The following is a 57,671-nucleotide window of genomic DNA, read 5'->3' as shown; positions in this document are numbered from 1 at the left end:
CGCCCCCTCGACCCGTGCCGGGAGGGACCCCGCCACGGCGGCGCGGGCCTCGTCCGGCAGGTCCGGCAGGACGCTCTCGGCGAGGTCGGCATGGCCCGCCGCGTGGTGCCGCAGCAGCTCTGCGGCCGACCCCGCGGGCGCCTCCGCGGCGGCCGCCGCCAGCAGCCGCAGCGCCCGCACGGGGAACCGCCCCATCGCGTCGAGCAGCGCCGACCGCGTCTGCTGCCGGGTGTAGGGCGTGCCGTCGATGCGGTCCAGCAGCGCCTCGAACGCCCCGTCGGCGGGGACGAGCGCGATCGCCTCCAGCGCCAGCTTGTGCTCCTTGGCCTCCCACCTCTCGTCGTGCAGTCCGAGGAGCAGTGCCACGCCGTCCGCGCCGAGGCCGTCGACGATCGCGGCGAGCACGCCCCGGGAGAGCCGCCCGCCGTACCGGGTCCCCGCGAGCCTCTCCGCCTGGGCGGCGGTGCCGAGCGAGCAGAGGACGAACGCGTGCTCGTCGAAGGCGAGCGTGCGCTGGACGAGCGCGTTCTCCGCCACCGCGACGTCGACGCTCTCGTCCACCCAGTCCTGCCGGGTGGGCACCAGGTACGACACCAGGCGCAGGGTCTCGGGGACGCGGTGGCCCGCCAGGCGCCGCACGGCGTCGTCGTAGTCGGGCCGGGGCGCCGCCGCCAGCAGGCGGCGGACGTGCCGGGCCGCCTCGAGCCCGACCGCGCAGCGCGGCGTGTCCGCGGCGCGGCGCGGCACGGAGCCGGTCCCGTCCGGCGCCGGGTCCGCCCGCAGCCTGCTGGCCTCCACCAGCGCGCACGCCGCGAAGCCGATGCCGTGCTCGGCGCGCCACCGGTCGGCGAACGCGCGGTGCGCCGCGCCGACCGCGCGGTCGTCCTCGCATCCGGTGGTCTGCGCCAGGGCCGCCGCCGCGACGACGGCCGCCCCGACCGGGTCGGGCTCGCCCGCCGTGTACCGCCGGGCGGCGTCGCGGAGCTCCCCGTCCACGCCCTCGCCGGACGCGATGCGGTCGAGCGCCTCCGCCGCCGCGGCGAGGAGGCGGGCCGCCTCGGCGGCGCGGCTCCCCTTGGGAGGCGGGACGGGCGTCCCGCCCCGCCGCGGATGCAGGCTCCGCAGCCAGGCGGGCGGGAGCGCCAGGACGTTCTCCTCCGGGGGGTGAGAGGGCCGGTGGGTCACCGAAATATCTCCGTTCGAAGCGGTGCGCGCAGGGCGCCGGGGGTCGGAAGCGGCGGTCAGGGGCGGGCGGGCAGGAGGACGGACAGGGTCTCGGAGACCTCGACCGGGCTCAGCGCGCCGAACGGCAGCGGGGCGCCGCCGTCGGTGGCGGCCCGGACGCCGCGGACGACGAGCTGGGAGCGGTCGGGGCCGGTCCGCGCCGCGGGCGCGAACTCCACGACGACGCGGCGGGCGCCCCCGAGCCGCCGCACGAGGCGCACCTCGTATGCGTCGCCGCTGGCTTCCTGCGTCCAGCTGTCGCGGTGCAGGATGCTCCACATGTCGTCCACGGGCAGCCGCGTCCCGTCGAACCGGACGAGCCGGTCGCCGCGCGGCTCGTCCGCGGTGAGCCGGACGACCGGGTGCCCGAGCTGCTCGAACGGCTGCATGAGCTCGTAGTCGGCGAGGACTCCGGCCCACGCCCCGACGTCCTTCTCGTCCAGGCGCGCCGGGTGCGCGACCTGGATCCGGGCGGTGCCGGACGGGACGAACGGGTCGTCGTGGACGTCGGCGAACGTGCCGTCCTCGGCGACCCGGAACGCCGTCGCGGCCCCGGCGTCCGGGGCACCGGCGTCCGGGGCACCGTCGAGGGCGAGCCAAACGAGGCGGCGCGCGATGAGGCCCACGAGGGGGTGCCGCACGAAGTGGTCCCGGAACTCCTCGTGCGTCCAGCTCCGCTCGTAGCGCATCGCCTTGAGGAGGCGCCGCCGCCGCTCCGCCACCACCGCCCGCGCGTCCTTCTTCAGGTCGGTGAACTCCCGGTACGCGGCGACGGCCGGATCCGCGGGGTCGGCCGCCGCGGGCTTGGGCAGGGACGCGCGGACCTCGCCGTCCTCGTCGGTGACGAACGGCCGGAACTCCTCGTCGAAGCCGACGCGGAACCGGCGCGTCCCGTAGTCGAGGGTCATCGAGGCGTCCGCGTCCAGGCCGAAGTCGGGGACGAGCCGGTCCATGAGGTGGTCGAGGTCGAGCCCGCGGGCGGCGGCGGCCTCCTCCAGCCGGGACGTCGCCGCGTACTGCAGCGATTCGAACTTCGTGGTCCGGGCGATGCGGTCGAGCGCGGACAGCGCCATGTCGGATCCCAGCGCGGCGAGGACGTCCACGCCCTTCTCCGCCTTCGCGACGCCGCGCTCGCCCGGCCAGCGCTCGATCAGCGGGACGAGCCGGCGGACGGTTCCGCCGTCGCCCGTACGGCCGAGCTGGAGCAGCGCCCAGGAATCCTTCGCCGGCGCCCCCGCGGCCTGCCACCGGTCGAACAGGGCCAGGCCGAACGCCGCGAGCGACGCGGGGTCGCAGGCGTCCCGCATCGCGCCGACCTCGTACGGGTCGGGCAGCGCCAGCAGTTCGACGAGCGCGCGCGTGGCGTCCGCCGACAGCGCGGTCGCGCCGTCGCGCAGCAGCACCGGGGGCAGGCCCGCGACGTCCGCCCAGTCCGGCAGTTTCGGGCGCCGGGCGAGGCCGGTCCACACCGGATGCGCGGACAGGACCTCCCGCAGCGGGTCCGCGGCCTCGGGGAACGCGTCCGCCGCCGCGGCGACGACCGCGTCGAGGCCGTGCCGGGCGGCGAGGTGCCGCAGGGCCGCCTCCGCGGCCCGCCGGGGCTTGGCCGTCTTGCCGAGCGCGGCCGGGACGAGGTACGGCACCGCCGTCAGCCCGTGCCGGTCGAACCACGCCTCCGTCTCTCGGACGCCGCCCGGCCGCGCGAGGCGGTCCCCCATCCAGAGCGCGACCTCCTCCCCGGTGTACGGGAGCAGGACCTCGCGGCCGAGCGCCCCCCGGCCGGCGAACGCCAGCGCCGGCGCCAGCGCGTCGAGCTCGTACCGGGCGATGATGACCGTCATGTCCTCTTCGAGATAGGAGAGCTCGTCGTCCAACGTCCAGCCCGGCAGGAGGGGCCGGACGAGCTCCTCCGGCCCGTACAGGAACAGCGAGACGACCCTGGACAGCTCGCCCCGGCGGCGCTTCTCCGCGAGCTCCTCGAAGCTCTCCTTCGGGCGCTGGAACGTGCCGCTGTCGGAGGCCAGCCATTCCGCGCGCTCGCCGTCCCGCCAGGCCATGGCGCGGACGGCGGGCGGTTCCAGCCCCGGCACGACGGGCTTGACCGGGCGGTCCCCCGGCAGGTCCCGGAGGAACCCGGGCGTCGCCGCGGGCGCCGCGTCCGCGTCCGGGACGGCCGGCGCCGCGACCGCCTCCACCTCCACCCGCTCCCCGGCCGGCAGTCCGGGGAGCGCCGCCGCGACCGCGGCGGGGTGCGCCCGGACGTGCCCGGCGAGCAGCTCGCGGGCGTGCCGGGTCCCGGCCCCGGCGAGCAGCCGCAGCGCCCGCACCGGGAACCGCTCCATCGCCTGCCCGAGCGCCTGCACCGCCGTGCGGTCGCGGCCGGACCGGGACCGGTCGAGCAGCGCCCGGAACGCGGCGTCGGACGGCAGCACCGCGATCGTCTCGCACACCGCCGTCCGCTCCGCGGCGGTCAGCGACCGCGCGCCGCCGTCGAGCCGGTGCAGCAGGTACGGGAGGAGGTCGGCGCCGCAGGCGTCGGCCAGCGTGACGAGGACCTCCCGCGTCGTGTCGCTCTGGGAGGCGCCGGGCGCCGGGTCGCCGAGCTGGGCGGCGTCGGTGAGGGCGCAGAGCCGCAGCACCCGGTCGCCGCCATCGGCCCAGCCCGGCTCCGCGAGGCACTCGGCCAGCCAGTCCGCACGGGTGGGCAGCAGGTAGGACACCGGCCAGCGCAGCCCCGGCGACACCCGGTACCGCTCCAGCGCCCGTTCGGCCTCCGCGTACTCCTCGTCGCCCGCGGCGGCCAGCAGGGCGCGGACGCGGCGCAGCGCGCCGCGGTGCGCCCGGTCGCGGTCGGCGCTGTAGAAGGACACCGACCGCTTGCCGCTCTCCGGCCCGTCGAAATGCCTGGGCGTGCGCGTCACCTCGACGGCGGCACAAGCCGCGAACACGACGCCGTGCTCGGCGGCCCAGTGGTCGGCGAACACGCGGTTCGGGTCGTCCGGCAGTTCGTACCAGTCGAGCACGTACTGGACGAGGGCCGCGACCGTCGCGGCCCCGACGGGGTCGGGCGTCCCCGCCAGGTGCCGGTGCACGGCGGCGGTGCGGGGGTCGTCCGCGCGCAGTTTCGCGAACGCGGACTTCGCCTTCGCCTTCACCATGAGCTCCGGCGCGGTCTTGCCGCCGGTCCGCCGGATCGCCGGGCCGGGCGCGCCGCCGCGCCGCGGGTGCAGGTGCCGCCGCCACGCGGCGGGCAGGATCAGGACGTCTTCGTCGGGGAGCATGTTCTTCCAGTTCAGAGGGATGGAAACAGGACGGTGAGGGCTTCGGAGACGGTGGCGGCGTCCAGGTCGCCGAACGGGACGGGGTCGCCGCCGAGGGGCCCGTCCTTCGGCGCGGGCCGCGTCGACGCCCGGACGTACTCGACGGTCATCACCGGGTCGGCGTCGCGGGGGTGCGGCCACGGCCCGGTGCCGAGCCCGACGACGACGCACCGCCCGCCGCCCGCGTCCCACCACGCCCACCGCTCGTCGCCGGGCTCCGTGTACAGGCGGCCGGCCCGCCACGGGGAGGAGTTCCGCGCGGCGCGGAAGTCCGCGGCGTGGAGCGCGCGGCCCGCGTACCGGTCCAGCCGGTCGCCCGCGCGCTCCGCGCGGGAGAGGCGGACGGCGGGCCGGTCGAGCTGCGGGAACGGCTGCAGCACCTCGTAGTCGGCGAACGTTTCGCACCACGCCGGGAGGTCGTCCCCCAGGTGCGCGGGGTGCGCGACGCGGACGCGGGCGGACTCCGCCGGGACGAACGGGTCGTCGCGGACGTCCGCGAACGTGCCGTCCTCGGCGATCCGGAACGCCGTCGCCGCGCCGCCGTCCTCCGCGAGCCACACCAGGCGGCGCACGACGCGCCCCACGACCGGATGCCCGGCGAGGTGCTCGCGGAACTCGTCCGGCGCCCACCGCCGGCCGCGCAGCATCGCCTTCTCCAGGGCGCGGCGCCGGTCGGCCAGGACGCGCCGCACCTCCCGCTTCAGCTCGCCGAACGTCCGGTACGCGGCGGGCGCGAGGTGCGGGTCGTCCTTCGCGGCGGGCTTCGGCAGCGTCGCCCGCGGGGTCCCGCTCTCGTCGAAGACGCGCGGCTGGAGCCGCTCGTCGAACCGGACGCGGAAGCGGCGCGGCCCGTAGTCGAGGGTCGTCGCGGCGTCCGCGTCCAGCCCGAGGCGGGGGACGAGCCGGTCTTCGAGCCGGTCGGAGGTGAGGCCGCGGGCCTCGGCGGCACCCCGGAACCTCTCCCGCGCCCGCCAGGGCAGGTCGGGCAGCGGGCTCTCCTCGGCGATCTCGCGGAGCGCGGCCAGCGCCGCGTCGGTGCCGATGGCGCCGAGCACGTCCAGTCCCTCGACGGCCTTGGCGTGCCCGCCCTCGCCGGGCCAGGCGGCGATGACCGGGACGAGCCGGGCGACGGTCGCGTCGCCGCCGGTGCGGCCGAGCTGCGCGAGCGCCCAGCCGTGCTTCGCGGGCTCCCCGGCGGCCCGCCACTTCACGAACAGGGCCCAGCCGAACTCCATGAGGGCGTCGGGGTCGAGGCTCGCGCGCATGTCCCCGGTCGCGTACGCGGCGGGCGACGCCAGCAGCCCGACGAGCGACCGGGTCGCGTCCGCGGGCAGCACCGCGTCCCGTCCGCGCAGCGGCACCGCCGGCAGGGCGGCCGGGTCCGCCCACGCGGGGGGCTTCGGCCGCGGCACGAGGCCCGTCCGCAGCGGGTGGGCGGACAGGACGGCCCGCAGTTCGTCCGCCGCCTCGGGGAACGCGCCCGCGACGGCGCCGGCGCCGTGCGCGTCGGCGAGGGCGCGCAGCGCCGCCTCGGCCCCGCGCCGCTCCCCGGCCTTGCGGCCGAGCGCGGCCGGGGCCAGGTACGGCACCGCGCCGAGGCCGTGCAGGTCCAGCCATTCCCGCGCCCACACGCTCTCGGCCCGCTCCCACCGCTCCCCCATCCAGCGGGCCACGGCTGCGTCGAGGTAGGGCACGAGGAGCCGCCCGTCGAGGCCGGGGCGCGCGGTGGCCTGCGTCCAGGCGAACGGGAAGGCGTCGAGGCCGTGCCGGGCGACGAGCGTCAGCGGCCACGGACCGCCGTCGACGGCGTCCTCCGGCCGGTTCCAGTCCGCGAGCAGCGGGCGGACCACGGCGTCGGGCGCCCGCATGAGGAACCGCACCTTCAGGTGGCGCGGCATGCGGCGGCGGTAGCGGTCGAGGAGCTCGTCCCAGTCGGGGTCCTCCAGTTCCCGGTACTGGAGGCCCTCGGAGCGGACGTCGGCGTCCCAGCCGCGGTCGGGCGAGGCGAACCGGCGGCCGGCGGGCGGCTTCAGCCCCGGCACGACCGGTTTCACGGGCCGGTCCCACGGGAGCTCGGCGAGGAACGGGGGCGTCTCCTCCGGGACCGCCGCGGCCGGGACCGCCGCGAGCGGCCCGACCGCCGCGCGGATCCCGTCCGGCAGGTCCGGCAGCGCCCCCGCGACCGCGTCCGGACGCGTGCGGACGTGGTCGGCGAGCAGGTCGCGGGCACCGGCCGCACCCGACGCCGCGAGCAGCCGCAGCGCCCGCACCGGGAACCGCTCCATCGCGATGGACAGCGCGGCCTTCGCGTGCCGGTCGGGGCGCCTCCCGCCCGCGGCGCCGGCGGGCAGCGCGGCGTCCAGCAGCGCGCGGAACGCGGCGTCGGACGGCAGCACCGCGACCGTCTCCCACGCGGCCGCGCGCTCCCTGCCGTCGAGGCCCCGGTGGTCGAGCAGCCGCAGGAGGAACGGCAGGAGGTCGGCGCCGACCCCGTCCGCGAGGGTGGCCAGCACCTCCCGGGACGCGTGCCGCCAGAGCGGCCCGTCGGCGGGATCGCCGAGCCGGGCGGCGTCGCCGATCGCGCACAGCATCAGCGGCCGGTGCGGGGGGCCGAGGTCGGCGCCGGCCGCCAGGCACGCGTCCGTCCAGTCGCGGCGCGTCGGCACCAGGTACGCCGCGAGCCACGCCGGCACGGGCTCCGCCGCGGGCGCCGCCGCGAACGGGGCGAGCCGCCGCTCGGCCTCCGCGTACTCCGCGTCGCCCGCCGCGGCGAGCGCGGTCCGCACCCGCCGGAGGGCGTCGTGCGTGTTCGTCTCCAGCCTGGCGCGGGGTTCCGCGCCCAGCCAGCATCCCCGCCACGGGCCTCCGCCGGCGCGCCGCACGGCCGTGCGGGCCAGTTCCACGACCGCGCGGGCCGCGAACGCGGGCCCGTGCTCGGCCGCCCAGTACCCGGCGAACGCCCGGTGGATCTCCCGCCTGCCGCGTTCCCGGCCCCGCGTCGCCAACGCGGTGACGGCCGCGACGACCGCCGCGCCCGCCGGGTCGGGCGTCCCGGCCAGGTGGCGGCGCGCCGCGCCGGCGCGGGCCGGGTCGCCGTGCCGGCCCGCGAGCAGCGCGTCGAGCGCGCCGGACGCCTCCGCGAGGAGGGCCGGCACGTCCCGCGCCCCGTCCGCCCGGACCGCCGGGCCGGGGGCGCCGCCGCGCCGCGGGTGCAGGTGGCGCCGCCAGGCGGCGGGGAGCGTCAGGACGTCTTCGTCGTGCGGCATGCGGGATCCAGGAACTCGGGCGGGCGCGGTCAGGCGGACGTGCAAGCGAGGGCGGTCAGCGCGGTCAGCGCCTCGGACGTCCGCACGGGGTCGAGGTCGCGGAACCGGACGGGGGTGTCGGCGTGCGCCCCGTCCTGGACGGACGCGGCGGACGCCCGGACGCACCGGACGCTCAGCGTCGCGGCGTCGGGTCCGGGCTCGAACTCGACGACGACGTGCAGCCCGCCGCCGACCGGCCGCGAGACGCCCTTCTCGATCGTCTCCGCCGAGTTCCACGTCCAGCCGTCCGCGGGCAGGTCGTGGACGTCGCGGCGGAGCAGCCGCATCCCCTCGAAGCGGCCGAGGACGGACGCGTCCCGCTCCCGCCCGGTGAGCCGCAGGCAGGGCCGGCCGAGCTGCGCGAACGGCTGCAGGACCTCGTAGTCGGCGAAAATCTCCGTCCACGTCTCCGTCTCCGCGCCGAGCAGCTCCGGGTGCGCGACGCGGATCCGCGCCGTCCCGGACGGCTCGAACGCCTCGTCGGCCGCGTCGGCGAACGTGCCGTCCTCCGCGACGCGGAACGCCGTCGCCCCGCCGCCCCCGTGCCCGCCGCCCCCGTGCCCGCCGTCCTCTTCGGCGATCCACACCAGGCGGCGCGCGATCCGCCGCACGACCGGGTGCGCGACCGCGTAGCCGCGGAACTCCCCGGGCGTCCAGCGGCGGCCGTCCAGCATCGCCCGCTCCAGCCGCTCGACCTGGAGCAGCGCGACCGCCTCGACGTCCTTGCGCAGGTCGGCGAACCGGGCGTGGGCGGCGGGCGCGAGGACCGGGTCGTCCTTCGCGGTGGGCCGCGGGAGGGTCGTGCGGCGGGCCCCGTCGCCGTCGGCGACGACCGGGGCGAGCCGCTCGTCGAACCCGACGGTGAAGCGGCGCGGCCCGTAGTCGAGGGTCGTCGCGGCGTCCGCGTCCAGCCCGAGACGGGGGACGGACCGGTCGGCGAGCGTCTCGACGGCCAGGCCCCGCGCCGCCGCGGTCTCCGCGAGCACCTCGGCCGCCGCGTCGCGGACCTTGCGCGCGCGGCCCTTCACCGACATCTCGTACAGGGCGGTGACCGCGGTGTCGGAGCCGATCCCGGCGAGCGTCCGCAGCGCGCACGTCACGTCCCGCACGTCCCGCTTCGTCCAGCCGCGCAGCGCCCGCAGCACCGCCCGGACGGCGGCGTCGTCCCCGGTGCGGGCGAGCTGCTCCAGCGCCCAGCGCCCGTCGGACGGCATCCCGCCCACCCGCCAGCGCTCGAACAGGGCGAGGCCGAACTCCGCCAGCGAACCGGGGTCGCACACCTCCTCGACGGCGCCGACGCCGCCGTCGTCGGGCAGCGCGAGCAGTTCGACGAGCGTCCGGACGGCTTCGGCCGGCAGCACCCGGTCCCCGCCGCGCAGCAGCACGGGCGGGAGGGCGGCGAGGTTCGCCCAGCCGTCGAGCTTGGGCCGGCGGGCGAGGCCGGTCTGCGCGGGATGCGCGGTCAGCAGGGTCCGCAGCTCGTCCGCCGCCGCGGGGACGGCGGCCGCGACGGCGTCCGTGCCGTGCCGGGCCGCGATGCGGCGCAGCGCCGCCTCGGCGGCGCGGCGCGCCCCCGTCCGGGTGCCGAGGGCGTCGGGCGCCAGGTAGGGCGCGGCTGCGGGGCCGTGCCGGTCGCACCAGTCGCGCGCCGCCTCCCCGGTCGGGCCGCCGCGCAGCAGCCGTCCGGCCATCTGCGCGGCGACCTCGGCGTCGCGGAACGGCACGAGCAGCCCGACGTGGTCCGCCACCGAGTAGCCGACCAGCGCGAGCGCCGCCCGGTACGCCCGCTCCCCCAGCCGGGCCACGATGCCGCGCGCCACGGCCGGATCGCACCAGCGGGGGTTCCGTTCGAGGTCCGCCAGCAGCGGCCCCGTGAACTCCTCCGGGGCGTGCAGCAGCACCTGCCACTGCACGTCGCCGCGGCGGTAGGAGCGCACGATGCGCTCCCAGTCCGGGGCGTCCGGGGGCGGGACCCGGCGGGCGGCCTCGGCGAACCACGCCGCGCGCTCGCCGTCGTCCCAGGCGGTCCCGCGGGTCGCGGGCGGCGCCGCCCCCCGCACGACCGGCTTGACCGGGCGGTCCCACGGCGGTGCGGGCAGGACGTCCGGCGGCGCCTCCGGCAGGGCGGGGCCGCCGCCCGCGGCGAGCGGCTCGACGACCGCGCGGACGTCGCCGGGCAGGTCCGGCAGCACCGCCGCGACCAGCTCGGGGTTCGCCGCGACGTGGTCGCGCAGCAGCAGCCGGACGTCGGCGCCGCCCGAGGCCGCCGCCAGCCGGAGCGCCCGCACCGGGAAGCGCGCCGCCGCGGCGCCCAGCGCCCGCCGCGCGTCCCGCCGGACCTGCCTGCGGACGCCCTTGCGGACGAGCAGGCCGAGCAGCGCGCCGAACGCCTCGTCCGACGGCAGCACCGCCACGGTGTCGAGGAGGAACCCGCGGTCGCGGGCGGTGAGGCCGCCCAGTTCGAGGCGGTCGAGGAGGATGCCGAGGAGGTCCGGGCCCACGCCGTCCGCGAGCGTCACCAGCTCGTCGCGGGCGTGGACGTGCCCGTAGGGGACGAGGGAGGAGCGGCCGAGGGGCGCCGGGTCGGCGACCGACAGGCGGGCCAGCCTCCGCAGCCAGGGGGTGGCGGCGCTCTCCTCGACGCACTCGGCCACCCAGTCCCGCCGGGTCGGCGCGAGGTACGCGGCGACGCCGGCCGCCGCCGGGGTCGTCCGGCGGTCCGCCAGGAGCCGGACCGCGTCGTCGTGGTCGGCGGCGGGCGCCGTCGCGAGGAGCCGCCGGACGTGCCGCAGCGGACCGGTCGCGCCCTCCTCCGGCCACACCCCGGTGTGCCGCTCGACCGCGAAGCCGGACGCGTCCCGGGTCACGGTCAGGCGGGTCAGCTCCACCGCGGCGCAGGCGGCGAACCCGAGCCCGTGGCCGGCGTGCCAGCGGTCCGCGAACGCCCGGTGCGCGGCGTGCGCCCCGGCGAGGTCCTGCCCCGCCGTCGCCGCGGCCGCGACCGCCGCGACGGCCGCCGCGCCGAGCGCGTCCGGCTCCCCGGCCAGGTGCCGCCGCGCGGCGTCCCGGACGTCCGGGGCGGCCTGCGCGTTCCGCGGGAGGCCCTCGACGTGCGGGGCGGCCGCGGCGAGGAGGTCCGGGACGTCGGCCGCGTACCCGCCGCGCGGGCGCGGGACGGGCGTGCCGCCGCGCCGCGGGTGCAGGAGCCGCAGCCACGCGGACGGCAGGGTGAGGACGTCCTCGTCGGGAAGCGCGTCGGGCAGCGCGCCGGGGCGCTTGTCGGGGCGGCCGCTCATGCCGTCCGCTCGGCGGTCGTGACCAGGTCGGTGAGGGCCTCGGACGCGCCGACGGGGTCGAGGGCGCCGAACGGGACGGGCGTCCCGTTTTCCCCGGGCTCGGTCGCGGCCCGCACGACCCGGATGCCGAAGCACTCGCCGTCCCCGGCGTCCGCACCGAACTCGGCGACGACCCAGCCGCCGTCCGCGGTGCGGCGCGCCACCGCCTCGATGTCGTTCCGCGGTCCGATCCGGGTCCAGCCGCGGGACAGCAACTCGTACACGATGTCCTTTCGCACGTCACGGCCGGCGAACCGCTCCAGGCGGGAACCGGCCAGCTCCTCCTCGGTGAGCGACCACACCGGGTGGTCGAGCTGCGGGAACGGCTGCAGCAGCTCGTAGTCGGCGAGGATGCCCGCCCACGTCCCGGCCGCGGCGCCGAGCCGCGCCGGGTGCGCGACGGTGATCCGCGCGGCGCCGGACGGCGTGAAGACGTCGTCGCCGGCGTCGGCGAACGTCCCGTCCTCGGCGATCCGGAACGCGGTCGCGCCGCCGTCCTCGTCCGCGAGCCACACCAGGCGGCGGGCGATCTGCCGGACGAGCGGGCCCCGGACGGCGTAGTCGCGGAACTGCTCGGGCGTCCAGGTCCGCCCCGTCCGCATCGCGTCCTCCAGCCGCGCGATCTGCAGGGCCGCGGCGTCGGCGACCTTCTTGCGCAGCTCGCCGAACGCCGCGTGCGCGGCGGGCGCGACCCGCGGGTCGTCCCGCTTGCCGGGCTTCGGGAGGGACTTGCGGAGCACGCCGTCCTCGTCGGTCACCACCGGCCGGAGCCGGGCGTCGAACCGCACGGTGAAGCGGCGCCGCCCGTAGTCGACCGTCACCGCCCCGTCGCCGTCCAGGCCGAGGTCGGGGACGAGCCGGTCGCCGAGCACCCCCGGCGGCACGCCGCGCGCGTCGGCCGCCCGGGCGAACGCCCGCTCCGCCGCCTTCCGCAGGGTGCGGCCCGGCCAGCGGACGGCCAGGTCGTGCAGCACCGTCAGCGCCGTGTCGGTGCCGATGCCGACGAGGACGTCCAGGCCGACTTTGGCGCTGTGCATACGGTCCTTGCCCGGCCACGAGCGGATGTGGGGCGCCAGCACCGGGACGGCCGAGTCGTCGGCGAGGCGGTCGAGCCGCGCCAGCGCCCAGCCGTGCTCGGCGGGCATCCTGTCCGACCGCCAGCCCTCGAAGAGGGCGAGCCCGAACTCCGCCAGCGACGCCGGGTCGCACACCCGCGCGACGGCGTCCAGGTCGCCGAGTTCGGGCATCGCCAGCAGTTCCACGAACGTCTCGGTCGTCTCGGGCCGGAGCGCCTGCTCCCGTCCGCGCAGCAGCACGCGCGGCAGCAGCGCCGGGTCCGCCCAGGTCGGGACCTTGGGGCGGCGCAGCAGCCCGGTCGCGGCCGGGTGCGCGGTCAGGACGGTCCGCAGCGCGTCCGCCGCCGCCGGGACGGCGTCCGCCACCGCGTCGACGCCGTGCTTCCCGGCGACGCGCCGCAGCACCGCCTCGGCGGCGCGCCGCCGGGCGGCGGGCCGGGCGAGCGCCGCCGGGGCGGCGAACGGCACCGCGGCGAGGCCGTGCCGGTCGCACCAGTCGCGGGCGGCGCCCGCGCCCCGGGTGCCGCGGGCCAGCCAGGCGCCCATCACGGCCGTGACCTCGGCGTCCAGGAACGGCACGAGCAGGGCGGCGTGCCGCTGCTGCGCCTCCTTCGCCATGCGGTGCGCGAACGGCAGCGCGTCCTGCTCGTACCGGGCGACGAGCGACCTGCCCCACTCCCCGTCGAGCCAGGCGGGCGGGTCGTCCCACGCGGCGAGGAGCGGCCGGACGCCCTCCTCCGGCCCGTACACCGCGATCCGGGCCTGGAGCTGGGGCTGGGCCTTTCCGAAGGCGGCTTCGAGGTCGTCCCAGTCGACGTCTTCCGGCACCGGCATGTCGTCCAGTCCGGCGAGGGCCCATTCATCGCGCTCCCCGTCCGCCCAGACGACCGTCCTCGTCGCGGGCGCCTCGAGCCCTTGCACGATCGGCTTCACCTGCGCGTCCCACGGCAGCCCCGGCAGCGGCGCGGGCAGGGTCGCCGGGTCGGCCTCCGGCGTCGCGTCGCGCGGCCCCAGCACCGCGCGGGCCCCCTCCGGCAGGTGCTCGGCGAGGTCCGGACGGGCGGTGAGGTGGATTCTCAGCAGGTTCAGCGCATAGGCGGTGTCCGTCGCCGCCAGCAGCCGCGCCGCCCGCACCGGGAACCGCTCCATCATCGACATCAGCGCGGGCCGCACCCGGGGCCGGCCGGAGCGCTCCAGCAGCGCGGCGAACGCGTCGTCCGCCGGGAGCAGCGCGACGGCCTCCAGCAGGACGTCCGTCACGTGCTCGGGCAGGCCGTTGTCGAGCGTGGCGAGCAGGAGGGGCAGGACGTCCGTGCCGCAGGCGTCCAGCAGCGTCGCGAGCAGCGGCCGCGACACGTCGGGGAAGAACAGCGGGGACGGCGGATCGCCGAACAGTTCGGCCCGGTCGATCGAGAAGAGCTTCAGCTCGCGGTCGCCCCCGCCGGCCGGGTCGGCCGCGCTCTCCTCCAGCCAGTCCGCCTCGGTCGGCACCAGGTAGGACACGACGCGCCGCCGCGGCGCGGTCGTCCGGTGCCCGGCCAGGCGCCGGACGGCGTCCGCGTACCGGTCGTCGGGGGCCGCCGCCAGCAGCCGGCGGACGTACCGGAGCGTCTCCGGCCAGACGAACCCGGGGAAGGGCGTCTCGGTCGAGACCGGCAGCCGCCGCCCGCTCCGCTCCGCGATCCGCACGCGGCTCAGCTCCACCGCGGCGCATGCCGCGAACCCGAGTCCGTGCCCGGCGCGCCAGTGGTCGACGAACGCCCTGGCCCGCCCCTCGGACCCGCCGTCCTCCCCGGCCATCGCGACCGCCGCCACGACCGCCGCGCCCACGGCGTCGGGCTCCCCGCCCAGGTGCCGCCGGGCCGCGTCGCGCAGCCCCGCCTCGACCTCCGCGTCGGACGGCAGCGCGGCCAGGGCGTCCGCCGCGGCCTCGAGGAGGACCGGGACCTCCTTCGCCCGGCCGCCCCGCGCCGGCGGCAGCGCCCTGCCGCCCCGCCTCGGGTGCAGCTGCCGCAGCCAGGCGGGGGGCAGGACCAGGACGTCCTCACCGGAACGTTCGTCGGGGAGTTCGGTGTCGCTCACGGAGCATCACCGTAGAGAAACACCCCGACAAAAGAGATCAATTCGGCGGTTCAGACCGCTGCGGCGGCCAAAATTTCCAGGTCCGCGAGGATTTCAGACGCGACGACGGGGTCCAGGTCACCGAATCGCAGAACGCCGTCGTCCGCGCCGATCGTGACGTCGCAGAGCGTCTGGTCGTCCCCCTCGGCCATGCGCCCGATGCCGAAGCCCGGGCGGCGGCGGTCCCGGGCCGGTTTCTCGGATTGGCCGCTGTCCGGGCGGGCGGGGCGGCCTAGCGTCGTGGGGCGACGGAAAGGGAGGGCGCATGGATCCGAGACTGGCGGCGGACGCGGACGGGGTGGCGGGGCTGCTCGAGGAGGTGCGGGGGCACGCGGCCGGGGTGCTCGGGCGGCTGGGCGAGCGGGCGGTGGTCCCGGCGGCGGACGTGCCGGGGCCGGAGCGGCTGCCCGAGGAGGGCGCGGGGCTCGCGGGGGCGCTCGCGGCGTTCGCCGACCGGTGGGAGCCGGCGCTGTCGGCGAGCGCGGGGCCGCGGTACCTGGGGTTCGTGACCGGCGGGACGACTCCGGCGGCGCTCGCGGGCGACTGGATGACCGGGGTGTGGGACCAGAACTCGGTCTCGTCGCTCGACGGTGCGGGGCAGGCGCTGGAGCGGGAGACGGCCGGGTGGCTGCGGGACCTGTTCGGCCTGTCGGACGCGCACGGCGGGGCGTTCGTGGGCGGTGCGACCGCGTCGAACTTCGTGGGGCTCGCGGTGGCGCGGGAGTGGCTCGGGGAACGGGCGGGCGTGTCGCCGGCGGAGGACGGGGCGGGGGCGCTCGGGGAGGTGCGGGTGCTGTCGGGCGCGGCCCACTCGAGTGTGGCGAAGGCGCTCGCGATGCTGGGGCTGGGCCGGCGCTCGCTGGTCGGGGTGCCCGCGGTCGCGGGGCGGGAGGCGGTGGACCCGGCGGCGCTCGAGCGGGCGCTGCGGGAGGCGGACGGCCCGTGCGTGGTCGTCGCGAACGCGGGGACCGTGAACACCGGCGACTTCGACGATCTGCGGGCGGTCGCGGCGCTGCGGGAGCGGTACCCGTTCTGGTTGCACGTGGACGCGGCGTTCGGAGGGTTCGCGGCGCTGTCGCCGGCGCACGCGCACCTCGTGGCGGGGCTCGACGCGGCGGACTCGGTCTGCGTCGACCTGCACAAGTGGCTGAACGTCCCGTACGGGAGCGCGCTGCAGTTCACGCGTCGGCCCGACCTGCAGGCGTCGGTGTTCCGGAACGCCGCCGCGTACCTGGGGCCGTCGGGCGGGGCGCCCGATCTGGTGCACCTCACGCCGGAGAACTCGCGGCGGCTGCGGGCGCTCGCGGCGTGGTTCACGCTGCGCGCCTACGGCCGGAAGGGGCACCGGGAGATCGTCGAGCGGTGCACGGCGTGCGCGCGGGCGCTGGGCGACGCGGTGGAGGCGGTGCCGGGGCTGCGGCTGCTCGCGCCGGTCCGGCTGAACGTCGTGTGCTTCACGCTGGCCGACCGGCCGGACGCCGCGCGGCTGGCGGCGCTCGCCGACCGGGTGGCCGGGGAGGCGTTCCTGACGCCGACGGTCCACGACGGGGTGCCGGCGCTGCGGGCGGCGTTCAGCAACTGGCGCACCGGGGAGGCGGACGTGCACCGGGTGGCGGCGGCGCTGCGGGAGGCCGTGCCGGGGGTGTGATCAGTCCCGGTCGCGGCCGGGGGTGCGGCCGTACTCGCCGGCGTAGGCGGCGATGAAGGCGGACGGGCTCGCGTAGCCGACCCGGTGCGCGACCTCGGTGACGGGGTGGGCGCGCAGCAGGACGCGGGCCGCGCGGAGGCGGTGCCGGGTGCGCCACCGGGAGTAGGGCATGCCGAACTCGCGGACGAAGTCGCGCTGCAGGGTCTTCGAGCTGACGCGGAGGCGGCGCGCCCATTCGGTGAGCGGGGTGGGGTCGGCGGGGTCGCGGGAGAGGGCGCGGGCGACGGTGAGGGCGTAGCCGCTGCCGCCGGCGGGGCGGGGGACGCCGCGGCCGGTGAGCGGGGCGAGCCCGGCCATGATGCCGCGGCGCGCGTCCAGCGCGGTGCGCTCGTCGCAGTCGCGGCGGGTGATCAGCCGGATGAGCTCGGCGGCGCGGTCGTCGACGGCGACGGGCCCGCAGCGGTGGCCGTCCAGAGCGGGCGGGACCTCCCGCAGGCAGACGCGGTAGACGGTCTGGCGGTCGCCCGCGCGGACCTCGTGGGCGGTGGCGCGGGACGCCCAGTACCCCTCGCGGTGGCCGAGGAACCCGGTGTCGGAGCCGCTCAGCACGGCGAGGACGCCGTCGGGCGACCAGTAGAGCTGGTGCAGGAAGTCCTGGCGGCTCTCGCCGAGGGTGAGGCCGCCCGCCGAGCGGTACTTCAGCACGAAGATCCCGCCGGGGTCGCCGAGGCCGTAGCCGTACTCCTCGCAGTGGACGGGATCGTCGCGAAGGTGACCTCCGGGGCGCACAGAATGTCCTCTCACCGATATGTCCGAAAGTCAGGTAAGGCTAGCCTAAGCTGGCCGTCCGGCGCAGGTCAGGGCGGTTTCTCTCGTGAAACGTAAGGAAGCTCGCCCATGTCCACTCGCACGCGACTCGCCACGGCGCTCGCCGCCGCGCTGGTCCTGGTGACCGGCTGCGGTTCGGGGTCGGCCGACGACGCCGGGACGTCCGGGAAGACCCGGTCGTTCGCCGCCGACAACGGCACCGTGACCATCCCGGCCGACCCGAAGCGGATCGTGGCGACCGGGTACGCGGTGCCGGTGCTCATCGAGGCCGACGCGGAGCTCGTCGGCATCTCCACCTGGACGCGCGGGCTGGAGATGATGTCCGCCGAGGACCGGGCCAAGTACGACGGGGTCAAGAAGATCGCGGACGACGCGGCGGCCTCGACGAACTACGAGGCGATCGCGGCGGTGAAGCCGGACCTCATCATCATCGGGGTGCCGCGCCCGGTGCTCGGCGACATCGACATGAAGCGGCTGGAGTCGATCGCGCCCGTCGCGGTCATCGGCCCGACCGTCCCGTCGGCGTGGCGGGACCTGTCGCGCCGCCAGGCCGACGCGGCGGGCCGCCTGCAGTACTACACCGACACCAAGGCCGCGTACGAGAAGAAGGCCGCCGAGATCACGGCGAAGTACGCGGACGCCCTGAAGGGGCTGAAGTTCGGTCACGTCGGAACCTACGGGGACGTCGCGGGCGGGACGTTCATGCGGGAGTTCGGCGACTCCTGGGGCACGAACATCGCCGAGGACGTCGGCGTCACGTACTACGGCCAGGTCAAGAAGAAGGGCGGCGGCTCGAAGGACGTGTCGGAGACGCCGTCGCTCGAGGAGCTGCCGGAGAGCCTCGGCGAGGCCGACGCCGTCACGTACTCGCTCGAACCCGACGGGTCCACGGCCGAGGCGGTGCAGCGGGTTCTCGACTCCAAGCTTTGGAAGAACCTGCCCGCGGTGAAGGACGGCAAGACCTTCGGCCTGCGCTACACCGCCGCCGCCACCTACGAGTCGGCGCTGATGGCCCTGGACGACGTCGACAAGGCGCTCGCGCCGCTGCTGGAGGAGGGGAAGTGAGCGCGATGCGCAGGGACATGCCGCGCGAGCGGGTGCTGGAGCACCACCGGACCGGCACGGGCGTCGAGCGGATCGGCTACCCGATCGAGGTGCGCACGGCGGCGGTCGTGCGCCGCGAGCAGATCACGCCGCGGATGCTGCGGCTGACGTTCGGCGGCCCGGGCCTCGCCGGGGGCGTGCACTCCTACCAGGCCGACGACCACATCAAGATCGTGTTCCCGGACCCGGACGGCACGCTGCGCGTCCCCGTCCACAACCCGGAGACGCTCGACCTGGAGTGGCCGCGCCCGTCGCCGCCCAGCCGCCGGTACACGATCCGCCGGTACGACGCCGAGGCGTGCGAGCTGGATCTTGACTTCGTCCTGCACGAGGGCGGGCTCGCGTCCGAGTGGGCCGCGGCGGCGGCCGTCGGCGACGAGGCCGTGATCGCCGGGCCCGCGGGCGCGAAGGCGTTCCCGCACCACCACGACCACTACCTGTTCGCGATCGACGCGACGGCGCTGCCGGCGCTCGGCCGCTGGCTCGAGGAGTCCCCGGCGGACGTGTCGGCGACGGTGGTGGTCGAGACGTCCGACGAGGCCGAGCACGCGTACCCGCTCGCCGCGCGGGACGGCGTCCGGATCATCCGGCTCGTCCAGGACGGCGCGGAGTCGCGGCTCGCCGGGACGGTCATGGGCCTGGAGCCCGCGCCCGGCGAGTCGTTCCTGGTCGCGGCCGGCGAGGCCGACGCGATCAAGCCGCTGCGGGCGTGGAGCAAGGGCCGGATGGGGGCGTACGTCACCGGCTACTGGAAGCGCGGAGTGGCCGACCTTGGCGCGTGACGTGCCCCGCCGGGTCACGATCCTGCTCGCGGCCCTCCTGGCCCTGGCCGCGCTGGCGTTCGCCAGCCTGTGCGTCGGGGCCGGGCGGGCCGGGCCGGGCGCGGTGTGGGAGGCGCTCACCGCCTACGCCGGGACGGACGAGCACGTGATCGTGCGCGACATCCGGGTGCCGCGCACGGTCATCGCCGTCTTCGTGGGCGCCGCCCTCGGGGCGGCCGGGACGCTGATCCAGACGCTGACCCGCAACCCGCTCGCCGAACCCGGCATCCTCGGCGTGAACGCGGGCGCCGGGTTCGCGGTCACGGTCGGCGCGGCGGCCGGGATCGCGGCGGCGCCGGCCGTGCAGCTCGCCCTCGCGCTGGCGGGCGCGGGCGCCGCGATGCTCGTCGTCTACGGCGTCGGCCGGACGTTCCCGCTGCGGCTCGTCCTGGCGGGGGTCGCGCTGACCTTCGTGCTGTCGGGGGTGTCGATCGCGCTGCGGCTGGCGTACCCGGACGCCCTGGACCGGTTCCGGTTCTGGTCGGTCGGGGCGCTCGCCGGGCGCGAGCGGGCGCCGTTCGAGCTGCCGCTGCTGGCCATCGGGCTGGCGCTGGCCGGGGCGCTGCTCGCGGCGCGCCCGCTCGGCGGCCTGGCGCTGGGCGAGAGCGTCGCGCAGGCGCTCGGCGCGCGCGTCGCCCGGATCCGGTTCGCGGCGCTCGCGCTGTTCACGGTGCTCGCCGGGGCCGCGACGGCGGTCGCGGGGCCGATCGCGTTCGTCGGGCTGATGGTGCCGCACCTCGCGCGGCGCGCCGCCGGCGGGTCGGTGCCGTGGCTGATGGCGTACACGATGGTGCTCGGTCCCGTGCTGCTGATCGCGTCCGACATCGGGTCGCGGATCCTGCTGCCGACCGGCGAGGTGCCGGTGGCGATCGTCACCGCGTTCGTCGGCGCGCCCGTCCTGATCTGGGCGGTCCGCCGGTACGGGGCGGTGGCGGCGTGAAGGCGGCGGGAGCGAAGGCGGCGGGAGCGAAGGCGGCGGGAGCGAAGGCGGCGGGCGGGGGCGCGGTCGTCCTCCGCGCGGGTCCCGTCACGGCGCAGCTGGAGCGGCGGACGCTCGCGGTGACGCTGGTGCTCGCCGTCGCGGGGCTGCTCCTCGGGATCGTCGGGCTGTGCCGGGGCGACGAGTGGGACTCCCCCGCGACGGCCCTGTCGGCGCTCGCGGGGCACGGCGACTCCGTCCTCGTCGTGCGGGAGTGGCGGCTGCCGCGGGTCGCCGCGGCGCTGGTGTTCGGCGCGGCGCTCGGCGCCGCCGGGGCGGTCTTCCAGAACGTCACCCGCAACCCGCTCGGCAGCCCGGACGTCATCGGGCTGGACGCCGGCGCGTACACCGGCGTGCTCGTGGCGATCACGGTGTTCGGCGGGTCGGCGGCGGGCCTGGCGACCGGGTCGGTCGCGGGCGGCGTGCTCACCGCCGCGGCCGTCTACGCGCTGTCGCTGGGCTCGGGCGTCGGCGGGCTGCGGCTCGTCGTCGTCGGCATCGCCGCGAACGCGATGCTCACCGCCGTGAACGCGTGGATCATCCTGCGCGCCGACCTGGACGTGGCGATCGCCGCGACGGGCTGGCAGGCGGGCTCGCTGAACGGGCTCGACTGGGCGGAGCTGCGGTTCCCGTTCCTGCTCTGCGGGGCGTTCCTGGCGCTGCTCGCCGTCCTGTCCCGCGCGCTGCACCAGGCGACGCTGGGCGACGAGGTCGCGGCGTCGTCGGGCGTGCACCTGAACCGGCTGCGGCTCCTGGCCGTCCTGGCGGGGGTGGGCTGCACGGCCGCGGTGACGTCCGCGTCCGGACCGATCGTGTTCGTGGCGCTCGCCGCGCCGCAGATCGGGCGCCGCCTCGCGGGCGCGCCCGGCGTGCCGCTGCTGCCGGCCGCGCTGACCGGCGCGCTGCTGCTGTCGGCCGCCGACATCGCGGCGCAGACCGTCCTCGCGCCCGTCCAGCTGCCGGTCGGCGTGGTGACGACCGCGATCGGCGGCACCTACCTCATCTGGCTGCTCATCAAGGAGGTGCGACGACCGTGACGGGTCGCCTGACCGCCCGCGACGTCACCCTCGCCTACGGCGACCGCACGGTGTCGCGGGACCTGGCCCTCGACGTCCCCGACGGGCGGTTCACCGCGGTCATCGGGACGAACGCGTGCGGCAAGTCGACGCTGCTGCGGGCGTTCGCCCGGCAGCTGTCCCCCGCGTCCGGGCGGGTGGAGCTGGACGGCCGGGACGTCGCCGGGTACCGCCCGAAGCCGTTCGCGCGCGAGATCGGCTTCCTGCCGCAGGGGCTCGCCGCGCCGGAGGGCATGCTCGTCCGGCAGCTCGTCGCGCGCGGCCGCTACCCGCACCAGACGCTGCTGTCGGCGTGGTCGCGGGAGGACGAGCGCGCGGTGGCCGCGGCGATGGACGCCGCGGGCGTCGCCGGGCTGGCGGACCGCCCGGTGGAGAGCCTGTCGGGCGGGCAGCGGCAGCGGGCGTGGATCGCGATGGTGCTCGCGCAGGAGACGTCGTACCTGCTGCTGGACGAGCCGACGACCTTCCTCGACATCACGCACCAGTACCAGCTGCTCGCGCTGCTCGCCCGGCTCCGCGACGAGGGCCGCACGGTCGTCGCCGTCCTGCACGACATCAACCAGGCGTGCCGGTTCGCCGACCACCTCGTCGCCATGCGGGACGGCCGTGTCGTCGCGGCGGGCGCGCCCGGCGACATCGTCGACGCGGAGCTCGTCAAGGAGGTGTTCGACCTTTCCTGCATCGTCGTGCCGGACCCCCTGACCGCCACCCCGATGATCGTCCCGACCCCCTGACCCGCGGCTCCCGCCGCGGGCGGGTACAGGAGTGGCACCGGAAGGTCAGTTGCTCGTAATCTCATCGTCACCCTAAGTTATTCCCGCAGGTAGTGCCCTAGTTGGCGAGCGGGAGGCGGGGCGATGGGCGAATGGAGCCGACCCGAGGACGCGGTGGCGATCGTGGGTGCCGCGTGCCGGCTGCCCGGCGGCATCACCGACCTGGACGGCCTGTGGGAGGCGCTGCTGCGGGGCGCCGACCTGGTCGGCGAGGTCCCCCCGGACCGGTTCGACGTCCGCCGGTTCGTGGACGAGCGGGTCCCGCGGCCCGACCGGAGCTACACCCGCGCGGGCGGCTTCCTGGACGACGTGAGCGGGTTCGACGCGGCGTACTTCGGCATCGCGCCGAAGGAGGCGGCGACGATGGACCCGCAGCAGCGGCTGCTGCTGGAGATGGCCGCCGAGGCGCTGGACGACGCGGGCATCGCGCCGGGCGCGCTCGCCGGGACGGACGCCGGGGTGTTCGTCGGGCTGTCCGACCCCGCCTACGGGACGCTGCAGGCGCTCGAACCGGGCGCGATGGGGCCCTACTCGATGTCGGGGGCGGCGCTGTCGATCGCGTCGAACCGGCTGTCGTACGTATTCGACCTGCGGGGGCCGAGCATGAGCATCGACACGGCGTGCTCGTCGGCGCTGGTGGCGGTGGAGCGGGCGGTGCGGGCCCTCGCGGAGGGGTCGGGCCGGGTGATGCTGGCGGGCGGCGTGAACGCGCTGCTCGGGCCGGGGCCGTACGTGGGGTTCAGCCAGGCGTCGATGCTGTCGCCGACGGGGCGGTGCCGGGCGTTCTCGGCGCACGCCGACGGCTTCGTCCGCGCCGAGGGCGGCGGCGTCGTGCTGCTCAAGCGGCTCGCGGACGCGATCGGCGACGGCGACCGGATCCACGCGGTCATCGTCGGCGCGGCGAGCAACAACGACGGCCGCACGATGGGGCTGGCGCTGCCCAACCCGGCGGCGCAGGAGGACCTGCTGCGGCGGGTCTACTCCGGCCTGGACGCCGACGACCTGGTGTACGTGGAGGCGCACGGGACGGGCACGGCGGCCGGTGACCCGGCGGAGTGCGAGGCGCTGGGGCGGGCGCTCGGCCGGCGGCGGACGCGGGGGCCGCTGCCGATCGGGTCGGTGAAGACGAACGTGGGGCACCTGGAGCCCGCGTCGGGGATGCCGGGCCTGTTCAAGGCGCTTCTGGTGCTGCGGCACGGCACCATCCCGCCGTCGCTGCACGCGGACGAGCCGAACCCGGCCATCGACTTCGCGGGGCTCGGGCTGCGCGTGGCGACGCGGGCGATGCCGGCGGGCGACCGCGCGCGGCCCCTCGCCGGGGTCAACTCGTTCGGGTTCGGCGGCGCGAACGCCCACGTCGCGCTGGCGCCGCCGCCCGTCCCGGCGCCCGTCCCGCCGTCCGTCCCGGCGGAACCGGACGGGCGGGCGCTGCCGGTGGTGGTGTCGGCGCGCAGCCCGGAGGCGCTGGACGAGGCGGTGGCGCGGGCGAGCGGGCATCTGGAGTCCGTCCCGGAGAGCGGCTTCTACGACGCCGCCTACACCGCGGCCCGGCGGCGCGGCCTGCACCCGCATCGCGCGGTGGTGCTGGCCGGCTCGGCGAAGGCGGCGGCCCGGGGGCTCGGGGACGCGGTGCGGGCGGAGGCGGTCGAGCACGGGCGGGTGGCGCTGGTGTTCTCCGGCAACGGCTCGCAGTGGGCGGGCATGGGCGCCGACCTGCTGGAGGACGCGGTGTTCCGCGCGGCGGTCGAGGCCGTGGACGTGCGGCTCGCGCCCCGGCTGGGCCGGTCGGTCCTGGACGGGCTCGCGTCGGTGCGGGCCGAGGGGCTGCGGGCGGCGGAGACGGCGCAGCCGCTGCTGTTCGCGGTCCAGGCGGGCCTGGCGGCGATGCTGGACGCGGCGGGCGTGCGGCCCGTCGCGGTGCTGGGGCACAGCGTCGGCGAGGTCGCCGCCGCGTACGTGTCGGGCGCGCTGTCGCTCGAGCAGGCGGCGCAGGTGGTCGCCGAGCGGAGCCTGGCGCAGGCGCCGACGCGGGGGCGGGGCCGGATGGCCGCGCTGGGGCTGCCGGAGGACGAGGCGCGCCGGATGCTCGCCGACCATCCGGGGCTGGAGATCGCGGCGGTCAACAGCGACCGGGACGTCACCGCGGCCGGGCCGGCGGACGCGCTGAAGGCGCTGGGCGCGCGGCTCGCGGCGGACGGGGTGTTCTTCCGCGAGCTGGACCTCGACTACGCGTTCCACAGCGCCGCGATGGACCCGGTCCGCGACCGGCTGTGCGAGACGCTGGCGGGGCTGCGGCCGGGCCGGGCGCGGGTGCCGATGGTGTCCGCGGTGACGGGCGGCCCGGTGGAGGGCCCCGAGCTGGACGCCGGGTACTGGTGGCGGAACGTGCGGGAGCCGGTGCGGTTCGCCGACGCCGCGGCGCGGGTGCTCGCGGACGGCGCGGACGTGCTGCTGGAGGTGGGCCCCCACCCGGTGCTGCGGTCGTACCTGCGGCGCGTGTCGGGCGCCGCGCGGGGGCGGACCGCGGTCGTCGGCACGCTGCGGCGGGGCGAACCGGGCCCGGCGCGGGTGCGGGACGCCGTCGCGGAGCTGGTCGCGGTCGGCGCGGACCTCGACTGGGGCGTCCACTTCCCGCGCCGCGGCGCGGTCGCGGACCTCCCGGCGTACCCGTGGCGCCGGGAGCGGTTCTGGGTGGGCGGCCCCGACACGTGGACGCAGCGGGGCGGCGCCAAGGCGACGGAGCATCCGCTGCTCGGGACGCGGCTCCCGGCGCCGGAGCCGGCGTGGTTCGGGGAGATGGACCCGGCGCGGGCGCCGTGGCTGCTCGACCACCGGGCGGCGGGCGCGGCGGTGATGCCCGCGACGGGCTACGTGGAGATGGCCGTCGCGGCGGCGCGGCTGGCGGTGCCGGGCGCGGCGGAGGCGGTGGAGGTCGACCGGGTCGAGATCAGCCGGGCGATGGTGATCCCGTCGGGCGCGGAGGCGGAGCCGGTGTGGGCGCAGACGTCGCTGTCCACCGAGACCGGCGTGCTCACCGTCGCGGGTTCGGACCGGTCGGGCGGGCAGCCGCGCGAGCACGTCCGGGCGCGGGTGCGCCCGCTGCTGCGCCCCGCCCCGGCGCCCCTGGACGCCGACGCGCTGCGGGCCCGCGCCGCCGAGCCGGTGGACGTCGCCGGGTACTACGCGGCGGCCGCCGAGGGGCACATGGTGTGGGGCCCGGAGTTCCGGGTGCTCACGGAGCTGCGGCGCGGCGACGGGGAGATCTTCGCCGCGTACCGGTGCCCGGCCCAGGCGGAGGGGGACTACCGGGCGCACCCGGTGGTCCTGGACAGCGCGCTGCAGGCGGGCGTCCTGTGGCTGGTGGACGAGCTGCGCGCGGGCACCGGGTACATGCCGGCGGCGATCGGCGCGGTGCGGGTGTGGGAGGCGCCGTCCGTGAACGGCCTGCTGCACGTCCGGGAACGGCCCCGCACCGAGGACGAGGTCTGCTGGGACATCGCGATCACCGACCTGGCCGGGCGGGTCGCGGTGGAGATCGAGGGGTGCCGGCTGCGCCGGATGCCCGCGCGGAGCCGGACGCCGCTCGCGCGGTACGCGACGGTGCTGCGGGCCGCGCCCCGGCCCGGGCCGGCCGCGGCGGCGCCGGCCGTCCCGGCCCGGGAGGTGCTGGCGGACGCGGAGGCGGCGATCGCGGCGCTGCGTCCGGCGTGGGACGAGCAGGGCCACGCGGCGCACGCGGACCGGCTGGAGGAGGTGTTCGCGCACACGCTCGCCCGCGCGCTCGCCGACGCGTTCGGGGAGCCGGCCGGCGGGCGGCCGCTGGACGACGTGCTGCGCGAGTGCGCGGTGCCGCACCTGCGCCGGATGGTGCGGGCGGCGGTGCCGCTGCTGGAGCGGCACGGTGTCCTGGAGGAGGACCGGATCCGGCCCGCGTGGTCCGCGCGCGACGTCGAACGCGCGCACCGCGACCTCCTCGAACGGAGTTCGTCGTTCGCGGCGCTGAGCGTCCTCGCGGTGTGCCGGTGGCGGGAGCTGCCCCGGCTGCTGCGGGGCGAGCGGCCGGCGGAGCCGGTGGAGTCCGGCGGCGGCGCCGAGCTGCTGCGGCAGGTCCGCGACGCGGGGCCGCTCGCGCTCCTGGCGGGGCGGGCCGTCGCGGCGGTCGCCGAGCGGATCGTGCGGCGGTGGCCCGCGGACCGGCCGCTGCGGGTGCTGGAGGTCGGCGCCGGGACGGGCGGCGCGACGGCGTCCGTCCTGCCGGTCCTGCCGCCCGACCGCACCCGGTACACGGTCACCGACCCGGACGGGACGTCCGTCGCGCAACTGGCGAAGCGCTTCGGCGACGACGGCCGCGTCGAGCACCGCGTCCTCGACCTCGACCGGGACCCGGCCGAGCAGGGCTTCGCGGCGGGCGCGTTCGACGTGGTCGTCGCGGCCGGCGGGCTCTACCGGGCGCGGGACGCCGCGGTCGCGCTGGACCGCCTGGCGGCGCTCCTGGTGCCCGGCGGGACGCTGCTGGCCGCCGAGCCGCACCGGCTCGGCCCGCTCCTCGCCGTGGACGGGCAGGCGGCGGACTTCTGGGACGTGACCGACCGCGGGCTGCGGCCGGACTCGCCGCTGCTCGCGCCGGAGCGGTGGGACGCGCTGCTCGCGGAGGCCGGTTTCGCCGAGGTCGCCCGGACCGACGACGGGGACCCGGCCGGCGGCGCGTGGGCGGACGGCGACCTGACGGTCGCGGTCGCGACCGCGGCCGGCGCCCCCGCCGCGGAACGCCCGGGTCCCGAGGAGCCGCCCGCGCCGGACGCCTCCGCGTGCTGGGTCGTCGCGGCCGAGGACGGGCCGTCCGGGCTGCCCCGCGCCCTGCGGGACGTCCTGGAGGCGCGGGGCGGCGCCGCGGGCGCGTGCCCGGCGAGCGGCGACCCGGAGCGGTGGCTCGCCGACGTCCCCGCCGACGCGCGCGCCGTCGGGTTCGTGCTCGTGCTGGGCGACGGCCCGGGCGGGCCCGCCGAGCGGGTCGCCCGGCGGCTCGCGGCGCTGCGGGCGGCGGCGCGGGCCGCCGACCGGCTGCCGGACGGCGCGGACGCCGCGCTGTGGGTGGTGGCGCGCCCCTGCGGGGCGCTGCCCGAACCCGCCCTCGACGGCGTCGCGACGCACCCGGAGGACGCGGCGGTGTGGGGCGCGGCGCGGACGCTGGGCAACGAGCAGCCCGGCCTGACGGTGCGGCGGGTGTGCCTGTACCCCGGCGGCGACGACGGCGCCGACGCCGGGCGGCTGGCCGCCGAGCTCCTGGCCCCGGACGACGAGGACGAGCTCGTCCTCGCGCCCCGGGGGCGGTTCGTCCCCCGGCTGGTGGAGGCGGAGCCGGCGGCCGCCGCGCGGCCCGCCGCCCGCGAACTGGCCGTCGACGATCCGGGGCTGTCCTTCGCCCTGGCCTGGCGGGAGGCGCCGGTGCGGGAGCCGGGCCCGGGCGAGGTGCGCATCGCGGCGCGGGCGATCGGCCTGAACTACCGGGACGTGATGCGGGCGGTGAACCTGCTGCCGGTCGAGGCGATCGAGAACGTCTTCGGCGGGCACGAGCTGGGTCTGGAGTGCGCGGGGATCGTCACGGCGGTCGGCGCGGGGGTGACCGCGGTGCGGCCGGGCGACCGGGTGACGGCGGTCGGGAACACCGGGTTCGGCGACCAGGTCGTGGTCGCCGACTGGATGGCGGCGCCCGTCCCGGACGGGATGACGTTCGCGGAGGCCGCCACGCTGCCGATCGCCTTCGCGACGGCCCTGTACTCCCTGGAGGTGTGCGCGCGGCTCCGGGAGGGCGAGACCGTCCTGGTCCACGGCGGGGCGGGCGGCGTCGGGCTCGCGGCGCTGCAGGTCGCCCGCGCCTTCGGGGCCCGGGTCGTCGCCACGGCGGGCACCCCGGTCAAGCGCGAGCTGCTGCGGGCGCTGGGCGCCGACCACGTGCTGGACTCGCGCAGCCTGCACTTCGCGGAGCGGGTGCGGGAGCTGACCGGCGGCCGCGGCGTGGACGTCGTGCTCAACTCGCTCGCGGGCGAGGCCGTCACCCGGAGCCTGGAGACGCTCGCGCACGGCGGCCGGTTCATCGAGCTGGGCAAGCGCGACATCTACGAGAACCGGCCGCTGCTGCTGCGGCCGTTCGGGGAGAACCTCGCCTTCCACGGCGTCGACATCGGCACGCTGCTGTGGAAGGCGCCCGAGGACGCGGCCCGGCACCTCGCCGCGCTCGCCGCCCTCGCCCGCTCCGGGGAGGTGCGGCCGCTGCCGCACACGCTGTTCCCGGCCGCGCGCGTCCAGGACGCCTTCACGCTGATGCGGCACTCGCGGCACGTCGGGAAGATCGTCGTGTCCCTCGACCCGCGCGACGAGCCGGTGCGGGTCCGGTCGCGCCGGACCCCGCCGCGGTTCGACCCGGAGGCGACGTACCTGGTCACCGGCGGGCTCGGCGGGTTCGGCGCGGAGACCTCCCGGTGGCTGGTGCGGCACGGCGCCCGGCACCTGGCCCTGGTCGGCCGGCGCGGCGCCGCCGCGCCGGGCGCCGCCGCGCTGCTCGGCGAGCTGGACGGGCTGGGCGCGCGGGCCCGCGCGCACGCCGCCGACGCGGCCGACGCCGGCGCGATGCGGCGCGTCTTCCGGGAGGCCGACGCCGCCGGGCGCCCGGTGCGCGGCGTCGTCCACGCCGCGATGCACCTGGACGACGCCCCGCTGACCGACCTGGACGACGAGCGGATCCGCGCCGTCCTGCACCCCAAGATCGCCGGGGCGGCGGTGCTGGACGGGCTGACCCGCGACCGGGACCTCGACCTGTTCGTCCTGTGCTCGTCGCTCACCACGATCGGGAACGTCGGGCAGGCGCCGTACGTCGCGGCGAACCTGTACCTGGAGGCGCTGGCCCGGCGGCGGCGCCGGGACGGGCTCCCGGCCCTCGCGGTGGGGCTCGGCGCGCTCGCGGGCACCGGCGTCCTCGCGACCGGCGACCGGGAGCGGGTCCTGGCCCGGGCCGGCATCGACTCGATCACCCCCGCCGAGGCGCTCGCCGCCGTCGGGGACATGCTCGCCGAGGGCGTCGACGTCGGCATGGTCGGGCGGTGCGACTGGGCGCGGCTCGGCCGGGTCCTGCCCGCGCTGCGCCGGCCGTGGCTGTCGCGGCTCGTGCCCGCCGGGCTGGAGGAGGACGACGCGAGCGCGACCGAGCTCGCCCGGCTGGTGGCGGGCGCGGGCGCGGACGAGGCGCACGCCCTCGTCGCCGAACGGCTCGTGCAGGTGCTGGCGGCGGTGCTGCTCACCCCGGCGGAGCGGATCGCGCACGACCGGCGGCTGGACGACTACGGCCTGGACTCCCTCATGGCGACCGAGCTGCTGTCCGCGCTGCGCGGCCGGTTCGGCGTCGAGATCCCGCCGATGGAGCTGCTGCGCAGCGGCGGGACGGTGAACGACATCGCGCGGCTCATCGTGCTGCGGCTCGGCGCCGCCGCCCCGGCCGCGCGCGCCGCGGAACCGGCGCCGCCCCCGCAGCGCCCCCAGGCCGTCCCCGCCCCGCGCCGGGGCGAGGGGTCCCCGTCACCTTCGCGCTGACCGCACGCGAAGCCGTTCCGCACCCGAGGAGGAAAGGTGGCCACGTCCGCCGTACCGATCCCGATGCTCGATCTCGTCCGCGGCGTCCTCGCCGACACGCTGACGCTCGACCCGGAGGAGGTCGCGCCCGACGCAAGCTGGGCCGACCTGCCCGGAATGGAGTCCCGCACCCTCTACGCCGCCGTGTACACGATCGAGGAGCGGCTGAACGTCGAACTACCGCTCGACCGGCTGATCATCACCAGGACGGTGCTGGAGCTGGCCGATCTGGTCCACCGCACCGTGCAAGGAGAGATGTCGCGATGAACGCCCCGCGCAGCCGGCTGGCCGCCGTGTCCGCGTACCTGCCGGAGACGACGATGACCACCGGGGAACTCGAGGACCGGGTCGCGGCGCGCAGCCCGGGGGCGGACTTCCCCCGGGGGCTCGTCGAGCGCGGCAGCGGCGTCCGGCGGCGGCACCTGGCCGCGCCCGGCGAGCTGCCGTCCGACCTGGCGGTCAGAGCGTCCCGGGAGGCGCTGGAGGATGCGGGGGCGCGCCCCCTCGACCTCGACCTCGTCATCTACGCGGGGGTGCTCGGCGACACCGTCGAGCCCGCCACCGCGCACGTCGTCGCCGCCAAGCTCGGCGCCGCCTGCCCGGTGTTCGACGTCCGCAACGCCTGCAACGGCTTCGTCAACGCGATCGAGATCGCCGACGCGTTCATCGCCCGGGGCACGCACCGCCGGATCCTCATCGCCTGCGGGGAGCTGCTCAGCTCCGGGACGCCCTGGACGGTCGCGAGCACCGAGGAGTTCTTCGCCGCGGCGGTGCACTACACGTTCTCCGACGCCGGGGCCGCGATGGTGCTGGAGGCCGGCGCGGAGCCGGGCGTCCTCGGCACCCGGTTCTCCGCCGAGTCCGCCGCCTGGCGGCTGGCCGCCGTCCCGGTCACGAACCTGACGTCGGACCCGGACGCCCCCGCGGCGGCCATCGGCCGGTTCGACTACGACTTCCTCGCGTTCGCGGACGCGTTCAACCGGCTCGACCTGGAGGCCCTGCACAAGCCGCTCGCCGAGGCGGGGCTCCGCTGGCGCGACTTCGCCGTCGTCTGCGTCCACCAGGCCGCGCTGCCCTACCTGTGGGCGTTCTGCGACCGCGCCGGGATCCCGCCGGACAAGACCGTGGTCACGATCGCCGACCACGGCAACGTCGCGTCCGCCACCCTGCCGCTGCAGCTCGCGCGGGCCGTGCGGGACGGCCGGGTCCGGCGCGGCGACCTCGTCGCGATGGTCGGGCTGGCGAGCGGCATCAGCGCCGGCATCGTCATCGCGCGGTGGTGACCCGGAGATGATCACAGAAGGGGCCCGGCTCGCGGTCATGTTCGACGCGCAGGTCCGCGCGCGGCCCGACACGGTCGCGTGCGTGACGGGCGGCCGCTCGCCCCGCAGCGTGACGTTCGCGGAGCTGGCCGTCCTCATCGACCGGACGGCGGCGGGCCTGCGCAGCGCCGGGGTGGAGGCCGGGACCCGCACGTCGGTGATGGTGCCGCCGGGCATCGAGCTGCTCGCGACCGTGCACGCGCTGCTGCGGATGGGCGCCGTCCCCGTGCTGATCGACCCGGCGCTCCCGCAGGCGGCGCTGCGGGCCTGCATGGCGGAGGCGGCGCCGGAGGTGTTCATCGGCGTCCCGGTCGCGCAGGCCGCCCGGGTCGCGCTCGGGTGGGCGCGCAGCTGCGTCCGCACCTCGATCACGGTCGGGCCGCGGCGGATGTGGCTCGGCCGCACCGTGCACCGGCTGCGCGCGGACGCGCCGCCCGCCCTGGAGACCGGGCCCGAACCCGAACCCGAGGACCTCGCGCTGATCGCGTACACGTCGGGGTCGACCGGGGTGCCGAAGGGCGTCCCGCTGCGGCACCGGCACCTGCTGGCGCAGGTGCGGATGCTCGACGCGACCCGGCCGCTCGAACCCGGCACGCGGGTGCTGTCGACGTTCCCGCCGTTCGCGCTCGGCGCGACCCTCCTGGGCGCCTGCGCGGTGTTCCCCGCCGTGGACGCGCGGCGCCCCGCGTCGGCCCGCCCGGACACCCTCGTCGGCGACATCCGCCGGTTCGGGGTGAGCGCGCTGTTCGCGCCGCCCGCGCTGCTGGACCGGATCGCCCGCTACAGCCTGACCGGCGGGCACTCGCTGGCGCCGGTCCGCACGGTCCTCACCGCGGGCGCGCCGCTGCCGCACGCGGTGCTCCGGCGGGCGCGCGCCTGCCTCCCGGCGCACGCGGAGCTGTTCTCCGCGTACGGGGCGACCGAGTGCATGCCGGTCAGCGTAATCGACGGCCGGGAGCTCGCGGCGACCGGCGACGCGACCGCGGACGGCGCCGGGACCTGCCTCGGCCGGCCGCTGCCGGGCCAGCTCGTCCGCGTCATCGCGGTGACCGACGAGCCGATCCGCAAGTGGAGCGACGAGCTGCTCGTCCCGGACGGGGCGATCGGCGAGATCACCGTCGCCGGGCCGACCGTCGCGGACCCGTACCTGGAGCGGCCGGGCGCCACCGCCCGCGCCCGCATCGCCGACGGGGACCGGACCGTGCACCGCATGGGCGACCTCGGCCGCGTCGACGCGGAGGGCCGGCTGTGGTTCGCGGGCCGCAAGGACGAGCGCGTCCGGACGGCGGACGGCGGCGAACTGTACACCGACCACGTCGAGCCGGTCTTCGACACGGTGCCGGGGGTGCGCCGCTCCGCCCTCGTCGGCCTCGGCTCGCCGCCCCGGCAGCGCCCCGTCCTGGTGGTGGAGCCCGAACCGGGCACCGGGCGGGCGCAGCGGGCGCGGCTGCGGGCCGAGCTGCTCGCGGTCGCGGCGCGGCGGCCGGGGACGGCCGCGATCCGCGACGTCCTGTTCAACTACGGGTTCCCGGTGGACGTGCGGCACAACAGCAAGATCCGCCGGAACGAGCTGGCGCTGTGGGCGGCGCGCGAGACCGCCCGCGAGGAGGCCCGCGACCCGGCGCGCCGGCGGGCCGGGGAGGCGCGGTGAAGGTCCTGGTGACGGGCGGCGGCGGGTTCCTCGGCGCGGCCGTGTGCCGGCGCCTCGCCGAGCGCGGCGACACGGTGCACGCGCTGCAGCGGCACCGGTCCGCCGCGCTGGACGAGCTCGGCGTCGTCCAGCACCTCGCCGACGTCCGCGACCGTGGCGCGGTGCTCGCCGCGGCGGAACTGTGCGACGCCGTCGTGCACTGCGCCGCGAAGGCGGGCGTCGGCGGCCGCGCCCGCGACTACGAGCACGTCAACGTGGACGGCACGCGGCACGTGCTGGAGGCGTGCGCGCGTGCCGGGGCCCGGCTCGTCCACACGTCGTCGCCGAGCGTCGTGCACGCCGGCCGCGACCTGGCGGGCGTGGACGAGTCCGTCCCGTACGCGCGGCGCTTCCTGGCCGCGTACCCGCGCACGAAGGCCGCGGCCGAGGGCCTGGTGCTGGGCGCGGCGGGGCGGCTCGTCCCGGCCGTGGCGCTGCGGCCCCACCTGATCTGGGGGCCGGGCGACCCGCACTTCCTGCCCCGGCTCGCCGCGCGGCGGCACCGGCTCTGGCTCCTCGGCAGGACCGACAAACCGGTCGACACCGTCTACATCGACAACGCCGCCGAGGCGCACGTCCGCGCGCTCGACCTGCTGGAGCCGGGGTCGCCGCTGGTCGGCCGCGCCTACTTCATCAGCCAGGGCGAGCCGCGGGGCATGGGGGCGTGGCTGAACTCGCTGCTGGCGGCGGCGGGGCTGCCGCCGGTGACGCGGCGGCTCCCGTTCGTCCGGCCCGCCTACGCCGCGGGGGCGCTGGTGGAGGCCGCGTACCGGCTGCCCGGCGTGCGGGGCGAGCCGCCGCTGACGCGCTTCCTGGTGAACCAGGCGTCCACCGCGCACTGGTTCGACCTCTCGGCCGCGCGCCGCGACCTCGGCTACCGCCCGTCCGTGGACACCGCGACGGGCCTCGCGCGGCTGGCCGCGCACCTGGAGCGGCGGCCGCTGCGGGCGGCCCGGTGAACCGGTTCCCGGAGTACCCGTTCGCGTCCCACCGGCTCGACCTCGGCGGCGTCCGGCTCCACTACGTGGACGAGGGCTCGGGGCCGCCGGTCCTGTTCGTCCACGGCAACCCGTCGTGGAGCTACCTGTGGCGGTGGCCGATCCTGACGCTCCGCGACCGGTTCCGCTGCGTCGCGCCCGACCACGTCGGGATGGGGCTGTCCGACAAGCCCGGCGAGGACCGGTACGCCTACACGCTGGCCTCCCGGGTCGACGACCTCGACGCCCTGGTCGAGTACCTGATCGCCGAGCGGGGCGCCCCGGAACGCGGCTGGACGCTGGCGATGCACGACTGGGGCGGCCCGATCGGCGCGGCGTGGGCCGCCCGGCGCCCCGAGCGCGTGGAGCGCCTCGTCGTCCTCAACACGGCCGCCTTCCCGAACCCGCACGGCGAACGGGTCCGCGTGCCGCTGCGCGTCCCGTTCCGGGTGCTGCGCGACACCCGGCTCGGCGAGCGGATGTTCCTGCGGCACAACCTGTTCGCGCGGCTCGCGACCCTGCCGCCGCTGGGGGTGCGGCGCCCGATGCCGAAAGCCGTCCGGGCCGCGTTCCTCGCGCCGACGGCCGACCCCGCGAACCGCCGCGCGATCCAGCGGTTCGTCCAGGACGTCCCGCTGCGGCCGGGCGACCCGGCGTGGCCGCTGCTGCACGGCGCGGGCGAGGCGCTCGCCGCGTTCGCGCACCTGCCCGTCCTCATCGGGTGGGGGCTGCGGGACGTCGTCCTCGACCGGGCGATGCTGGACGAGTGGCGGCGGCGCTTCCCCGCCGCGCGGACGCACGCCTACGAGGACGCGGGGCACTACGTCCTCGAGGACACCGGCTACCGGTTCCTGGTCGAGCTCCGCGACTTCATGTGCCGCTGACCCGGTCCAGCAGGGCGCCGACGTCCGGGGCGAGGTCGGCGTGCAGGACCGTGAGGCGCCCGCCGAGCCACTCCCGGCGCGTCCGGGCGCGCTGCACCTTCCCGCTGGTGGTGCGCGGGACGCCGTTGCGGCGCACGAGCACCACGCTCACCGGGACGCCCGCCGCGCCGCTCGCCGCGCGCCGGATCCGCCGCGCCGCCTCCGCGAGCGGCTCCCCGTTCCGCGCCCGGACCTCCTGGACGAGGACGAGGTGCTCGCGGCCGTCCCGCACGGCGAACGCGGCGCCCGCGCCCGCCGCCGGATGCGCGCGCCGCCCCGCCTCCTCCAGGTCGTAGGGGTGGACGTTGCGGCCGTTGACGATGACGATCTCCTTCAGGCGTCCGGTCACGTACAGGTCGCCGTCCAGGACGAAGCCGAGGTCGCCGGTGCGCAGGAACGGGCCGCGGCCGTCGCGCAGGCGGGCGCGGAAGGTGCGCCCGGTCGCCCGCTCGTCGCCGCGGTAGCCGAGGGCCACCCCCGCCCCCGCCGCCCAGATCTCCCCGACCCGGCCCTCCCCCAGTTCGGCGCGCGTCTCCGGGTCGACGATCCGCACCTCCGCGCCGGACGGACGGCCCGCGGCGACGAGCTCGGTGCAGGGGTCGGCGCACGGGTCGGCGCCGTCCGCGCGCACGGCCCGGCGGGCCTGCAGGGCCGCCGTGCCGAAGCGGCCGGCGACCGGGCCGCCCGCCGCCGTCATGCTCACCATCAGCGTCGCCTCCGCCAGGCCGTACGCGGGCGTCCAGCACCGGCGGTCCCAGCCGATGGCGGCGAACCGCCCGGCGACCGCGTCGAGGGTCGCGGGCCGGACCGGTTCCGCGCCGACCACCGCGCGCCGCAGGCACGAGACGTCCAGGCCCCGCGCGTCCTCGGGGCGGCAGCGGCGGGCCAGCCACTCGTACCCGGAGTCGGGCGCGACCGTCCACCCGGCCCGGTACCGGTCGATCATCTCCAGCCAGAGCGCCGGGCGCGCGAGGAAGGCCGTCGGGGAGGCCGCGACCAGGTCGCGGCCCGCGACGAGGGCGTGCAGGTACATGCCGACCAGGCCCATGTCGTGGAAATGGGGCAGCCACCCGGCCGCCGCGCGGCCCGCCGCCGCGCCGAGGCCCGCGGTGATGGCGGCGCAGTTGGCGAGGACGTTGCCGTGGGTGACCATCACGCCGCGCGGGCGGCTGGTCGATCCGGACGTGTACTGCAGGTACGCCACGTCGTTCTCCCCGGCGCCGCCGCGTCCCGGCGGAACGGCGCCGGCCGCGGCATCGCCCGGCGGGGCGTCGGTCGGCGGGGCGTCGGTCGCCGCGCAGCGCACGCGGCCGCGCAGGCCGGTCCGCGCCAGCCACTCGTCCAGCATCGCGAGGTTCGCCGCGTCGGTCAGGACGAGCCGGGCGCCGGTGTCGGCGAGGACGCCCTCGGCGCGGGCGAACGCGCGCGGATCGAGCGCGGGGAGCGGCGCCGGCACGGCGACCGCCCCGGCGTACAGGCAGCCGAAGAAGGCGACGAGGAACTCGGGCCCGGTCGGATGCAGCAGGACGACGGGTTCTCCGCGCGCGCCGCGCCCGGCCAGCCGCGCGCCCAGCGCCCGCGCCCGCCCGTCCAGTTCGGCGTAGGTCAGACGGCGGGTCTCGACCAGTTTCCCGCCCCGGGAAGCGACGAACGCGAACCACCGCTCGTCCCCGTACCGCTCGCTCCGCTCACGCAGGCACCGCACGAGATCCATCCGCTCCCCTTCGGTCACTAAGGGTAATGGTATCGTCATGGAGAGCCATCGGCGGGTCGATCATAGGCCCAAGCCGGGCAGCTACCGGGAAGGACGCCCGCGATGACGCGACCACTCGCCCCGTTGCGCCGCTTTCTGGTGCTCTTCGTGCCGGCCGTCGGCGCCCTCGCGGTCCTGGCGTTCGGGATGGCGCAGGGCGCGCTGCCCGCGTCGTTCGCGGTGTCGGGGCGGCAGATGCAGGTGTCGGCCGACGAGCTGTCGGGGCAGGGCTTCGGCCTGCACCCGGCCGTCGTCCGCACGGCCGACGGTGCCGACCACCCGGTCATGGTGCTGACGATGCGCTCGGCGCGGGTCCGCGGGCTGTGCCAGTCCGCGCACGTCGACACGCCCCTCGGCCGCTACACGGTGCGGCTCGGCGCGACGGACCCGGCCCGCGCCTCGCAGATCACCGGCCTCAGCATCTCCGCCACCCATGTCGACGCCGACGTCGACTTCACGTCCCTGCTGCTGAACCGGGACGCGGGCGGGCTCGGCACCGGCACCCCCGCCGACGGCTCCCCCGGCGACTTCGGCGTCGGCGCCGGGGGCTTCACCGTCACCGACGTCAAGGCCGACGCCTGGATGGTGGCGGGCGGCTCGTTCCAGGTGACGGGCCTGGACGTCTCCTTCGGGCGGGACGTCCCGGCATGCTTCTGAGCCGCCTGCCCGCGGGGCGGCGCGCCGCCGCGGCGTGGTGCGCCCGCCGCCCCTTCGCCGCGGGCCTGCTGGTCGCCGCGGCGGGCGCCGAGATCCTGCTGGTGCCGGTGGTCGGCACCGGGCTGATCGTCCACACCGGAGTCGGGGGCTACGCCGCCTTCCTGCTCGGCCTCTTCCTCGCCGCGCTGGGCGCGGCGCTCTGGTTCGCGCCCGAGCAGCGCGTCCCCGTCGCGCTGCTGACCGTCCTCGCCGCCCTCGCCGCGTTCGTCCTGACGAACCTGGGCGGCTTCCTGGTCGGCACCCTCGCCGCGATCACCGGCGCGTCCCTGGCGTTCGCGTGGACGCCGCCCGCCGACGACGGCCGACCCGGGCGGCGTCCACGCGGGGCTCGCGGGCCGGCGGTCAGACCGCCGCGCCGGCGAGCGCCGCCAGGTCGGTGAGGATCTCCGACGCGGTGACCGGGGCCAGGTCGCCGAGGCGGAGGGGCGCGGGCGGGGAGGGGCGGTGGTCGTCCGGCCGGGGGGCGAGCCAGACGGCCGTGAGCCGCTGGGTGTCGCCGGTCGCGTCCACGGCGCCGACCGCTATCCCCGGCGACAGGTTGACGACGAGGTGCCATCCGTCGGCCCGCCGGGAGATCCACCGTTCGAGGCCGGCGTCCAGCGGCTGCCCGCGCTCCCACCCCCGGCGGACGAGCGCCAGCAGCGTCCCGAACGGGACGTCGAGGCCCTCGAACCGCTCCAGCCGGTTGCCCTCGCGCTCCGCGTCGGTCAGCACGTGGACGGGCCGGGTCAACTGCTCGAACGGCTGCAGGATCTCGTAGTCGGCGAACACCTCCGCCCACGCCGGAAGGGTGTCCCCGAGGTGGAGCGGATGCGCGATTCCGACACCGGCCGACTCCGGAAGGACGAACGTCTCGTCGTCGGCGTCGGCGAACGTCCCGTCCTCGGCGACCCGGAACGACGCCGTCGCGCCGCCGTCCTCGGCCAGCCACACCAGGCGGCGGGCCAGGTGCCCCACGAGCGGGTGCCCGACCAGGTACGTGCGGAACTCGGCCGCCGTCCAGCGCCGCCCGGTGACGAGCGCGCGTTCGAGGCGGAGCAGCGCGTCGGACGCGGCGCCGCGCACGTCCTTCTTCAGCACGGCGAACGCCTTGTGGGCTGCGGGCGCCAGCTCCGGATCGTCCTTCGCGCCCGGCTTCGGCAGCGCCTTGCGGACCTTGCCCGCCTCGTCCACCACGAACGGCTTGAGCTGCTCGTCGAACCCGACCGTGAACCGCCACGGACCGTAGTCGAGCGCCATCGCGCCGTTTGCGTCCAGGCCGAACGCCGGGACGAGCCGGTCCGCGAGCTGCTCGGCGGTGAGGCCGAGGCCGTCCGCCACCTCCTGCACCTTCTCCTGCGCGCGGGCCCGCAGCCCCTTGAACTTCACCTTCCGCGAGATCGAGTCCAGGTGCGACAGCGCCAGGCCGGTGCCGATCTCGGCGAGGACGTCCAGGCCGGTGACGGCGTTCCTGTGGCCGCCCTCCCCCGGCCACGCCCGGATCACCGGGGAGAGCATCCGCACCGTCTCGTCGTCCCCGGTGCGGCCGAGCTGCGTCAGCGCCCACGCCTCCTTCGGCGGCGCGCCCGCGTCCCGCCACCGGCGGAAGAGGGCCCGGCCGAAGTCGGCGAGGGACGCCGGATCGACGACGGCGAGGACCTCGTCGAGCAGGCCGGACGCGTCCGCCAGGCCGATCAGCTCGATGAGGGCCCGGGTCTCCCGCGCCGGGACCGCGCGCTCCCGGTCCTTGAGCAGGACCTGCGGGAGCACGGACGGGTCCGCCCAGGCGCCCGCCTCCGGCCGCTTGACCAGGCCCGTGCGCGCCGGGTGGGCCGCCAGCATCGCGCGCAGCCCGCCGGACGCCTCCGGGCAGGCGGCGGCGACCGCGTCCGGGCCGTGCTCGGCGGCGAGCCGGCGCAGCACCCGCTCGGCCTGCCCCCGCTTCTTCGCGGCCTTGCCGAGCGCCCGCACCGCGAGGTACGGCACGGTGTCGAGCCCGTGGTGGAGGAGCCACGCGTCCGCCGCCCGCCGGCCGCTGCCGTCCTCCCGGGCGAGCCGGTCGCACATGAACTCGGCGATGCCGCAGCTCAAGAACGGCACCAGCAGGTCCGCGTAATCCCAAGGGGAGTGGCCGGCGTACCAGAGCACTCGCTCGAGGGTCGCGGTCCCGTGCCGCGCCACCACGGCCCGGCGCCAGTCCCGGTCGCCGACCGTCAGCCAGGCGCCCTTCGCCAGCAGCTCGCAGGCCTCCTCCGACGCGGGGCCGTCCGCCGTGAGGACCTTCCGGTACCGGTCGTCCGACGGCACGACGGAGGCGACGTCCGCCGCGAGCCACGCCTCGCGGAGCCCCTCCGGCCAGCGCGCCCGGACGGGCGGCACCGGGACGTCCGCCCGGAACGTCTCCGGCGGCCCGCCCCACGGCGGCGCGGCCAGCACCGCCGGGATCTCGGCGGCGGGCGCGTCGGGAACGCGGGCGGCCGTCTCGGTGAACGGCTCGACGGCCGCGCGCACCGGCCCGGGGAGCGCCGGCAGGGCGGCGACGGCCGTGTCGAGGTGCGTCCGGACGTGGTCGCCCAGCTGCTCGGCGAGGCCGCGGCCCGCGAGCAGGCGCATGGCGCGCACGGGGAACCGCCGCATCGCCTCCTGGAGCGCGCGGCGCGCGTACTTGTCGGCGCGGCGGTCCAGCAGCGCCTCGAACGCCGCGTCGGACGGCAGCAGCGCCACGGCCCGGAAGATCTGCTCGCGGTCGCGGCTGTCCAGGTGGCCGACATCGAGGCTCTCCAGGAGGAACGGCAGCACGTCCAGGCCGAGGCCGTCGACGAGGGTGGCGAGCACGTCTCTGCTCGCCTCGCCCCAGGAGAGCGTGACGTTCGCGGTGCGCAGGTGCTCGGCCGTCCCCACCGAGCACAGCGCGAGCGGTTTGTACCTGTGGCGGTCGGCCTCGGCGAGGGACTCCGCCACCCAGTCGTGCCGGTTCGGCACCAGGTAGGCGGCGAGGAGCCGCGTCGCCGGGGTGGCGCGGTGCGGGTCGAGGGCCTCCTGCTCGGCGTCGCCGGCCGCGGCGAGCAGGCCCCGCACCCGCCGCAGCGGGAGCGGCCCGGGCCGGTTCGGGTCCCCGTCGTCGCGCGCCGCGCGGACGGTGAACCGGCCGCGCCACCCGCCGCCCCCGGCCATCGTCCTGACGGTCGTCCGGGACGTCTCGAGGAGGGCGCGCCCGGCGAACCCGGGGCCGTGCGCGACCGTCCAGGCGTCGACGAACGTGCGCCACACCGGTGTCTTGAGATCCCCCACGGCGTGCCGCACGAGCTTCGCGACCACCGCGGCGCCCACCGGGTCGGGCGTCCCGTCCCGGTGCCGCCGGACGGCCTCCGCGATCTCCGCGGTCGGGCGGCCGCCCGCCAGCATCGCCTCGACGACGCCCTCGCTTCCGGCGACCAGCCGCGCGGCGGCCTCAGGCGCGCCGGGGGCGGCCTCGGGCTCGGACACGGGGGCGCCGCCGCGCCGGGGGTGCACGGACCGCAGCCACTCGTCCGGCAGGGTCAGGAGGTCCTCGTCGGGCAGGACCTGGAGCCGATCGTTCATGTGCCCTCACCGTAAGGGATCAAGTGGTCGAGAACGGAGCGAACCGGGAGGTCAGCGGGCGGCATCGCGCAGCGTCTCCAGGTCGGCGATGATCTCGGACGCCGCCACCGGGTCGAGGTCGCGCAGCGAGGGCGGGGTGCTCCGCGCCCCCCAGTACCGCCCGGGCGCGGCCGCGAACCGCACGTCCTCGAGGAGCTGCACGTCGCCGGTCGCGTCCGGGAAACCGATGGTGAAGCCGGGGTCCAGGTTGACGACGGCGTACCGGTCGGCGCCGGCCCTCCGGGACATGTACTCCTGGCTGCCGCCGTCCCCCGGCTCGGCGCGCTCCCAGCCGCGCTTCTCCAGCCCGAGGACCGTCCCGAACGGCACCTCCAGCCCCTCGAACCGCTCCAACCTCCCGCTCTCCCGCTCCGCGTCGGTCAGCGCGTGGACGGGCCGGGCGAGCTGCTCGAACGGCTGCAGGATCTCGTAGTCGGCGAACACCTCCCCCCACACCGGAAGGGTGTCCCCGAGGTGGAGCGGGTGCGCGATCCCCACCCGGGCCGACTCCGCGAGGTCGAACGCCTTGTCGTCGGCGTCGGCGAGCGTCCCGTCCTCGGCGACGCGGAACGACGCCGTCCCGTCCGCGGTGTCGGCGAGCCACACCAGGCGGCGGGCGAGGTGCCCGGCGAGCGGGTGCCGGACGAGGTGCGCGCGGAACTCGTCCGGCGTCCAGCGGCGGCCCTCGACCATCGCGCGTTCGAGGCGGCGGAGCTGGTCGGCCGCGACGGTCCGGACGTCCTTCTTCAGCGCGGCGAACGCCTTGTGGGCGGCGGGCGCCAGCTCTGGATCGTCCTTCGCGCCCGGCTTCGGCAGCGCCTTGCGGACCTTGCCCGCCTCGTCCACCACGAACGGCTTGAGCTGCTCGTCGAACCCGACCGTGAACCGCCGCGGACCGTAGTCGAGCGCCATCGACCCGTCCGCGTCCAGGTCGAAGTGCGGGACGAGCCGGTCCGCGAGCTCGTCGAGGGACAGCCCGCGCGCCTCCGCCACCTCGGCGATCTTCTCCTGCGCGCGGGCCCGCAGCCCCTTGAACTTCACCTTCTGCGAGATCGAGTGCAGGTGCATCAGCGCGACGTCGGAGCCGATGCCCGCGAGGACGTCCAGGCCGGTGACGGCGTACTTGTGGCCGCCCTCCCCCGGCCACGCCCGGATCAGCGGGGCGAGCCGCCGGACCGCCTCGTCGTCGCCGGAGCCGCCGAGCTGGGCGAGGGCCCAGCTCTCCTTGGACGGGCGGCCGAGGTCGAGCCAGTGGGCGAACACGCTCCAGCCCAGTTCGGCGAGCGAGGCGGGCTCGAACGCCGCGCGCAGCTCGTCCAGGCCGTACGGGACGGGCAGGGCCAGCAGTTCCAGGAGCCGCGGGACGTCGGCCTCCGGGAGGGCGCGGTCCCCGCCGCGCAGCAGCACCTGCGGCAGCGCCGCCTGCCGCACCCAGTCGCCGACCGCGGGCCGTTTGACCAGGCCGGTCTGCACCGGGTGCGCCGTGAGGAGCGTCCGCAGTTCGTCCGCCGCGCCGGGGCACGCGGCGGCGACCGCGTCGGCGCCGTGCCGGGCGGCGAGCCGGCGCAGCGCGTGCTCGGCCGCCCGGCGCGGCTTCCCCGGCCGGCCCAGCGCGGCCGGGGCGAGGTACGGGACGGCGTCGGTGCCGTGCAGGTCCAGCCAGGCGACGGCCGTGGCCGCGCTCTCGCCTCCGCGGAGCAGGTCGTCGGCGGCGCCCGCCGCGACCGGGGCGCTCAGGAACGGCAGGTACAGCCCGGCCGCCCGGACCACCAGGTCGTGGGCGTCGACGCCGTACCGGGCGACGACCGGTTTCATCCAGCTCTCGGCGTACACGAAGCGCACCAGCTTGGGCAGGACGGGGCGGACGACGTCCTCCGGCCCGAACAGCAGCAGGTTGCCCAGTTGCATACGTCCCAGGAACCGGTCCGTCCCGGCGGCGAGGTCCGCCCAGTCGGGTTCGGGGACGAGCCGCTCCATCTCGCTCGTGTCGGCGGCGAGCCACGCCTCCCGCATCCCGGCGGGCCAGGCGACGCGCGGCGCGGGCGGCTCCAGGCCGGGCGCCGCCGGCTTCACCGGCCGCTTCCAGGGCGGCGGCGCGGTCAGGCACGCCGGGAGGTCGGCGGCCGGCGCCTCCGGGACGCGCGGCGCCATCGCCGCGAGGATCGGCTCGACGGCGGCGCGGGCGCCGTCCGGCAGGTCCGGCAGCGCGGCCGCGAAAAGGTCGGCGTGCGCGCGGACGTGCCCGTCGAGCAGCTCGGCCGCGTCGCGGTCGCCGGCGTCCGCCAGGAGGCGCACGGCGCGGTGGGGGAACCGCCGCATCGCGTCCATCAGCGCGCCCCGGCCGTGCCGGTCGTCCCGCCGGTCCAGCAGCGCGCGGAACGCGTCGTCGGTCGGCAGCACGGCCACCGCGTCGAAGACGCACTTGCGGAGCTCGCCGCCCTGCCGGCCGTCCGCCACCGCGTTCAGCAGGTACGCCAGCACGGCCGTGCCGATGCCGTCGGCGAGCGTCGCGATCGTGCCGGTGGACACCCGGGCCCGCCGAGAGCGCGGCAGCAGCCCGTCGAGCTGGGACGGCCGGCCCAGCGAGCACAGCACCAGCGTATCGAGCCGCTCCCAGCGGGGGCCGGCGGCGAGGAGCTCGTCGACCCGGTCCTGCCGGTCGGGAAGGAGGTACGCGACGATCCACGCCCCCAGCACCTCCTCCTCGGCGGGCCAGTGGACGGCGTCCAGCCGCTCGGCCGCCGCCGCGTACCCGGCGTCGTCGGCCGCCGCGAGGAACGCCCGCACCCGCCACAGCGCCTCCTGCTCGGGCTCGCCCAGGCCGCGGGGCATCCGCGTCCCGTTGTGGAACCGCCGGTCGGCGGCCAGCACCGCCTTGCACCGCTCCACGACGGCCTCGGCGGCGAAGGCGAGCCCGTGCTCGGCGACCCACGCGTCGACCAGCGTCCGGAACGCCACCGCCTTGCGCTCGTACTTCCACTCCGCCTTCACCGCGGCGGCCGCGACCGCCGCCGCCCCCACCGGGTCGGGCTCCCCGGCGAGGTACCGCCGGGCCGCGTCGACGGACTCCCCCTCCCCCGCGGGCGCCCGCATGAGGCTCCGCGCCTCCGCCGGGTCGGCGGGCCTCACCGCCGCGGGCACGCCGCCCCGGCGGGGGTGGATGTACCGGAGCCACGCCTTCGGGAAGTCGAACACGTCCTCGTCCGGCGCCACGGAGTTCTGCTGATCCTTCATAGCGGGTCAACGTAGGGCATGCCGCCGACGTCGGCGGGGCCACCGGAACGCCCGGCGGCCGGATGCGGGACGATGGCGGTCCCGCGAAAGAGGAGGTCGGAGTGGAGATCGGGGACGGGACCCTGGCGGTGGGCGCGGGACGCCCGCCCGCGGAGAAGTTCGCGCCGACGCTGCCGGGACCGGCGTTCGCCGCGCACTACCACCTGCCCGGCGAACCGTCCGGGCCCTACACCTACGGCCGCGACGCCAACCCGACGTGGACGCTGCTGGAGACCGCCATCGGCGAGCTGGAGGGCGGCGCCGAGGTGTCGGTGTTCTCGTCCGGCATGGCGGCGATCGCGGCGGTGCTGCTCTCCCAGGCGCGGGCGGGCGACGCGGTCGTCCTGCCGACGGACTGCTACCAGACGACGCGGTCGCTGCGGGACCGGCTGGAGTCCTACGGCGTCGAGGTCCGGATGGGCCCGACGGCCCGCGACGCCCAGCTCGACCTGCTCGACGGGGCCCGCCTGGTCTGGCTGGAGACCCCCTCGAACCCGAACCTGGACGTGTGCGACGTCGCCCGCATCGTCGAGGCGGCGCACGCGGGCGGCACCCTCGTCGCCGTCGACAACACCCTCGCCACCCCGCTCGGGCAGCGCCCCCTCGACCTCGGCGCCGACTTCTCCGTCGCCAGCGACACCAAGGCGATGACGGGCCACGGCGACCTCCTGCTCGGGCACGTCGCCACCCGGGACCCCGGGCTGGCCGAGAGCGTCCGGTGGTGGCGCAAGACGGTCGGCGCGATCCCGGGGCCGATGGAGGCGTGGCTGGCGCACCGGTCCCTCGCGACCCTGCAGCTGCGGCTGGACCGGCAGTCGGCGAACGCGCTCGCGCTCGCCGAGGCGCTGCGCGACCGTCCCGAGGTGTCGGGGCTGCGGTACCCGGGCCTGCCGGACGACCCGTCGCACGCCCTCGCGTCCCGGCAGATGAAGCGGTTCGGCTGCATCGTGTCGTTCACGCTGCCCGACGAGGAGTTCGCCGAGCGGTTCCTCGGCGCCCTCGCGCTGGTGACGCAGGCGACGAGCTTCGGCGGCGTGCACAGCTCGGCGGAGCGGCGCGGCCGGTGGGGCGGCGACGCGGTCGAACCGGGCTTCGTCCGCTTCTCGGTCGGCGTGGAGGACACCGCCGACCTCGTCGCCGACGCCCTGCGGGCCCTCGACGCCGCCCGGACCTGACCGGCGGGGGCTGATCCGGCGGCGGGCGGGTAGGCAGCCGGGCGTGGGGGATGCGCGCGACCGGGCGGCCCGGAGACCGGGCGGCCCGGGATGAGCTCCGAGGCCGACGTCGTCATCGCGGGCGCCGGCCCGGTCGGTCTCGTCACCGCGCTGCTGCTGGCCCGGTCCGGGGTGTCCAGCGTCCTGCTGGAGGCCGCGGACCGCCGCGAGACGACCGGGTCCCGCGCGATCTGCTTCCAGCGGGACGTCCTGGACGTCCTCGGCCGCGCCGGCTGCGGCGACGACCTCGTCGCCCGCGGGGTCACCTGGACGACGGGGCGCACCTACTACCGCGGCACCGAGCTGTTCGCGGTGTCGTTCCCCGACCCGGGCGAGGGCGTGACGCCGCCGTGGATCAACATCTCGCAGTCCGAGGTGGAGCGGCGCCTGTGCGGCCTCGCCGCCGCCGAACCGCTGGTCGACCTGCGCTACGGGCACCGGGTCGTCGCGCTGGAGCAGGACGCCGCGGGCGTCGAGCTGACGGCCGCGAACGGGGCCCGCGTGCGCGGCGGCCACGCCGTGGGCGCCGACGGCGCGCACAGCACCGTCCGCCGCCTGCTGGGCGTCGCCTGGCCAGGCCGCTCGTTCGACGACCGCTTCCTCATCTGCGACGTCCGCGCCGACCTGCCGTTCCCGAACGAGCGCCGCTTCCACTTCGACCCGGTGTGGAACCCCGGCCGGCAGGTGCTGGTCCACCAGTGCCCCGACTCGGTGTGGCGCATCGACTGGCAGGTGCCCGAGGACTTCGACCTGGACGCCGAACGCGCGTCGGGCGCCCTCGACGCCCGGATCCGCCGGATCGTCGGCGACGCCCCGTACGAGCTGGTGTGGACGACCGCCTACCGGTTCCACCAGCGGTGCGCCGCGGCGTTCCGCGCGGGGCGCGCGTTCCTGGCGGGCGACGCGGCGCACGTCTTCGCCCCGTTCGGCGCGCGCGGCCTCAACTCGGGCGTCCAGGACGCCGAGAACCTCGCCTGGAAGCTCGCCTTCGCGCACCGGCACGGCGCGCCCGACGCCCTGCTCGACACCTACGACGCCGAACGCCGCGCGGCGGCGCTGGAGAACCTGCGGGTGACGGCCCGCACGATGGAGTTCCTGGTCCCGCAGACGCCGGAGCAGCGGGAGCGGCGGGTCCGCACGCTGGAGCGGGCGCCGCACGACCCGGACGCCCGCGCGGCGATCGACTCCGGGAAGCTCGCCGAGCCGTTCCGCTACGCCGGCTCCCCGCTGACCACGCCGTCCGGCACGTCCCTGCCGGGGTCCCTCTGCCCGGACGCCCCGTGCGTCCTCGACGGCGAACCGGCCCGGCTCCGCCGCGTGTTCGGCACGGGCATGACCGTCCTCGTGCCCGCCCGCCACGCGGCCGCCGTCGCGGCGGACGTCCCCTGCCGGGTCCTCGCGCTCGAAGACGTCGGCGCGGAGGCCGCGCTGCCCCCGGACGGCGCGGTCGTCGTCCGCCCGGACGGCCACATCGCCGCCGCCTTCCCGGCCTTCGACCCGGCCGCCGTCCGCACCGCCCTCCACCGCGCCTGCGCCCGCCCGCCCACCTGACGGCCCCCGAAGCGCTCCGCCTTCGCGCCGCGAGTGCGCCGCTCGCCCCCGGCCGGGTGGCCGGACGCGTGAACGACGGACCGCCACCGCACAACTCCTCGACGACGGCTTGGACGGGCGCGACCCGCACGTCGTGTCCGCCGGGGACCAGCTTCGGGTCAGGGGGTGGGGAGGGCGGGGCTGGGATCCTCGTCGGCCGGGGCGGGGGGCGCGGGACGGTCGTGGTCGGGGCCGTCGCGTTCGGCGCGCAGGCGCTTGCGGTGGGCTCTGCGGCGGAGGGCCGTGACGAGGGCGATGGCGGCGCCGGCGCCGATCCCGAGGACCGGGAGAAGGGCGGCGAGAAGCAGGCCGCCGCCCAGCGCGAGGAGGCCGCCGGACGGGTCGCCGATCGCGTACCGGGACAGCGCGCCGGACGAGCAGGTGATCTCGTGGTCGCCCGCCCGCGTCACGTCGATGGTGTAAAGCAGCGCCCAGGTCTCGTCGCGGGTGAGGAACACGTCGGTCCCCGGGTCGGTGAGGCGGGGGTCGCCCGGCCCGGTGATGCCGCACGTCGGGCCGGGCGACCGGCCCGGGTACATGACCCAGATCGCCTTGTCGCTCCCCGGGTCGAGGCGCAGGGTGACGGTGTCGCCGTTGGCGAACCGGTCGCCGGTGCCGACCGCGCCGATCGCGCCGTCGAGCCGGTACGCGCCGATGACCGTGCCGAGCACGGTCAGCACGACGGCGATCGCGGCCGCCGCGGCGTACCAGGCGCGGCGGGGCCGGAGTTCGTTCGCCGCTTTCTGCGGCAGATCGGGCTGCATCGCCATAACTTAGACCGGCCGCCCGAAGGCGGGCACGGCCGGGACCGTGGGGGCGCCGGCCCCGGTCGGCAAGGCCGTGCGGGCGCCGCGGCGGCCCGCCGTCCCCGGGCGCGTGCCGGTGCGCTCGTCCAGGTCAGGCCCATGGCAGGGTCGATGCGTGGACGAACTGATGACGGCCGCCGTTCTGGTGGGCCACGGGGAGCCGGATGTCCTGCGGGTGCGTCACGATGTGCCCGTTCCGCGGCCGGGGTCCGGGGAAGTGCTGGTGCGGGTGAGCGCCGCGGCGGTGAACAACACCGATATCTGGACCCGGGAGGGCGCCTACGGGCTGCCGGGGCGGCCGGACGCCCGCGCGGGGTGGCGGGGCCCCATCGCGTTCCCCCGCATCCAGGGCGGCGACATCGCCGGGACGGTCGCCGCCGCCGGCCCCGGCGCGCCCGGCGGCCTCATCGGGCGGCGGGTGCTGGTCGATCCGGCGCTGTACCGGGACGAGGGCGCGCAGGCGCCGCCCGTCGGGCTGCTGGGCAGCGAGGCGGACGGCGGGTTCGCCCAGTACGTCGCGGTGCGGGCGGACCGGGCCCACGACATGACCGGGTCGCCGCTCTCGGACGAGGAGCTGGCGTGCCTGCCGGTGGCGTACGGCACCGCGATGGGCATGCTCGAACGCGTCGGGCTCCGGGACGGGGAGACGGTGCTGGTCACCGGCGCGTCCGGCGGGGTGGGGCTGGCGCTGGTGCAGCTCGCGGCGGCCCGCGGCGCCGCCGTCGTCGCGGTGACGGGCCGCGCCCGGGCCGAGGAGGTCGCCGCCGCCGGCGCGGCCCACGTCGTCGCCCGCGACGAGGACGACCTCGCCGCGCGGGTGCGGTCGCTGTGCCCCGCCGGGCTCCCGGTGGTCGCGGACGTCGCCGGGGGCCCCCTGCTCGAACGGCTGCTGCCGCTGCTGGCGGACGACGGGCGGTGGGTGATCGCCGGGGCGGTCGCCGGGCCGGTGGTGCCGTTCGACCTGCGGCGCCTCTACCTGCACAACCGGCGGCTGATCGGCTCGTCGATGCACACCCGCGAGCACTTCGCCGAGCTGGTCCGGATCGCCCGTGCCGGGCTGGTCAGGCCCCGCATCGCGGGACGGCACCCGCTCACCGGGATCGACCGGGCGCAGCGGCAGTTCGCCGAGGGGCGGTACACCGGCAAGATCGTCGTCCGCCCCTGACGCCGCGCGCCGCTACTGGGTGGCGATGGCGATGCACCGGCGCAGGACCGCGACGGCCTCCGGGTCGCCCTCGATCCGCACGTCGCCGCCGCGGTTCCAGACCCAGCGCAGCAGGGCGTCCGGCGGGCCGGTGAGGGTGACGTCGGCGGGGCCGCCGCCGGGGCCGTCCTGGACGTCGAACAGGTCCGGGCCGGACCGGACGGCCCACGCCGCGCCGTCCGTCCGCAGCGCGTACGTCCGTTCGGGGGCGCCGCCGAGGACGCCGGTGAACTCCTCGCTCCACTCGGCGACGGCGTACGCCACGCAGACCTTGAGGAGTTCGTCGATGCCGTCGGCGGCGAGGTCGGGCGGGACGTCGCCGACCGGGCGCCCGGCGCCGAGTTCGGCGTCGATGCGGTGGATCAGCGTCTCGTGCGCCATGCGGCGCATCAAGAAGCCGACGGTCTGGTCGGGGCCGTACCAGGTGACCGACGGGTCGCCGGGCGCCCGGGCGGCGAGCTCGCCGCGCAGGTCGGGGTAGGACCGGTCGAGCAGGGCGAGCGGGTCCTCGGCGGCGAGCCCGGGCGGGGGCCACGGCTCGGGCTCGGCCCCTTCCCGGACGGTGCGCGCCTTCTCGAGGTACACCTCGCCGACGTGGCGGGCCAGGTCGGCGACGGTCCAGCCGGGGCAGGTGGGGACGGGAGCGGAGAGGCCGGACGCGGCGGCCGCGCGGAAGCGGGCAAACTCGTCGTCGAGGTGGCCGAGGAAGCGGGCGTGATCCATGCCGGGCATCCCAGCAGGTCCCGCCGTCTTGATCAACACGAGCGGGTCGAGCGTCCGGTGCGGGGTCTCCCGGCCGGGCACGGCGCGGCCTGGACGCGGCCCGCCGAGGCGCGCCGCGCGCCGGAGGACGACCGGACGTGCGCGCGGCCGCCGGGGGAACACGCGGGAACCGTGCGGGGAAGGCGATCATCTCAGTCACGTGATGACGAGTCAGGAGCCAACGGGGGCGCGGAACTTCAACGTCGATCTGCGCGGGATCGTCGACCTGCTGAGCCGGCACCTCTACAGCAGCCCCCGCGTCTATGTGCGGGAGCTGCTGCAGAACGCGGTGGACGCGATGACGGCGCGGGGCGCCGGGACGGACGCGCCGATCCGGTTCGAGACGGGGAACGGGGAGCTGCGGGTCGCCGACGCGGGCGTCGGGCTGACCGAGCCGCAGGTGCACGAGCTGCTCGCGACGATCGGCAATTCGTCGAAGCGGGACGAGCTGGGACTGGCGCGGCACGACTTCCTCGGGCAGTTCGGGATCGGGCTGCTGTCGTGCTTCCTCGTCGCCGACGAGATCGAGGTGGTGACGCGCAGCGCGGCCGTCCCGGACGCCCCGGCGGTCGTGTGGCGCGGCCACGCGGACGGGCACTACACCGTGGAGCCGGGGCGGCGGGACGAGCCGGGGACGACCGTGGTGCTGCGGGCCCGGCGGGACTTCGGGCACTGGCTGGAGGCGTCCACGGTCCGGGAGCTGGTGCGGCACTACGGCGCGCTGCTGCCCTGCGACGTGCGGGTGGACGGCGAGCGGGTCACCGAGCCGGCCGCGCCGTGGGAGCGGGACCGCGGCGAGCTGGTCGCGTACGGGACGCGGGTGCTGGGCGCGGAGCCGTTCGACGCCGTCCCGCTGGAGGTGCCGGAGGCGGGGCTGCGGGGCGCGGCGTTCGTCCTGCCGTACGAGAGCAACCCGAGCGAGCGGGCGACCCACCGGGTGTACCTGAAGCGGATGCTGCTGGGCGACCGGGTGGAGGGCGTGCTGCCGGAGTGGGCGTTCTTCGTCCGGTGCGTCGTGGACGCCGGGGAGCTGCGGCCGACGGCGAGCCGGGAGCAGCTGTACGACGACGAGCTGCTGGCGGTGACGCGGGAGCGGCTCGGCGACGCGCTGCGGTCGTGGCTGGTGCGGCTGGCGGCGACGGACCCGGCCCGGATGCGGGACTTCCTGAAGGTGCACTACCGCGGGGTGATGGCGCTGGCGGTGCACGACGCCGAGATGCTGCGGATCGTGGACGAGCAGGTCCCGTTCGAGACGAGCGAGGGGCACGTCACGCTCGCGGAGCTGCGGGCGCGGCACCGCTCGATCCGGTACACGCCGCGCGTGGAGGAGTTCCGGCAGCTGTCGGCCATCGCGGCCGCGCAGGGCATCGCGCTCGTGAACGGCGGCTACGTCTACCACGTCGAGATCCTGAACCGGCTGCGGCGGCTGGACCCGGACCTGGACGTCCGCAGGCTGGAGACGTCGGAGCTGGCGACGCGGTTCGGTCCGGTGGGGCCGGGCGTGGAGTTCGCGGCCCGCGACTTCCTGGACGCCGCGCGGCGGACCCTCGCGGGGCACGGCTGCGCGCCGCTGCTGCGGTCGTTCTCCCCCGCGTCGCTGCCGGTGGTGTACCTGGAGGGCGACCCGGGCGGGCACGGCGCCGACGAGGACGCCGACGGCGTCTGGGCGGATTTCATCGCCACCGGGGAGCCGGAGCGGGCCGGGCCGCGGCTGGTGTTCAACCACCGCAACCCGGTCGTGGCGCGGCTGACGAGCACCGCGGACGTCCGGGTCGTGGAGCTGTCGGTCGAGGCGCTGTACGGGTACGCGCTGCTGACCGGGAACCGGCCGCTGCGGCCGGACGACGTGGCGGGCGTGAACCGCGCGTTCCTCGGGCTGGTCGAGCACGCCGTCCGGGAGGGGTGATGGCCGCGCTGGACCGCGAGGAGCTGCGGCGGCGGCACAAGGCGGCGTGGCGGCTGGAGCCGGGGAAGCCGGGCGGCGGCAAGGAAGTGTTCGTGGCCGCGATGGAGGCGGTGCTGGCCGACGCGGAGGCGCTCGGCGACCCGGAGGCGCTGTTCGAGGTCCGCATCGACTACGGGTACGCGCTGCGCTCGAAGAGCTGGAAGCGCCGCTCCCAGGAGGTCATCGGGGAGGAGCTCGGCGTGCTCCGCAAGGCGCTGCTGATGTGGCACGCCGAACCGCACCGCTACAGCCCCGCGCACGTCACGGCCATGTGGACGCAGTTCTACAACGTCCTCGACTGGTACATCCGGATGGACGTCCAGCCCGCGGACGGCGTCCACCGGCTGATCGACGAGCTGGAGCGGTACTGCCCGCCGGAGCGGCGCTGGTCGCGGTACGCGCTGGACGACGCCCGCATGGACCTCGAAGCGCGTCGCGGGAACGTGCCCGAGGTGGAGCGGCTGTGGCGGCGGCTGCGGGTGCAGGGGACGCCGGAGGAGCACTTCATCCCCGACGGGCACGCCGGCGGGAACGCGCTCATGTGGACGCGGCTGGGGCGGTACGACCTCGCGATCGAGGCGATGGCGCCGGTGGTGTCCGGTCAGATCCCGGTGCGGGAGGACAACGCGTACGAGACCGCCCTGATGATGCCGTACCTGCACACCGGGCGGCTCGACGAGGCGGTGGCGGCGCACCAGCGCACCTACGCGCTGCGCGGGCTGACGTACGAGGACGTCGCCGCGCACCTGGAGTTCTGCGCCCGCACCGGCAACGAGGAGCGCGGACTGGACGTCCTGCACCGCAACCTCGGCCGGATCGGGATCGACTGCCGGTACGCCGTGCACATGTGGACGGCGGCCGCGGCGGCGCTGCTGTGCCGCCGCGTCTGCGAGGCGGGGCTCGACCGCGAGTGGTTCTGGCCGTGCGGGTGCGACGACCCCGACTGCGACTACCTGCCGCTGACCACGTACGCCGAGATCGGCGCGCAGTTGCACTGGGGGGCGGTGAACCTGGCCCGCGAGATCGGCGAGATGGACGGGTCGACGCACCTGCCGGAGCGGGTCGAGGCGCTGATCCGCGCGGAACCCGTCGTCGACCGGCTGGAGCTGCCTCCGCCGTCCGCCCCGCCCGCGCGGGACGCCGGCCCGCGGCTCGCCGCGCACCTGGCCGTCGCCGACCCGGGCGGGCTGCGGCGCGAGCTCGGCCGGGCGCGGGCCGCCGAGAGCGCGCGGCGGCGGATCAGCCGGACGCAGCAGGTGGTGCAGAACGCGGTCGCGGCGGGCGCCGCGGACATCGTCGCGGACGCCCGGTTCGCGCTGCTGGACGACCTGCTGCCGGAGAACCGCGAGCGGTGGCGGCAGCACCTGTTCACGACGGTGGAGGAGCTGCTGCGCCTGCACGGCGAGCGTCCCGACCTGTTCGGGGCGGAGCGGCTGGACGCGCTGTGGCGGGCGGTGCCGGTCGCGCTGGACCGGGTCCTGGCGCGCCCCGGGCCGCACCTGCGGCGGGTCCGCGGCCTGCTCGACCTGCTGGAGCCGCGATGCCGCCCCGGGACCGACGACCTCTGCCACGTCCGCTGGTTCCGGACGGAGGAGGCGGCGCGGCGCGGCGACCCGGACGCGGCGCGGGCGGCGTGGGCGGAGTTCCGGGCGCTGCCGTCCGCCGCCGCCCACACCGCGCGCGGGCGCGTCGCGCGCGGCGTCCGGTGGTGGCTCGACCTTGGGCTCGACGGGGAGGCGTTCGCCGCGGCGGCGGCGCTGCCGCCGGGCGACGAGCGCGAGGACCTGCTGCTGCCCGCCCTGCTGCGGGCGGGGCGGGCGGAGCGGGCGCGGGAGGTGCACGAGCGCTCGCACCTGACGGCGTCCGGTGCGGCGGAGGTCGCCGCGCACCTGCTGTACTGCGCGGAGACGGGGGCGCTGGAGCACGGGCGGGACATGCTCCTGCGCGTCCTCGGCCTGTTCCACATCACCGACGACGAGGACTGGGAGTTCGACCTGCTGCGCGCGTACGCGGGCGCGATCCGGGTGGGCGAGGCGCTGGTGGCGGCGGGGCTCGACGAGCCGTGGACGTGGCCCGCGGACGCGTGCTGCGAGCCGGAGGACGGCTGGAGCTTCGCCCGGATGGCCGCCTCGTGCCGCGACTACCTCGGCGTGTACGCGCGCCGTTGGGAGGACGTCCTGGGGACCGCGTACCACACCCGCGCCGCCTTCGACCTCGCCGGCGGCCGCGCCGGGAAATCCGGGTGATCGCGGGGCGGGCCGGGCAGTAGTGTGCGCGCTCATGGACGATCCGCAGGCGCTTCTCGACAACGGCGACGTCCCCGGGCTGCTGCGGCACCTGCGGGCGAACGCCGACGGCATGGACCTCCGGGAGCTGGCGCGGCTGGCCGGCGGCGCCGCCGCGGCGTCCGGGTTCGACGATCTGCGGGAGGCCGCGGCGGCGGTCGCCGGGACGGCCGGGCGGGGCGGGGAGCCGGGCCCGCAGGAGCTGTACGACTTCGGGTACGCGTGCGTCGAGCGCGGGGCGGCGGCCCTGGCCGTCCCGGCGCTGCGGGCGGCGCTGGAGCTGCTGCCCGGGGAGGTGGGGCTGGTCCGGGAGCTGGCCGCCGCGCTGGAGCGGGAGCACCGGCACGCGGAGGCGGTCGCGGAGCTGGACGCCCGCGCCGCCCTGCTGGAGCCGTGGCCGGACCGGTACCTCGTCGCCTACAACGCGTTCATGGCCGGGGACGTCGCCCGCGCGGAGGACGCGGCGCGGGGGCTGCCGGAACCGGACGGGACGTGGGCGCCCGCCGCGGAGCGGCTGCACCGGCTGCTGGCCCGGGCGCGGGCGGTGCGGGCGGTGTCGCCGCTGGACGACCGCGACCTGCGGGGCTGGCAGTTCGCGATCGGCGGGGCGGTGCTGCTGACGCTGTCGCCGCACGGGTTCGCCGACGGGATGACCGGCCGGTTCGCCTACCTCGGCGACGCGTACGGGCAGTGCCGCCGCTCCGTCGAGCGGCTGCGGACGGTGCTCGGCGCGGCCGGGCTCGCCCCGGACCGGGTGATGCCGCTGCCGGACCGGTCCAGCACGATCCTCGGGCTGGCGGCCGCGGAACTGCTCGGCCTGCCCGCGGAGCCGTTCGCGCCGGAGCGGCCGGGCTCGCTCGTCGTCGCCTACGACCTGAACGAGGCGGACGGCGAGGCGCTCGGCGGCCTCTGGGACCGGGCGGAGGGGCAGGTGCTGTTCGAGCACGCCACCTGCTGGACGGACCCGCCGCCGGTCACCGCCGACGTGAGCGGGCTGCTGCACCAGGTGGCCGTCCCGCCGTGGGGCGCGGGGCTGCGGGCGGCGCCGGACGGGTCGGTGGAGCGGACGGAGCCGGACGAGCGGCCCGCGGCGGAGGTCGCCGCGGAGATCGTACGGGCGGAGCCGGACGCGGACGAGGGCGACGGCGGGACCCCGCCGGACCCGGACGCCGCCCTGGCCGCGCTGGTCGCGGCGGTGCGGCCGCAGTGGCCGGCCGCCGGGCCCAGGGAACCGGTCGGTTCGCCCGGGCCCGTGCGCAGCTCGCGGTTCGCCTGACGGCCCCGGGGCCGGTCAGCCGGTGGCGCGCAGGGCGGCCTCGAAGGCGGTGACGGCCTCGGAGACGGCGCCCGCGGGCAGCTCGCCGAAGAGCCGCGGCGGCCCGTCCGGGGCCCAGGCGCTGTAAACGGAGCCGACGAGCCGCACCCCGCGGACCTCCTGGTCCTCGATCTCGTACGTGTCGTACTCGGGCAGACCGGGGTCGAGGTCGAGGGCGACGGCGCGCTCCCCCGCCCCGACCGCGATCCACGGCCGGCGGCCCCCGCTGGCCGTGGCCTGGCGCCAGCCCCCGCGGAGCAGCGCCCGCGCGCCGGCGGCCGGGAGCACGGCGCCCTCGTACCGGACGAGGCGGTCCGCGCCCCGCTCGTCCGCGGTCAGGACGCGGCAGGGGCGTCCGAGCTGCGGGAACGGCTGGAGGATCTCGTAGTCGGCGAACAGCGCCGACCACGCCTTGTGCTCCTCCTCGCCGAGCAGGACGGGGTGCACGACGGTGATCTCCGAGTCCGCCGGGAGGTCGACGGCCTCGTCGGCGGCGTCGGCGAGCGTGCCGTCCTCGGCGATGCGGAACGACGTCCCGTCCGCCGCGCGCCACACGAGGCGGCGGGCGATGGGCCGGACGACCGGGTGCCGGGCGATGTACGCGCGGAACTCGCCGGGCGTCCAGCCCCGCCCGGCGATCATGGCGTGTTCGAGGCTCGCGATCCGGTCGGCGCCGACGACGCGGACGTCGGCCTTGAGCCGCGCGAACCGCTCCCGGGCCGCCGCCGCGCGTTCGGCGTCGTCCCGCACGCCCGGTTTCGGGAGGCTCTTGCGGACCCGGCCGTCCTCGTCGACGACGAACGGGGCGAGCCGGTCGTCGACGACGGCCGTGAAGCGGCGCGGGCCGTAGTCGAGGACGAGCGTGCCCGCGGCGTCCAGCCCGAGGTCGGGGGCGAGCCGGTCGGCGAGCCGCTCGGCGGTGAGGCCGCGCGCCTCGGCGATCCCGCCGAGGCGGTACCGGGCGGCGTCCCGGACGGTCTTGGTGCGCGCCCGCATCGCGATGTCGTTCAGGTGCTCCGCCGCCGCGTCCCCGCCGATCTCCACGATCGCGCGGAGCGCGCCGCTCCTCAGATCGGCGGTGTCCGGCTTCGTCCATCCGAGGACCAGCGGGGCGAGGCGGCGGACGGTCCCGGCGTCGCCGAACCGGCCGAGGGCGCGCGGCACCCACCCGTCGCGGGCCGGGCGGCCGCCGTCCAGCCACGCCTCGAACAGGCCCCACGCGAACGCGGCGAGGGACGCGGGCTCGCAGATCGCCGCGACCTCGGCGAGGGCCTCGTCCGCGCCGGGGTACTCGCTCGGGCGGCCCGCGATGGCGAGGAGCAGCACGAGGTTGCGGGCCGCGTCGGCGGGGAGTTCGCCGCCGCCGTCCCGCAGCACCGGGCGGGGCACCGACGCCGCGTCCGCCCAGGCGGGCCGCTTCGGCGGCGCGGGGGGACGCTCCGCGGGGGCGACGCCGGACGGCGCCTCGGCCAGCATCCGCTCCACGGCGGCGGCCGCCTCGTCGCCGTAGGCGCGGGCGGCGCGCACGACCAGCCCGGCGTCCATGGCGGCGACGTGCCGCAGCGCGTGGACCGCGTACCGGCGGGGCGCGGCCGCCGCGCCGAGGGCGTCCGGCACCAGGTAGTACCCGGCGGCGAGCGGGCCGTGCCGCTCGAACCAGGTCTCGGCGACGTGCCGCGCCCGCTTCAGCTTGTAGAGCCAGTAGGCGGCGAGGCGGGCCGTGTCGGCGCCGAGCAGGGGGACCGCCGCCCAGCCGTTGGGGGCCGGGCGGGCCTCGGCCATCCGGACGACGAGATCCCACACGTCCGTCTCCCAGCGCGCGAGGAGGGGCCGCAGCCAGTGCCCGAAGCTCGCGTCGTCGCGGGGCTCGAACTCCGCGAGCAGGGGCCGGGCCAGATGCTCGGGCGCGCGGACGATCACGTCGGCCCGGCTGAAGTCCGGGCCCCCGTACCGGCCGAAGTGCCGGTCGATCTCCGCCCGCCAGTGGGCTTCGTCCTCGCCGCCGGGATCCGCGGACCACTCCTCGCGCTCGCCGGGCGCCCAGCGGACGCGGCGCCCGGCCGGGGGTTCCAGGCCCTCGACGGTCACCGCCTTCCAGTCGGCGGTCCGCTTCGGTTTGCGCAGCCACGGCGGGTCGGTGAGGGCTTCGGGGAGCGTCGGTGTCATGGGACTGCCTTCGGGTCAGCGGGCGGAGGCGGCGAGGCGGGCGAGGTCGGCGAGGATTTCGGACGCGGTCACGGGGTCGAGGTCGCCGAACGCCGGGCCGGTGTCCGGGGCGGAGTACCGGTCGCCGGGCCGGTCGGCGATCCGGACGCCGAGGGTCTGGTCGCCGAACTCGTCGGGGCGGCCGACGGTGATGCCGGGGCGGAGGTCGATGACGACGTACCGTCCGGCCCCGGCGCGGCGGGAGATCCACGGTTCGACGCCCGCGTCCTGCGGGGCGGCGCGCTCCCAGCCCCGGTCCACCAGGCCGAGGACGGCGCCCGGCGGGACCTTCAGGCCGTCGAGGCGGGCCAGGGCGGCGGCGGCCCGCTCGTCCTCGGTGAGGGCGTGGACGGGCCGGGCGAGCTGCTCGAACGGCTGCAGGATCTCGTAATCGGCGAACATTTCCGACCACGCCTTCACCCCGTCGCCCAGGTGGACCGGATGCGCGATCCCGACCCGCGCGGTGTCCGGCAGGACGAGCGTCTCGTCGGCCGCGTCGGCGAACGTGCCGTCCTCGGCGACGCGGAACGCCGACCCGCCCTCGACGAGCCAGACGAGGCGGCGCACGAGGTGGCCGACGAGGGGGTGCCCCGCCAGCAGCTCGCGGAACTCGCCGAGCGGCCACCGCCGGCCGTCCACCATCGCCCGTTCCAGCCGCGCGATCTGGTCGGCCGCGACCGTCCGGACGTCCTTCTTCAACGCCGCGAACCGCTTGTGCGCGGCGGGCGCGAGATCGGGGTCGTCCTTGGCGCCCGGCTTGGGCAGCGACTTGCGCACCTTGCCGCCGTCATCGGTCACCGTCGGCTTGAGCTGCTCGTCGAACCCGACCGTGAACCGCCGCGCCCCGTAGTCGAGCG

At 77.4% G+C, this 57,671-nt stretch carries 34 protein-coding genes (1 of these 34 running past the window's edge); 20 read left to right on the top strand and 14 right to left on the bottom strand.

Features of this window, described 5'->3' with window-relative positions; all coding sequences use genetic code 11:
- The 6 genes in view from H505_RS0128865 to H505_RS50150 are tightly spaced (at most 56 nt apart) and all read right to left on the bottom strand, a layout consistent with a single transcriptional unit that may run on beyond the window.
- Positions 1 to 1,185 carry the 5' end (the start) of a DUF4132 domain-containing protein gene (locus H505_RS0128865; RefSeq protein ID WP_026404754.1) on the bottom strand. The gene continues 2,202 nt to the left of window position 1, outside the view, so only the first 1,185 of its 3,387 coding nucleotides appear in the window; the start codon lies at positions 1,183 to 1,185; its stop codon lies beyond the left edge, outside the window.
- Positions 1,186 to 1,241: 56 nt separating this feature from the next.
- Positions 1,242 to 4,505 carry a DUF4132 domain-containing protein gene (locus H505_RS50155; RefSeq protein ID WP_051301284.1) on the bottom strand — a complete coding sequence of 1,088 codons (3,264 nt, stop codon included), beginning with the start codon at positions 4,503 to 4,505 and terminating at the stop codon, positions 1,242 to 1,244.
- 11 nt (positions 4,506 to 4,516) lie between these two features.
- Positions 4,517 to 7,810: a DUF4132 domain-containing protein gene (locus tag H505_RS44965; protein WP_051301283.1), complete on the bottom strand. Its 3,294-nt coding sequence runs from the start codon at positions 7,808 to 7,810 to the stop codon at positions 4,517 to 4,519.
- A 29-nt stretch (positions 7,811 to 7,839) separates the two neighbouring features.
- Complete coding sequence (locus H505_RS0128850) at positions 7,840 to 11,145, bottom strand: DUF4132 domain-containing protein (RefSeq protein WP_026404753.1); 3,306 nt, start codon at positions 11,143 to 11,145, stop codon at positions 7,840 to 7,842.
- Complete coding sequence (locus H505_RS0128845; RefSeq protein ID WP_026404752.1) at positions 11,142 to 14,342, bottom strand: DUF4132 domain-containing protein; 3,201 nt, start codon at positions 14,340 to 14,342, stop codon at positions 11,142 to 11,144. The genes H505_RS0128850 and H505_RS0128845 overlap by 4 nt, the downstream gene beginning before the upstream one ends.
- Positions 14,343 to 14,392: 50 nt before the next feature.
- The gene (locus H505_RS50150) at positions 14,393 to 14,533 is read right to left on the bottom strand and encodes a hypothetical protein (RefSeq protein ID WP_157433162.1); all 141 of its coding nucleotides are present in this window, start codon (positions 14,531 to 14,533) and stop codon (positions 14,393 to 14,395) included.
- A 113-nt stretch (positions 14,534 to 14,646) separates the two neighbouring features.
- Here H505_RS50150 and H505_RS0128835 point away from each other — a divergent pair, with 113 nt between their 5' ends.
- Positions 14,647 to 16,029: a pyridoxal phosphate-dependent decarboxylase family protein gene (locus tag H505_RS0128835; RefSeq protein WP_026404751.1), complete on the top strand. Its 1,383-nt coding sequence runs from the start codon at positions 14,647 to 14,649 to the stop codon at positions 16,027 to 16,029.
- On the opposite strand, the gene H505_RS0128830 is transcribed toward H505_RS0128835, so the two are convergent.
- The gene (locus H505_RS0128830) at positions 16,030 to 16,818 is read right to left on the bottom strand and encodes an AraC family transcriptional regulator (RefSeq protein ID WP_026404750.1); all 789 of its coding nucleotides are present in this window, start codon (positions 16,816 to 16,818) and stop codon (positions 16,030 to 16,032) included.
- A 108-nt stretch (positions 16,819 to 16,926) separates the two neighbouring features.
- Between H505_RS0128830 and H505_RS0128825 the strand changes: the two genes are divergently transcribed.
- The 11 genes from H505_RS0128825 (at position 16,927) to H505_RS0128775 (ending at position 34,106) form a co-directional block, all read left to right on the top strand.
- Positions 16,927 to 17,922, top strand: a complete 996-nt coding sequence (locus H505_RS0128825; RefSeq protein ID WP_026404749.1) for an ABC transporter substrate-binding protein — start codon at positions 16,927 to 16,929, stop codon at positions 17,920 to 17,922.
- A gap of 5 nt (positions 17,923 to 17,927) precedes the next feature.
- Complete coding sequence (locus H505_RS0128820; RefSeq protein WP_026404748.1) at positions 17,928 to 18,743, top strand: siderophore-interacting protein; 816 nt, start codon at positions 17,928 to 17,930, stop codon at positions 18,741 to 18,743.
- Positions 18,733 to 19,722: a FecCD family ABC transporter permease gene (locus H505_RS0128815; RefSeq protein WP_051301282.1), complete on the top strand. Its 990-nt coding sequence runs from the start codon at positions 18,733 to 18,735 to the stop codon at positions 19,720 to 19,722. Before H505_RS0128820 ends, H505_RS0128815 begins: the two co-directional genes overlap by 11 nt.
- Entirely contained in the window at positions 19,719 to 20,798 is a 1,080-nt protein-coding gene (locus H505_RS0128810) for a FecCD family ABC transporter permease (protein ID WP_084550939.1), read from the top strand. The genes H505_RS0128815 and H505_RS0128810 overlap by 4 nt, the downstream gene beginning before the upstream one ends.
- Positions 20,795 to 21,571, top strand: coding sequence for an ABC transporter ATP-binding protein (locus H505_RS0128805; protein WP_026404745.1), 777 nt, complete (start codon positions 20,795 to 20,797; stop codon positions 21,569 to 21,571). Before H505_RS0128810 ends, H505_RS0128805 begins: the two co-directional genes overlap by 4 nt.
- A gap of 123 nt (positions 21,572 to 21,694) precedes the next feature.
- Entirely contained in the window at positions 21,695 to 29,194 is a 7,500-nt protein-coding gene (locus tag H505_RS44960) for a type I polyketide synthase (RefSeq protein WP_084550937.1), read from the top strand.
- Between the two features lie 36 nt (positions 29,195 to 29,230).
- Positions 29,231 to 29,500, top strand: coding sequence for an acyl carrier protein (locus H505_RS0128795; RefSeq protein ID WP_026404744.1), 270 nt, complete (start codon positions 29,231 to 29,233; stop codon positions 29,498 to 29,500).
- The gene (locus H505_RS0128790; RefSeq protein ID WP_026404743.1) at positions 29,497 to 30,516 is read left to right on the top strand and encodes a 3-oxoacyl-ACP synthase III family protein; all 1,020 of its coding nucleotides are present in this window, start codon (positions 29,497 to 29,499) and stop codon (positions 30,514 to 30,516) included. The genes H505_RS0128795 and H505_RS0128790 overlap by 4 nt, the downstream gene beginning before the upstream one ends.
- A gap of 7 nt (positions 30,517 to 30,523) precedes the next feature.
- Positions 30,524 to 32,206: a fatty acid CoA ligase family protein gene (locus H505_RS44955; protein WP_084550935.1), complete on the top strand. Its 1,683-nt coding sequence runs from the start codon at positions 30,524 to 30,526 to the stop codon at positions 32,204 to 32,206.
- Positions 32,203 to 33,204 (top strand): NAD-dependent epimerase/dehydratase family protein, encoded by a 1,002-nt coding sequence (locus H505_RS0128780; RefSeq protein WP_026404742.1) that lies wholly within the window; start codon positions 32,203 to 32,205, stop codon positions 33,202 to 33,204. Before H505_RS44955 ends, H505_RS0128780 begins: the two co-directional genes overlap by 4 nt.
- Positions 33,201 to 34,106, top strand: a complete 906-nt coding sequence (locus H505_RS0128775) for an alpha/beta fold hydrolase (protein ID WP_026404741.1) — start codon at positions 33,201 to 33,203, stop codon at positions 34,104 to 34,106. Before H505_RS0128780 ends, H505_RS0128775 begins: the two co-directional genes overlap by 4 nt.
- Here the strand turns inward: H505_RS0128775 and H505_RS0128770 are convergent.
- Positions 34,093 to 35,859 carry a fatty acyl-AMP ligase gene (locus H505_RS0128770; protein ID WP_034520359.1) on the bottom strand — a complete coding sequence of 589 codons (1,767 nt, stop codon included), beginning with the start codon at positions 35,857 to 35,859 and terminating at the stop codon, positions 34,093 to 34,095. The two genes, H505_RS0128775 and H505_RS0128770, sit on opposite strands and share 14 nt — an antisense overlap.
- A gap of 102 nt (positions 35,860 to 35,961) precedes the next feature.
- Between H505_RS0128770 and H505_RS0128765 the strand changes: the two genes are divergently transcribed.
- Both H505_RS0128765 and H505_RS44950 read left to right on the top strand, forming a co-directional pair.
- Complete coding sequence (locus H505_RS0128765; protein ID WP_064743725.1) at positions 35,962 to 36,555, top strand: DUF6230 family protein; 594 nt, start codon at positions 35,962 to 35,964, stop codon at positions 36,553 to 36,555.
- A complete protein-coding gene (locus H505_RS44950; protein ID WP_051301280.1) occupies positions 36,546 to 36,995 on the top strand; it encodes a DUF6114 domain-containing protein in 450 nt (149 codons plus the stop codon). The genes H505_RS0128765 and H505_RS44950 overlap by 10 nt, the downstream gene beginning before the upstream one ends.
- On the opposite strand, the gene H505_RS44945 is transcribed toward H505_RS44950, so the two are convergent.
- Positions 36,958 to 40,176, bottom strand: a complete 3,219-nt coding sequence (locus H505_RS44945; protein WP_034520354.1) for a DUF4132 domain-containing protein — start codon at positions 40,174 to 40,176, stop codon at positions 36,958 to 36,960. The two genes, H505_RS44950 and H505_RS44945, sit on opposite strands and share 38 nt — an antisense overlap.
- 51 nt (positions 40,177 to 40,227) lie before the next feature.
- Positions 40,228 to 43,449: a DUF4132 domain-containing protein gene (locus H505_RS0128750; protein ID WP_026404738.1), complete on the bottom strand. Its 3,222-nt coding sequence runs from the start codon at positions 43,447 to 43,449 to the stop codon at positions 40,228 to 40,230.
- A gap of 101 nt (positions 43,450 to 43,550) precedes the next feature.
- Here H505_RS0128750 and H505_RS0128745 point away from each other — a divergent pair, with 101 nt between their 5' ends.
- Positions 43,551 to 44,663 (top strand): cystathionine gamma-lyase, encoded by a 1,113-nt coding sequence (locus tag H505_RS0128745; RefSeq protein WP_026404737.1) that lies wholly within the window; start codon positions 43,551 to 43,553, stop codon positions 44,661 to 44,663.
- 90 nt (positions 44,664 to 44,753) lie between these two features.
- Entirely contained in the window at positions 44,754 to 46,253 is a 1,500-nt protein-coding gene (locus H505_RS0128740) for an FAD-dependent monooxygenase (RefSeq protein ID WP_026404736.1), read from the top strand.
- A 158-nt stretch (positions 46,254 to 46,411) separates the two neighbouring features.
- Here H505_RS0128740 and H505_RS0128735 read toward each other — a convergent pair whose 3' ends face one another.
- Positions 46,412 to 47,056, bottom strand: a complete 645-nt coding sequence (locus tag H505_RS0128735; RefSeq protein ID WP_157433160.1) for a hypothetical protein — start codon at positions 47,054 to 47,056, stop codon at positions 46,412 to 46,414.
- Positions 47,057 to 47,213: 157 nt separating this feature from the next.
- Between H505_RS0128735 and H505_RS0128730 the strand changes: the two genes are divergently transcribed.
- Positions 47,214 to 48,263 (top strand): zinc-binding dehydrogenase, encoded by a 1,050-nt coding sequence (locus H505_RS0128730; protein WP_245592652.1) that lies wholly within the window; start codon positions 47,214 to 47,216, stop codon positions 48,261 to 48,263.
- A 12-nt stretch (positions 48,264 to 48,275) separates the two neighbouring features.
- On the opposite strand, the gene H505_RS0128725 is transcribed toward H505_RS0128730, so the two are convergent.
- Positions 48,276 to 49,025 (bottom strand): maleylpyruvate isomerase family mycothiol-dependent enzyme, encoded by a 750-nt coding sequence (locus tag H505_RS0128725; RefSeq protein ID WP_026404733.1) that lies wholly within the window; start codon positions 49,023 to 49,025, stop codon positions 48,276 to 48,278.
- 202 nt (positions 49,026 to 49,227) lie between these two features.
- On the opposite strand from H505_RS0128725, the gene H505_RS0128720 reads away from it, so the two are divergent.
- The 3 genes from H505_RS0128720 to H505_RS0128710 are packed head-to-tail and all read left to right on the top strand — an operon-like array spanning position 49,228 to position 54,570.
- Entirely contained in the window at positions 49,228 to 50,970 is a 1,743-nt protein-coding gene (locus H505_RS0128720; protein WP_026404732.1) for an HSP90 family protein, read from the top strand.
- Positions 50,970 to 53,255, top strand: a complete 2,286-nt coding sequence (locus tag H505_RS0128715) for a hypothetical protein (protein ID WP_026404731.1) — start codon at positions 50,970 to 50,972, stop codon at positions 53,253 to 53,255. The genes H505_RS0128720 and H505_RS0128715 overlap by 1 nt, the downstream gene beginning before the upstream one ends.
- Positions 53,256 to 53,289: 34 nt before the next feature.
- A complete protein-coding gene (locus H505_RS0128710) occupies positions 53,290 to 54,570 on the top strand; it encodes a tetratricopeptide repeat protein (protein ID WP_051301289.1) in 1,281 nt (426 codons plus the stop codon).
- 15 nt (positions 54,571 to 54,585) lie between these two features.
- Here the strand turns inward: H505_RS0128710 and H505_RS44940 are convergent, their stop codons facing one another.
- Complete coding sequence (locus tag H505_RS44940) at positions 54,586 to 56,775, bottom strand: DUF4132 domain-containing protein (RefSeq protein WP_051301278.1); 2,190 nt, start codon at positions 56,773 to 56,775, stop codon at positions 54,586 to 54,588.
- A gap of 15 nt (positions 56,776 to 56,790) precedes the next feature.
- Positions 56,791 to 57,671, bottom strand: an 881-nt coding sequence (locus H505_RS44935) for a DUF4132 domain-containing protein (RefSeq protein WP_034520351.1), incomplete at its 5' end; no start/stop codon positions are given.

Source organism: Actinomadura rifamycini DSM 43936 (assembly GCF_000425065.1).
GTDB classification, from domain to species: Bacteria; Actinomycetota; Actinomycetes; order Streptosporangiales; family Streptosporangiaceae; genus Spirillospora; species Spirillospora rifamycini.
This window is presented reverse-complemented; position numbering and strand designations above follow the sequence as displayed.

Bases quoted from the DNA above. Each gene is read 5' to 3' on its own strand.
- H505_RS50155 (WP_051301284.1), bottom strand. From the start codon at position 4,505: ATGCTCCCCGACGAAGACGTCCTGATCCTGCCCGCCGCGTGGCGGCGG.
- H505_RS44965 (WP_051301283.1), bottom strand. From the start codon at position 7,810: ATGCCGCACGACGAAGACGTCCTGACGCTCCCCGCCGCCTGGCGGCGC.
- H505_RS0128850 (WP_026404753.1), bottom strand. From the start codon at position 11,145: ATGAGCGGCCGCCCCGACAAGCGCCCCGGCGCGCTGCCCGACGCGCTT.
- H505_RS50150 (WP_157433162.1), bottom strand. From the start codon at position 14,533: ATGGCCGAGGGGGACGACCAGACGCTCTGCGACGTCACGATCGGCGCG.
- H505_RS0128835 (WP_026404751.1), top strand. From the start codon at position 14,647: ATGGATCCGAGACTGGCGGCGGACGCGGACGGGGTGGCGGGGCTGCTC.
- H505_RS0128825 (WP_026404749.1), top strand. From the start codon at position 16,927: ATGTCCACTCGCACGCGACTCGCCACGGCGCTCGCCGCCGCGCTGGTC.
- H505_RS0128820 (WP_026404748.1), top strand. From the start codon at position 17,928: ATGCGCAGGGACATGCCGCGCGAGCGGGTGCTGGAGCACCACCGGACC.
- H505_RS44960 (WP_084550937.1), top strand. From the start codon at position 21,695: ATGGGCGAATGGAGCCGACCCGAGGACGCGGTGGCGATCGTGGGTGCC.
- H505_RS0128790 (WP_026404743.1), top strand. From the start codon at position 29,497: ATGAACGCCCCGCGCAGCCGGCTGGCCGCCGTGTCCGCGTACCTGCCG.
- H505_RS44955 (WP_084550935.1), top strand. From the start codon at position 30,524: ATGATCACAGAAGGGGCCCGGCTCGCGGTCATGTTCGACGCGCAGGTC.
- H505_RS0128770 (WP_034520359.1), bottom strand. From the start codon at position 35,859: ATGGATCTCGTGCGGTGCCTGCGTGAGCGGAGCGAGCGGTACGGGGAC.
- H505_RS0128765 (WP_064743725.1), top strand. From the start codon at position 35,962: ATGACGCGACCACTCGCCCCGTTGCGCCGCTTTCTGGTGCTCTTCGTG.
- H505_RS44950 (WP_051301280.1), top strand. From the start codon at position 36,546: ATGCTTCTGAGCCGCCTGCCCGCGGGGCGGCGCGCCGCCGCGGCGTGG.
- H505_RS44945 (WP_034520354.1), bottom strand. From the start codon at position 40,176: ATGAACGATCGGCTCCAGGTCCTGCCCGACGAGGACCTCCTGACCCTG.
- H505_RS0128750 (WP_026404738.1), bottom strand. From the start codon at position 43,449: ATGAAGGATCAGCAGAACTCCGTGGCGCCGGACGAGGACGTGTTCGAC.
- H505_RS0128740 (WP_026404736.1), top strand. From the start codon at position 44,754: ATGAGCTCCGAGGCCGACGTCGTCATCGCGGGCGCCGGCCCGGTCGGT.
- H505_RS0128735 (WP_157433160.1), bottom strand. From the start codon at position 47,056: ATGCAGCCCGATCTGCCGCAGAAAGCGGCGAACGAACTCCGGCCCCGC.
- H505_RS0128725 (WP_026404733.1), bottom strand. From the start codon at position 49,025: ATGGATCACGCCCGCTTCCTCGGCCACCTCGACGACGAGTTTGCCCGC.
- H505_RS0128720 (WP_026404732.1), top strand. From the start codon at position 49,228: ATGACGAGTCAGGAGCCAACGGGGGCGCGGAACTTCAACGTCGATCTG.
- H505_RS0128715 (WP_026404731.1), top strand. From the start codon at position 50,970: ATGGCCGCGCTGGACCGCGAGGAGCTGCGGCGGCGGCACAAGGCGGCG.
- H505_RS0128710 (WP_051301289.1), top strand. From the start codon at position 53,290: ATGGACGATCCGCAGGCGCTTCTCGACAACGGCGACGTCCCCGGGCTG.
- H505_RS44940 (WP_051301278.1), bottom strand. From the start codon at position 56,775: ATGACACCGACGCTCCCCGAAGCCCTCACCGACCCGCCGTGGCTGCGC.